Here is a 55,745-nt window from a genome sequence, read left to right on the forward strand (position 1 = left end):
GGATAATCAAAAAGACCTGCATTGACATCTGCAAGGTTTTCGGATTTATCTTTGAAAGAATGAGCATTGGCGAGCATCGGATAGGGTGTAAAACAATTCAAATACCAAGTCAGTTCGCAAACTTCGGGGATACGCGATTGGCGATAAAAATAATTTTTTTCTGTATCAAAGCCAAAAGCCAGCCAAGCCGCCGCTATGGCTTGCGTGTTCTGAATACGCTCTTGTGCATTTTTGATAGTCGTAAGCGAATGAAAATCGGCAATAAAGAAAAAAGATTCGTTTGCTGAATTTTTGGACATTTCAATAGCAGGCAAAATTGCCCCCAAAAGATTTCCCAAATGCGGTCTGCCCGAACTCTGAATACCTGTTAAAATTCTTGCCATAGCCAAGTTGGTGGTTTGATAATTGTTGTTGAGTTTTCTAAAATATTTTCAGAAAAGAAAGTTTTGCAATTTAGAAAGGCTTTCAGAAAAAACAAAATGCTTTTTTCGGCGTTATGCAGTAAATTTCCGTAAATTGCAAAAAAAATTCACTTATGAAACGAGTGTTTTGGATTTTTCTTTTACCTATCACACTTTTTTCTCAGAATTTACCCACAGGTGCTTGGCGTTTTGTTTTGGAAAATGCGGGTGGAGGCATACCCTTCAATGCTGAAATTTTACAAAAAAATAAAAAATTTCTGCTTCGCATACACAACAGCGAAGAAAGCATTGATTTTGACGAAGTGGTAGTTTCCGAAGGGAAAGATTCTATTTTTGTGCCAATGAATACTTTTGATGCTTGTTTGGCTCTGCGACTGGAAGGCAAGCAAATGAGCGGTGCGTACAAACGCCACTACAACCAAACCTCGCAAGCTCTGAAAGCCTATTTTGGCGAAAAATATCGTTTTTTTGCTGAAAACAAACCTTCACAAATAGATTTTTCGGGCAAATGGGAAGTGAATTTTACCAATTCGGAAGGTAGAACCTACCCTGCCATAGCTCTTTTCAAGCACGATACCAAAACAGGCAAGATAACAGGCACTTTTCTCACTACCACAGGCGACTACCGCTTTTTGGAAGGGAATGTAAAAGACAATGCTTTGTACCTTTCCACTTTTGATGGGGCTTTTGCCTTTCTTTTCAAAGCAAATTTTGAAAATAATGAACTCAAAGGCGAGTTTTGGTCGGCAATGAATAAACAAGCCACTTGGACAGCCCGCCGAAACGAAAATGCTACTTTGCCTGATGCTTCCAAAATTACTTATCTCAAAGAAGGCTATGATAAGATTGAATTTAGCTTTCCTGACCTTTCGGGTAAAAAAGTTTCACTTGCAGACGAAAAATACCGAAACAAAGTGGTGATTTTGCAGATTTTTGGCTCTTGGTGTCCTAATTGTATGGACGAAACCGCTTTCCTTGCCGAATGGTACAGAAAAAACAAGAAAAAGCCTGTTGCAATTATTGGCTTGGCTTACGAAAGAAAACCCGATTTTGAATACGCAAAAAAAATGGTGGAAAAAGTCGTAAAACGCTTTAATGTAGAGTATGATTTTCTGATTGCAGGCACCAATGAAAAAGGTGTAGCCGAAAAAACACTCCCTATGCTCAATGGCATTTTTTCGTACCCTACTACCATTTTCATAGATAAAAAAGGCAAAGTTCGCAAAATTCATACAGGTTTTTCGGGTCCTGGTACGGGCGAATACTACAAAACTTGGCGACAAGAATTCAATGAGCTAATGAATACCTTGCTCAAAGAATAAACTTTGCTACAAAATTTTCAATTCCTTATCAGTTTTAGCAGTAAGCACGCTATACGCATTGGGCTTGATTTTTAGCAAAGTAGGAAAGATTTTCAGTAAAAACTGCTTGGCTCTGATAACCCAACGCTTCAAAGGCTGTGTGGGGTAGCTCATTTGTAAAATATCGCCCGCAAGTAGTGTATAGCGGTCTTTCAAGATAGTAAAATTTTCAGAAAGCAAAAGAAAGCGAAAAAGTGCAGGTGTGTAAATATTGATATGCCCGTAAGAAAGAAAATGCTTGATTTTCTTATCTACAAAAAAAGAAAAATCAATCGGAACTTCAAAAACCTGATGACGCGAAACCCTTTTGATTTCTCTGAGCAAAGCCCGCTCAAATTCTACGTGTTCAAGCACGTGAGAGCAAATCACTAAATCAAAAAAATTATCGGGATAAGGGATATGGTAGCCATCAAAAAGTCGTGCTTCTTGCAAATTGGCAAGATTTTTCTCTTTAATTTTCTCCAAACCGCTCTCCGAAATCTCCAAAGCATACAAGTTGGGGGCAAAATGAGCCTGATTGAGCCAAGCCAGAATACTGCCATCGCCTGCTCCTACCTCCAAAACTCGCTCAAATTGCATATCTTGCGTAAGCCAAAGAATATTTTGGACTTTGTATTTAGCTGATAAATTCCGCCATTCTGCTCTTTCAGACTTGTACTGATTTTTATAGCTTTCTGCAAGGTTTTGAGAAACTTCCATTGGTACAAGGTTACATTTCTATCACAATTTTCCCTTTTATTTTTCCCATAGCCATATCGTTAAGAGCCTCTACAATAGCCCCGAAAGGGCGTACCGAATCTACCATAGGAAAAATTTGATGTTTGCTTACAAATTGCACCATATCTGCAAATTCTTGGTCATTGCCCATTGTAGAGCCTTTGATAGTAGCCTGACGGAAAAAAAGGCTTGGTATATCAATTTTAGCCGTGCCGAGAGTTGCTCCATAAGTAACAATTATCCCCGACATTTTACAAAGTTTAATCAGTAAATTAAAATCGTTTCCGCCTGCACTATCAATAATTACATCAAAACCTTCCTTTTCGGTAAGTTTGAATAAATCTTTGTGCCAATCTACTTTGGTATAAAGCACACCGCCTTTGATATTTGCCTTTTTTTGCAAAAGTTGAATTTGAGCCTCGCTACTGGAAGTTACCCAAACATTTGCCCTCACCGCAGAAGCAAATTGAGCGGCAAATTGAGCTACTCCTCCTCCTGCACCTGTTACAAGCACATTTTTACCTGCTGAAATTTCACCTTTGTAAAAGCAAGCTCTATACGCTGTAAGAGCCGCCAGCGGCAAAGCCGCCGCTTCATTATCCGAGAGATGAGCAGGCTTTTCGTGTAATCTATGCACAGGCACACATACGTACTCGGCAAAAGTGCCATTGGTAGGCATTCCTAAAATGGTGTAAGAAAGTTGTGGGTGGCGAGCATCTTCCCCCCAATTTACATTTGGATTGATGATAACTTTTTTACCTATCCAAGCAGTATCTTTGGCGGAACCAACTTTTTCCACAATACCGCAAGCGTCAGAGCCTAAAATTGCCCCTTGCTGAATGCCCGGATACAAACCCACTCGTATCCACTGGTCGCGGCGATTGAGTGCCGCATACAAAACTTTCACCAAAACTTCCCCTTCTTGAGGCTCGGGTACGGCTACGTCCTGAATTTCAACTTCGTTTTCAGTAAGAACTAATGCTTTCATTGCGTTGTAGGCGTTTTATTTTTTTTGAATTTTTCACTAAATCTTTCAAACCAAATCCGATACATTTCAAACTCAAAAAGACGAGAATCTTTACGAGCCTGATTGAAAAAGAATATCCCAAAAACCAAAAAAATAAGATTGGGTATCCACATTGCCCAAGCCTCCATAACACCCTCTTTCACCCATTTTTCAAAAAGCATATTTACCACATAGTACAAAATAAAGAAAAATACCGATACCAAAATAGGTATGCCCAAACCGCCCTTCTTGATAATAGAACCCAAAGGAGCCCCTATCAGAAACATCATAAAACAGGCAAGTGCAAAGGTAAATTTTTTGTGCAACTCTGTATAATGCTCACGAATTTCATTGGTTTTATGAAACAAATTGCCTCTACGAAATTCTAAAAAGCCTTTCACACTACGAGCTTGGTTCAATGCCCTCTGCAAAATAAGTGTTGTAGTGGTGCTATCAAAGCGTTTTTGCCAAAAAGAATCTACTTGTTTGGGTGAAAAATGAAGTTTATAGTTGAAAGTAAGTTTGGAAAAGCTATCTTGTGGAAGAGGCTTTTGATGATGAACATAATACGTAGGCACTTCGGATTTACTTTTTTCTTTGGCTTTTACGATTTCCCTCTTGAAAGAATCTATCTCTCTACGAAGTTCAACAACGTTTTTCATTAAGCGGTGGTAGCGAAAAAGCGAGTCGGAAATATTGCTTTTCCTAAAAGCGGCAAGGCTCAAAACCAGTTTTGTCTTTTTGTACTGATTTCGGATAAATTTGACATTGCTTTGCCCTGTGCCGTCGTTGTGTTCGCTGTAAGCATTACCATTGAAAAGTTCCATTACCAGATACGCTCCATCTAAAATTGTATACATTCTGCCCGAGTCGGCAATTACTACATCTTTGTTGCCCCTGAAATCTTGATGAGAGTAGATAATTACATTTTTTAGGCTCTTGCCATCAGGGTACTTTTTGCTTACCTTGATGCTATAATTGGGTATGCCGTCATAAAAAATCCCCTCTTTCAAATCAAGAGTAGCTTTGGTTTGTTTTACATTGTAGAGCGTGCTGTATGCCTTGATATTGGCATAAGGTACTACTTTATTGCTAAACCAAAAAGAAACCGCTGAAACCAAAAGGGCAAAAACACCAATAGGGCGTAAAGTACGCGTAAGCGAAACCCCCGCACTCTTGATAGCGGTTAGTTCAAAATGCTCGCCCAAATTGCCATAAGCCATAAGAGCCGAAAGCAAAACCGCCAGCGGCAAAGCCATTGGTGTTAGGCTTAAAGCAAAATAATACAACATTTTGGAGAAAGTGAAAGCCCCTATATCTTTGCCTACAAACTCATCAAGGTAGCTCATTATCATTTGTATAAGTAGCAGAAAAACCACTACGAAATACGTAAGCAAAAACGAAGGAACAAATGCCTTCAAGATAAGCCAATCTATTTTCTTGATGCGTAGAAGCGGCATTAAAGCGAGTTTTTCTGCAAATTTACAAGAAAAGTCTGAAACTAACCGCCAACAATTTCTTTAAGTTTATGAATCAGTCCGTCCCAAAGTTCGTTTAGTTCTTCTTCGTCTGTTTCATCAGAATAATCGGTAATGCGAATAAAAGTGGAATTGGTGAGGTCGTTATGGTCTAAGCGAAATTCAATATAAGACGGGTTTTCAGAGTTTTTATGTTTATCAAATTCAAATTTAATAGATTTTCCCATTCTTTGTGAGGCAATCGTACCGATATGGTCTTCATTATCCCAATGAAAGCGATACGTATGTGTATCTATGCTTTGTACCTCATCAGCAAACCATTCTTGCAAACCAATGGCAGTAGAAAAATAAGGATAAAGCATTTTCACCGATGCCTTTAGCTCATACTCCTTTGTAAATTTGTGTTTTTTCATAAGCAAACGCAAAACGATACCAAGATGAAAATGATTTTCAAGGATTTAGAAGGAAAACTTCCCACAAGCTATTTTGCAGTATAAAACTAATAGCTCCAAAAGCAAATATAAAGCATTTCTAATTTTTCACAATTTTTTTCTATGTTTTTTCTGCAAAAAACGTTTATATTTGTAAAAATTTTGTTTTTCTATGCAAACTACTCTTGTTTCGGCTTTAGACTATTTGAATAACGAATATTTTTCGGCAGAAAAAATTGCTGAGCTGCAAAAATCCTTCCAAAATGCCAAGCCTTACAAGCATCTGGTAATGGATAATTTTCTGAAAGAAGAATTTGCTAATATACTTCACGATAATTTCCCTCCTACCGAAAAATTAGCCAAACATTACGATGGCATCAACGAAAATAAATCGGAAGGGGCAAATTTTGATGATTTTCACCCTGCTTTCAATGAAATTCGCAAGGTACTGATGAGCCAAGAAGTTGCCGAGTGGGTTTCTAAAGTTACAGGCATTGCAGATGTTTTCATTACCAACGACCATCTGGGCTGTGGCTTACACGAAGGTAAAAATGGTAGTTTTTTGGATATTCATATTGATTTCAATATCCACCCTTCTCAAAATGTACATCGCAGGCTCAATATGCTTATTTATATGAATAAGGACTGGAAGCCCGAATATGGTGGCGATTTGGAAATGTGGAACGCCCATATGACTGCCTGCGAGAAAAAAGTAGCTCCACTATTCAACAGAGCTGTTATTTTTGAAACCAACGAAATTTCTTATCACGGGTACAATAAAATCAATGTTCCTGCGGGAATGACAAGAAAATCCATTTATACCTATTTTTATACCAAAGAACGAGCCGATGCCGTAAAATATCACGATACGGTATTCAAACCTCGCCCCGATGACGCTCTTACTAAAAAAATTGCCACCAATACCAAAGAAAAAATCAAGAACTTCATCAAAGCACAATTACGCAAAGTAGGCATTGTTTGGAAATAAAGTAAGTTTCATTAAACTTTTTCACTTGAATTGTGTCTATTAGGGTAGTAAATTTGTAAAGATTTTTTAACGTAAAAAACAATGAAAAAGACCTTCGCAATAATTGCTTTTTTAGGAATTTGTGAGGCTATCGCACAGCCCAAGCAAGTAACTCCTCCCGAAGATAGGGCTCGTCAGATACTTGCAGAGGTGGAAAATAAATTTTCATCTGCCAAAGCCCTGCAAGCCGATTTTACCTATGAATTTCGTAATGAAGTCAATAAAACCAAAGACGAAGCCAAAGGTACTTTTGTAATGAAAAAAAATAAGTTCAAGCTCAAACTTGCCAACCAAGAAATTTACAACAATGGCAAAACCGTTTGGACTTACCTGAAAGATGCTAACGAAGTAAGCATTTCCGATTATACCCCCGATGATGACTCTTTCGTAACGCCTGAAAAAGTTATCAAACTTTACAAGAAAGATTACAAATACGTTTTCATTCGCGAATTTACCGAGAATGGTAAAGTGTATGAGGAAATAGACCTTCAACCTACCGATAGAAGTAAAAAAGTTTTCAAAATTCGCTTAGTTATCAATAAAAAAACCCGAAGCATCAAGAGTTGGGAAATTTTTGAAAAAAATCAGAATTGCTCCAAATACATTATCAATACCATTGCGTATGATGTGCAAGTTGATGACAACTATTTCAACTTTGATAAACGCAAGTACCCCAATGTCAATGAAGTAGATTTGAGAGATTAAAAAAATATTTTTTCTTGCAAACCTTATGGGCTGATGTAAAGTCTGTAAGGTTTTTATTTTCTTTTGAAACGCTATCCATATGCTAAAAAAAACTTTTTCTGCTTTCCTTTTGCTGATGGCTTTGTGGTCTTGTACTGCCAACAACACCAACACCGAAACTCCTAACGAAAACAATACAAACAACCCTCCCCAAAACACCAAACCCTTGGTAAAAGCCCCCGAATTTAATGCGGATAGTGCTTTTGCTTATATTGAAAAGCAATTAGCTTTCGGTCCGCGAGTACCCAATTCGGAAGCTCACCGCCAATGTGCCGATTATTTGGTAAAAACTTTACAAAAATTAGGTGCTACTACTCAAATACAAGAGTTTCAGGCAACTTCTTTTGATAAAAAAACTTGGAACGGCAAAAATATCATTGGCAGTATCAACCCACAAGCAAGCAAACGCATACTGCTGGCGGCTCATTGGGATAGTAGACGCTTTTCGGATAAAGAAAAAGATACAACTCTTCATAAAAAACCTATTGATGCCGCCGATGATGGTGCCAGTGGTGTAGCTGTTATTTTGGAAATTCTACGAACTATCCAAAATGCTCCCGAAAAGCCCCAAATTGGCATTGATGTAATCTTTTTTGATTTGGAAGACGACGGCACCCCCGAAGGCTATAAAGAAGAAGACCACAGCAATTCTACGTGGTGTCTGGGTTCGCAATATTGGTCAAAAAATAAGCATACTCCCAATTATTCAGCTTATTTTGGCATTTTGTTGGATATGGTGGGGGCAAAAGGTGCTAAATTTTATCATGAGCCTTTTTCTGTGCAGTATGCCGAAGGAATTGTACAAGAAGTATGGCAAACAGCCCAACGCTTAGGTTATGGTAACTTTTTTATCAATCAAAAAACACCTATGCAAGGCGGTATTATGGACGACCACTTCTACGTAAATCGTGATGCCAAAATTCCAATGATTGATATTATCAATTATGAAAGTTCTTTCCCTGCACATCATCATACGCAGGCAGATAACATTCAAATTATTGATAAAACTACCCTCAAAGCCGTAGGGCAAACACTTTTGCAAGTGTTGTATAATCAGACTTTGCAATAGATTTTAATTCCTTGCGTCCCAACCCCAATTAAGCTTGCTTCGTAAAGTATCCAAAAAATTGGTGTCATTGGCTTTTACGAGCTTTGCTTTGAATTTCTCTTTGCTAATAGCAAGCTGAACTGAAGCATCTATCACACGGGAGCGAGAATCTAAGGAAACCAAAAAATTTTTACTTCTACCCTCTATTTCAAAAGAAATAACACTTTCGTCAGAAATAACCATAGGACGTACCGTAAGGTTGTGGGGGCTTACAGGTGTAATCACAAAATTGCTTGAACGTGGCAAAATCAAAGGTCCGCCACAGCTCAAAGAATACCCCGTAGAACCCGTAGGCGTGGCTATAATCAAGCCGTCTGCCCAGTAGGAGTTTAGATATTCGCCGTCTATGTAGGTATGCACCGTAATCATTGAGGCAGTATCGCGTTTGGTGATAGTGAAATCGTTGAGGGCAAAAGGATAGCCTTCAAAAATATCTTTATTGCTTTCTAAATGCAGAAGTGTCCTTTCTTCAATGCTATAAAACCCTTCTGTAAGGTTTTTCAAGAGGCTTTTGATTTGCAAAGGAGCGTGAGTAGCCAAAAAGCCTAATCTGCCCGTATTGATGCCCACAATTGGAATTTCCAAAGCTCCCACGTGAGTAACCGCCTCCAAAAGAGTTCCATCGCCACCCAAACTCAAAAAAAATTGACAATTTTTTAGCTCACTGGGCTTTTCATAAATATTTTCAGGAACGTGCTTTATCAAAGACTTTTTCAAAACTTTGTAAAAACTTGCAGAAACACAAGCCTCAATATTGTGCTTTCTTAAACATACAAATAAATCTTGGATATACTTGCGTATTTCTTTCTGAAAAACTTTTCCGTGAATAGCTACGTGCATTGTCGTAATTTTTATGCAAAATTTGTAAGCAAATAAGCAAAAATTTCTTTATTTTAGCACCAAGTTTAAGGATTTATTGAAAGGTCTAAGGTTTGAAGTTCAAAGTTCAAACCTGTGTTTGTAAGTTTTAGACAAGTTTGATTTATCGTGTCTTAATGGTTTCACCTAAAAATCGGTAATCTTTGATAGAAAAAATTATCACACTGGAAAATATACCCTTGGTAGATTTCTTGGGAGCGGAAAATAGCCATATCAAACAAATAGCGGCGGCTTTTCCAACAAGCAAAATTCTTTCACGTGGCAATGAAATTCGCATACAAGGGCAAACCCCTGAAATTCTAAAAATCAATGCCATTATCAATGCCCTTCTGACACACTACCATAAGTTTGGTAAAATTACACCTCAAAATATTGAAGAACTTATCGTTCAGAACGATAAGGAGCAGAAAGAAAGCAGTAGCCTTGAAAAAATCCGTGAAGAAGTTATTTTGTACGGAACAAAAGGTTTCGGTATCAAGCCACGTACCCAAAACCAAGCCCTCATGGTAAAGGCTTCTATGGAAAACGATTTAGTTTTTGCATTAGGACCCGCAGGTACAGGTAAAACGTATATTGCAGTAGCTTTGGCGGTGCAAGCTCTTAAAAATAAGCAAGTCAAAAAAATTATCATCACTCGCCCTGCCGTAGAAGCAGGCGAAAATTTAGGCTTTTTGCCCGGCGATTTGAAAGAAAAAGTAGATCCCTACTTGCGTCCTATTTACGATGCTCTCGACGATATGATTCAAGCTGAAAAGCTCAAATTTTATCTTGAAAATCGTATCATTGAAATTGCTCCTCTTGCGTATATGCGTGGGCGAACCCTTAGCGATGCTTTTATCTTGCTTGATGAGGCTCAGAACACTACCCCTATGCAAATGAAAATGTTTCTGACTCGTATGGGAGCAAACTCCAAAGTAATTGTAACAGGCGACCAATCGCAAATTGATTTGCCCAGCAAACAGCGTTCAGGACTTACCGATGCCCTTCGGATACTTCAAAATATTGAAGGAATTGCCGTGGTAGAGCTTGATGCCCGCGATGTAGTTCGCCACCGCCTCGTAAAAGCAATTATCCAAGCCTACGATAAAGTAGAAAATAGTAGAGAGGGTTAAGGCTTGTGCTTGCTTCTGATACTTTCCGAAATAATTTCGTAAATTTTCTGTTTCAGCTTATCGCTTTCAAGCAGTTGCAGGTGCTTTTGAATGATGATTTGGTCGTTGCGGCGGGCAGGTCCCGTCTGAATAGCAAAGATATTTTCTGCTTCTATTGCTTTTGAAAAGGTTTCTTGAATAAGCGGCTTGAGCAATTCAAATGGCAAGTTTTCATTTCTTAGAATTTCTTGTGAAATACCAAGCAGATGATTGACAAAATTATTTGCAAAAACTGCCGCCAAATGCAATTTAAGCCTCTCATCTGAACCAATCAAATACACTTTTGGGCTAATTGCTTCTGCTAATGCCTTCAAGCAAGTAATGGTTTGGGTAGAATTGCCCTCAATGCAAAAAGGTACTTCTCGCATTGCAACTTTTCTCGTTTTAGAAAAGGTTTGTAAAGGATAAAACACACCAAAGTTCGCTTGATTTTGTAAATTTTCAAAAACTGCCATAGGGGTACTTCCCGAAGTATGAGCAACAATTTGGTAGCTGGTTAGCTGTATCTGCCTAATAATTTCTGGCAAAGCATTATCCGAAACTGCAAGCAAAATAATTTCCGCTTGACTTTCTTGGAAATCAAGGCTTTCTTGATGAAAAGCGTTTAGATAGCCTGCTAATTCATTGGCTTTTTGGCTATCTCTGCCATATACTTCTACAATTTGATGAGCAGTTTGCCTGAAAGCATTGGCAAGATGCCAAGCTACATTTCCTGTGCCAACAAGAGCTATTTTCATTTGCCAACTTGATGATTTCAAAAAAATTGCGATGGCTTGTAAGCCATCGCAAAAATACAAAAGATAGAAACAAGTTCCTTTGTGTGTATTCAATTTTGATGAAAATTATTTGCTAATGCTTTCAAAGGCGTTTCGTATCACATTCTGAAATTCGGGTTTGCCTTTGTAACGCTCTACTGCTCCAAATAGGATAATTTTGTTGCCCATTTTAGTTACATATACGAGTGTCCAACCCTTTTCACCATTTTCGTTTGTAGCATCGCCATTCATTTCCAAAACAAAAAAGTTCAAACCCTTTTCTGGTTTTTTCACCACTTTCATATTTTCGTCGATGTAGTCATCACCAAGTTTTTCAGGTGAAACATAAGCTAATTTGGCTTGTGCTTTGAAAAAGCTACTGATTTTGAGAGATATTTCGTCATTATTGCCTGTAAAACTTTCAATCTGAATAGAAGCATTTTTTTGGGGGTGGCGAGCCGAAATAAAACTCCACGATTGTTGGCTGTTATCAACCACCTTCCAACCCTTAGGTAAGTTGATTTTTACGCCGTAGGCATTGGTTGCCTCTTGCGAAAATGCTACAAAGGCAAATAAAAACACCCAAACTGAAAGAACTATTTTTTTCATACAAAAATATTGATTTGAAGGGTTATTTAATGCTTAGCAAAAACTGCTTTGGAAAGTCAATCTTTTACACAGCGGCAACTCATTGCTAAATTATCTCTAAAATTCGTTCCATAGATAACTACACCTTTTTCCCCTTCATACTCTTCATTGTAGAAGGTGATAACAACAGCCGTATTTCTGCCCAAAGCTTTAGGAGCAGGGGTGCTTGTCCAAAACATTCCCAAATTGTTTGTGTATTTGAACTCTGGTTCGCTGGTAATATCGTGGTAAATCCCTGCAAATGAACTTTTGTCTGTAAATTCAATTTTTTCAAAAAGCGGAACCGCCTCTTTGTAAAACTCTGTGGCTGGGGTATCCTCAACGTCTTTTTTGTAGGGTTTTAGTTTTAGCGTTTTCAAAGCCTCTTGCCATTCTTTACTTGTGGGTACGTGCCAGCCTTTGGGACAAAGGTTTTTACTTTCTACCGCCTTCCAAGTGTAGAGCCTTCCCATTTTTTCGGAAAAAGTTTCATTGTTATTGATAGCAAAAGAACCTTCCATTTGGTAATTCAGGTTTTGAGCCATCCATTCTTTTTTACCTATCATTGTGGTTTTATAGGTTTTACCATCTCTTGGGTCTTTGAGGGTACCCAATACAGCAGGGCGAAGCCCGCCAGAAATTGCCGCAAAAGCCAAAGCTAATATAGGCAATATAAAAAGTTGGGGTCTTTTTTGCATAATTTTTTTCTATTTTCTGAAAACTATTAAAGACTTTTACAGAGAACTTGCCCAACATTTATGAAAGCAGGTTTGAAAAGTTGAAGATTGGCAAGTTTGAAATTTTAGTTTGAACTTGCAAACCCTTGAAGCATTCAATTTTCTGAACCTTTGGACCTACCAATAGATTTACATTCAAAATATTAGACAATCTCAAAATTTAGGCTAAATGATATTTCGCTATTTTTTTCTTTTAAGCACAATTTTATTTACAAAAAAGTGATGTAAGCCCGTATCATCTCTATACTCTAAAACGAGCTTATCTTTGCTGAACTCTAAAATTTTATACCATTTCTCTCCAACGTGGAATAAATCCATACTATAAATATTGCAGTAAACCTTATCGCTTGATACCACAGGTTTGCCCACTGGTTTTCTACGCCTAATGAAATACTGACGATTATCTTCTCTGAAGAACTCATATTCAATGGTTTTGAAAATTTCAGCAAATTCACCTCTGAAATAATGCTCTATATCCTCTTTGCTTGCGATTTTTTCTGAAGCCGCTACATCAATTACCCAAGTACCCGTTAGCTCTTCCACATTGTATTGAGCAAATACAGAGAAATTAAGCAGAAAGAATACCAAACAGAAGCCTACTTTTACTTTTCTCATTTTGAGTTTTATTTTAAGGAATATTTTTCACACAACGCACGCATACGCCAGTCGCTTTATTAGAAAATGCAAAGTAAAATGGTGTTCCGGTGTTGGATTTAGTCAAAGTTAGTACAACTGCTTGACTTGGAAAGTCAGCATCTTCTGTGGAAGTCCATAGATAGCCAATATTGCCTTCGTGCCAAAGTTGAGGAACTGAAAAAACTAAATAGCCATTATATTGCATATTAAAATAATCGGGGCTTGTTAGTATTCCCAAACCAATAAGATTTGCAGTCGAAGAACCACTAGGGGCTAACTGTTGAAAATCTGATTTGCTTGGTAATCGCCAACCTTGCGGGCAAATATTAAGTGCTTGTTGCCAAGTTACATAGGCAGCATCTCTGTAAGTTGCAGGGGTGCTACTTACTTGTGTGCCCCCATTTTGTCCAATATCTTTTTTGAACCAAATCTTTTTATTATCATTATCGTAATATAAGGGAATATCGTAATTGTAGGAATTGCCCGCAGCGTTAGTGAGTACTTGAATATAATTTTTGGTTGTAAAGTTCTGCTCCGATTCCAAAGTTATTCCCCCTTGCGAAATGCTAATTTTGCCTCTTGTTGAGCCATTAGGGACTTTTACTTTAAGATTTTTACCACCCCCCGATTTTTCTGTGGCTTCCACTTCGCCAAACTTTACTATTGCATTGGTACTCATTCCACTACCCGAAAGCGTAATTTCATCATTTACATTGCCTTCCAAAACACTTATACTTGTGAAAGTAAGAGGTTCTGTGGTGTCCTTTTTCTTACAACCGAGTGTAGCAAAAACAGCTACAAAAAAACTTAATCCGAAAATTTGGAGATTTTTCATTGTTTTTGAATTTAATGACAAACATACCCCAAAATAAGTTGGAAAGGCTTGTAGGAAAGACGAGTATTTAACGGAATGTAAAAAATTTTTAACGAAATACAGAGATTACTTAACGAAAAAACAAAAAGACTTTCCTTGTTCAGGAAAGTCTTTTGTTGGATATAACTGGATTGAAGTACGGCTTACATCATTCCGTCCATTCCGCCCATACCGCCGGGCATTGCAGGAGCTTTGTTCTCTTCTGGTTCATCAGCTACTACACACTCAGTAGTAAGGAGCAAGCCAGCAATAGAAGCGGCATTTTCAAGAGCCAGACGGGTAACTTTGGTAGGGTCTATGATACCCGCTTCAAACATATGCTCAAATTCGTTGGTACGAGCATTGAAGCCAAAGTCTTTTTTACCCTCTTTTACTTTGTTCAAAATTACAGAACTTTCAAGACCTGCATTGGCTACGATAGTTCTGAGAGGAGCTTCCAAAGCCTGACGGATAATATTTACTCCTGTTCTTTGGTCTTCGTTATCTACTTTTACGGCATCAAGGGCTTCCAAAGCTCTTACCAAAGCTACACCACCACCGGGAACAATACCTTCGGCAATAGCGGCACGAGTAGCGTGAAGGGCATCGTCCATTCTATCTTTTTTCTCTTTCATTGCTACTTCGGTAGCGGCACCTACATAAAGGATAGCTACACCGCCAGAAAGTTTTGCCAAACGCTCTTGAAGTTTTTCTCTGTCGTAGTCGGAAGTAGTGGTTTCAATTTGAGCTTTTATTTCATTGATACGAGCTTTTACAGCATCTTTTTTGCCTTTGCCATCTACAATAGTCGTGTTATCTTTATCTACAATCACACGAGCGGCTTCTCCAAGATACAAGCCTGCACTTTCTAGTGTAAAGCCTCTTTCTTCTGAAATCACTTCGCCACCAGTAAGGATAGCAATATCTTGAAGCATTGCTTTTCTTCTATCACCGAAGCCTGGAGCTTTTACAGCACATACTTTGAGCGTACCACGCAAGCGATTCACTACAAGGGTAGCCAAAGCATCGCCTTCTACATCTTCGGCAATGATGAGCAAAGGTCTGCCAGATTGAGCTACTTGCTCCAATACAGGCAAAATTTCTTTCATAGAAGAAATTTTCTTTTCAGTGATAAGCAAATAAGGCTTATCCAATTCTGCCTGCATTTTTTCGGTATTGGTTACAAAGTAAGGAGAAAGATAGCCTCTATCAAACTGCATTCCCTCTACGGTTTTGAGTTCATTAGCAGTTCCTTTGGCTTCTTCAATGGTAATCACTCCGTCTTTGCCAACTTTTTTCATTGCTTCGGCAATGAGGTTACCGATTTCTTCGTCGTTATTGGCAGAAATAGTAGCTACTTGGGCGATTTCTTTTTCACCTTTTACTTCTTTGGATTGTTTTTTGAGGTTTTCTACTACTGCCGCTACCGCTTTATCAATACCACGCTTCAAATCCATAGGGTTTGCACCAGCAGTAACGTTTTTCAGACCTGCTGTAAAGATAGCCTGAGCAAGTACAGTAGCAGTAGTGGTACCGTCTCCTGCCATATCAGCAGTTTTGGAAGCTACTTCTTTCAAAAGTTGAGCTCCCATATTTTCAATAGCATCTTTGAGTTCAATATCTTTGGCAACGGTTACACCATCTTTGGTAATAGCAGGAGAACCATATTTTTTATCTAAAATAACATTTCTGCCCTTAGGACCAAGTGTTACTTTTACTGCGTTTGCAAGGGCATCAATACCTTTTTTTAGTTTTTCTCTTGCATCAGAATCAAAAACTATTCTTTTAGCCATAGTTGTTTGCGTTTTTTGGGGTTAAAAAATGAGAAAAGATTAAAGTGTAAAAAATTAGAGAATTGCGAAAATATCAGATTCACGCATAATGAGGTACTCTTTGCCATCAACAGTGATTTCGGTACCTGCATATTTGCCATAAAGCACGGTATCGCCTTCTTTTACGGTCATAGGCTCATCTTTTTTGCCTTTACCTACGGCAACTACCACGCCTCTTTGGGGTTTTTCTTTGGCATTGTCAGGGATAATGATACCAGAAGCAGTTTTAGTTTCAGCCTCGGCAGGTTCTACCAGAACTCTGTCGGCAAGCGGAGTAATTTTCAATTTATTTTTTCCCATACTGATTATGAATTTTAGGTTTAAGGAAATGCTTTTCTGAAAGGTTGCAACCATAGCATAGCATTTTATATGCCAATGTAATTTTTAAGGACAAATAGACGCAAAGCTCAGACGAGCAAAAATGCTTAAAACTTGTCATTTTCAAAGATTTTGAGCTTATTACTACTGCAATATTCTTTGTAATGGCTAAAATAATATGTCAGAAAAACTGACAATTTTTCAGTCTTTTTGTCAGATTGCAAAATATTTTTTTTGAATCGAAACAAATTGTATTTTCTTACGTAATACAAATAAAGGGCTATTCGTATGCGAACACTTTTGCACATTATTTTGGGATTTTTCTTTTGCACCATTTCGGCAGAAACTATCGCCCAAAGGCGAACTTACAAACCCCCTAAAAAAGACTATCTTGGTAGTTTTGATGACTCGCAGTGGTGGATTGGTATTCACGCAGGCGTAAATTTGGGGAAAGCTCTCCCCCTGAAACGCTACGATGTTTTAGAATTTACCAATGGCAATAGCGTGAATAAAGAGTATGACGGCTTTCGCAGATTAGGTCTGCAAGCAGGTGCAAGGGTAGATTTCAACTTCCTGACAAACTTCTCTGCCAGCTTCCAACCTACCTACAACAATATGAATGTTGGCTATGAGGTGGCTTACCAGTGGCAAGGGCAAGATAATAACTTTCTGGATTTGCGTTACAACCATCGTATTCGGCTCAATTATTTGGAATTGCCTTTGCTGGTACGCTTTGATGTACTCCGCCAAGCCTTTAAGCCTTACGTTCAAGGCGGTATTGGCTATGGTATGCTCATCAAGGCAGATAAATACATTGAAATAGAGAGCTTTGATAGAGCCTCAGGAGCAAATAATCCTATACAAAACGAATCGCCTGTGATTGGTGCTAAAAATCTATTTATTACCTCTCAATGGATTTGGTACTTGGGGGGCGGCATTAGCACAGAACTTGGTAATGTACGTTTGGGCTTGGAACTCAACTACAAACAAGGTCTGAATAATATCACCAATCGCCTCAATCGCTATTCAGACCAACGTATGATTGGCGTTTTAGATGCCCTTGATGATATGACTTTGCAAAATATACAAATGGAGTTTTATTGTGTTTTTCCTATGAAGTTTTTGCAAGTTTCTTCTTTCAGGAGAGTAAGACCCTAACAAACAAAACATTGAAACGTATGAAAAAGTTTTTCAGCATAATACTCGGTATCTTGAGCCTTTGGGCTTGTGATATTTCCAAAAATAAAGAAATTAAGCCCGAAGAGGTTTTTGTGAAAATCTACGAAAACAACAATTTTGACCAAAATTTTACCCCCTTAGATATTAAGCAAACTACCGATGGTGGCTATCTAATTTTAGGCGAATACGCAAGTAATGGTTTTTCTCCTTTCCCTGCTGTATACTTGATGAAAGTTCAGCCCGATGGCAAATTTGAATGGGAATATCTGGCAAGGGAAAACTATGTTACGCCTATTTCTGAACTTTTGCCTTCAACTGACGGCAACTTTGAATTTTTTTGCTCTGCCCAAAACGATAGCTTGAAGCCTGTAAGGCTTTCTGCTACGCAAAATCCCCAAGAACTTGCCAAATATAACCTTATACGTGGCTTGGTAGCCAATGCTTTACCTGACGGCAACTATGGTTTTGTATCTTATCCCCAAAATTCTCAAAATACGATAGTTTCTACTGGCTCCCCCAATGGCAATATTTTGCGAAGCAAACAATACTACAACCAAGACAATACTTTTATTGAAGAACGTATAGATAGGCATTTGCGTAGGGTACGTACCCCTTTACCAATGCTTATGAGCAGTAGAGGAGGAAATGATTTGTTTTTTACAGCTTTTCGCCTTTCCAATATTGCTGTAATGAGTGATGATTTGGCTTCTGCTGGTAGCGAACCCAAAGGCATTATCAATGGCAATAGCTACGATGCCGCTATCAGTGCTATGGTACAAATTAGTGGTAATACTTTCGCTATGGCTCGTTACAATGCCGATGGCGAAACGGTCTTTATACCAAGAGCAGAAGTAGCTCTCAATGGTATTTATACCAATACAAGTTTCAGAGGAAACGTATTGCCCGAAATATCAAAGTTTGCTCGTGTTGTGATTCGCAGAGCAACTATTGCCCAAAGAAACGTGCTTTTATACCTTACAGATACCAAAAATGGGCAAATTGTTCTTTTTGTATATGATGAAGCCACTGGCAACCTGATACGCACACAATACTTTGGTTCTGCCAATACTTTCCAAATAGGTAGCCTTACCCTCACCACTGACGGCGGCATAGCTATTGTGGGGAAAACCTTTGTAGCAGGACGATTCGGCAGGATTTGCCTGTTCAAACTTTCACCCCAAGAAGTTGAAAAGTGGGTAAAATAAAGAGCTACCTATTAGCGATTGGCTAAAAACCTTTCCTTAATTTTGACAAGCTCTTTTTCGCTGATTTTAGTAGTTCGCTTCAGTTTTTCTATAAAGGCTTCTACCTCTTCGGGCTGGGCAGGACAGCCAATATTCTCACCATTACTCATTTTAGAGTCTTCAAGCAGATTGCCCCTGCTATCCAAAATCACCCAATAGGGTATGCCGTGATTTTTCCCACCCCATTTTTCCAGATACGCCTCGGCACCCGAATTTTCTAAACTTTTCTTTTCGCCAAACTCATTTATCACCAAGCGGCTCATTACAAAGTTTTTTTGAAAAAAATCTTTACAACTCTCATCTTCCAGAGCCTTTTGCATCTTTTTGCACCAGCCACACCAAGAGGCTTCAAAAATCAGTAGAATCTTTTTATTTCTCTTTTGAGCCTCTTTCATAGCTTCTTGTAAAACCTTTTCAGCCGAAAGCACCTGCTGAGCCCAGCTGAAAAGGCTGAAAGATATAAAAACAAGTAACCAAAGAAGTCTTTTCATAAACATTGGCTATTTTTCTATCAAAGGATAAAGCGAATTGGGTGTTTTGAAATCGTGATAGTGCTTATTGATGTCTTTTTCTGATGAAAAAATAATCATCTTTTCGCAGGTATTCTCTGATATAATCAGGGTAATATGGTGCTTCTTTTTAGAAAATTTCAAGGCATACTTGGCTTGCATTGGGCAAGTTTTCTTTTCGCTGATATAATTGTTAGTATCTAATACCGCTTTTTTCAAGTTTTCGGCACTTTCAGCGGAAACTTCTATTTTTTTAAGCATTTCATAATCGCCCAAATAGACTTTATCTTTTTCGTGTTCTTTGGTAGGGATAGGCGTAGCCTTCACTTCGTACAAAGCCACTTCGGTAGCTTCCTCAATAATATTTTTGTGTTTGTGAAAAATCGGATGTTTTTCTTTTTCGGGAAGCATACTCAAACTTATTAAAAAAATAAACCAAAATGCTTTCATACCATTTTATCTTTGAGAAACACGAACCATAGAAACAGGATTTTGAGGCTTACAGCCATTACAATTTTTAGCTTTGTATTGCGTACTTTTCACAGCGTTTTCGGCAATATGCTCCCAAGAAGGCTCTCCTGTACGCATATAGCCAATTTCTTCTTTAAGTGCCTGAATAAAGCTCAACGTAAAAAAACCACCATTGATGTTACACCAAGAATATTCACCGGGCGAGCTACCTGTAATCATTATTGTTCCACGAGAACTCACAAAAAGTTTTTTTAGTTTTTCTACTTCTGCCCCCTGAAAGCTACGACTTGCCATAAAAGTTGTAGAAGTCATTTGGTTTCTACCAATATCGGAATTACAACAATCGCTCAGAATAAGATTGAGCCTGCCACCTTTGTCGGTAATGGCTTGGGCGGCGGCAGAAAGAGGTAAAGAGGTTTTTTCAGTAAGAGGCGTATATTCTGAATAACGCATATCTAACTGGGGGTATCTATCAGTTTGGTTAGACCAGCGAAAGCCGTGACCGCTGTAATAAAAAATGACTACATCATTTGCCCCAACTTGCATACTTTTGATGGTTCTTTCTACATTATCACGGGTAAATTTTTCTCCATTGATAATGTATTTTTCAAATGGCATACCTACGGCTTTAGCAATCTCTCTGAACTCTACCTCCATTGCTCTCTGATCCACGGCACAGCTTTGCCCAATATCCCCAATGTCTGTATTGATAACCAACAATAAGTGCATTTTAGATTTACCCGCAGTGGTATTGTTATTACCCGTAGTATTGTTGCTTCCTGTATTATTGTTGTTATTGTAGCTCACCACTCCTGAAGCCGCATCTCGCATCTTACGCAAGGCTTGGTATTCGGGTTCATCGGTACGGAAGAACTGACGCAAATAACTATCCGTCATATCTTTGGGATTGATATCCTTGTAAGATTTGCACTGAATAAGGTGGGTAGCATCAAAGTTGGGGTCATCAGTTACATAAGGAAGTTGGTTAGGATTTTGCTCATTCCATACCCAAATAAAATGGTCGGGATTGTAAGATTGCCCTTTGTCTTGGGTGGTAATGAAGCGAGGATTGCTTCCTATCATTACAAAATAATTGTAGCCATCTTCTTGTCCTGTTACAGATTGATATTTGACATCAACCACATTGTATTTGCCCTTGTAGGTGTATCCTACACGCATATAAGCATCTTGCTCGTTGAAATAGACCAAAAAGGCTTTGTAAGTAATATCAGAAACCTCAAAGACAATTTCATACAGCGACTGCCCCTTGGCACTAACGAAGGCGAAAAGAAAAAATAGTAGTCCCATTCGCCAAGAGAGTTGTTTTAGCATAGTATTTGGTATTTTAAGGTGAATTTTCAAAAACTTCCAAAATCATTCGGTTACGCTCGTTGAGGGCATCTGTTTTTTGCAAAATATTGATAATGACAGCAAGTTCATCTTCCGAAACTCTTTCTTTCTTGTCTAATACATCTTCCAAAACCAAATCTAAAACTTTTTTGGAAAATTTCAAATGATTTTCTGCTTCGCCATACAAAGTTTTTGTCTGCCAAGGTTCGTAACTTACTTTGGCGGCATTGAGCATATTATCCATTAGGGCATTTTGCCAACCTTTGGATTTTACCAAAATTTTCAGAGCATTTAGAAAAAGGTCTTCCAGTAATGCTAAATTTTCGGTAATGTATCTTGCTTCTCTTTTGAGCGTTCCAATTTGCAGATTTTCTTCTTGGTGAGCCTTTTTTTCAAGTTGTTCTAAATAAAAATTTCTTTCCGCCCCATCAATTTTGTTATCGGCAGAAAGCACCGCTAAAATAGGATAAAACCATACCAATTCCTGAAAGGTAGCAAAATCAATCGGTTCTAATCTATTGAAATTGTACTCTTCCAAAAGTGTTTTGAGTTCATCAAGTTCGCTCATAGGCAAGCATTTGATTTTGAGATGAGAATAAGCAAATATCAATCCACTTTTAATTATTCATGATTTCTGCTAATATTTTTTTATCATCAAAATCGTATTTCACCCCTTTGATTTCCTGATAAGTTTCGTGCCCTTTGCCCGCCAGCAAAATAATATCTTCATTTTCAGCCATCTCACAAGCCTTTGCAATAGCTTCTTTGCGATTTTCTATTACCAAAACTTTTTTTCGTTGGGTAATAGAAACCCCTTTCTGCATATCGTCAAGTATTGCCATTGGCTCTTCAAAACGTGGATTATCGGAGGTAAGTATTACAAAATCAGAGTATTTGCAAGCAATTTGAGCCATAGCGGGGCGTTTGGTTGCATCACGATTGCCACCTGCTCCTACAATCGTAATTATTTTTTGATGCGGTTTCCGTAAGTCTTGAATGGTTTTGAGTACATTTTCCAAGGCATCGGGGGTATGAGCATAATCTACAATGCCCACTCTACCCTTTTTATCTGTAATTTGTTCAAATCTGCCTTTGGCGGCGTAAAGCTCGGAAAGTACAGGTAAAATTCGCTCTTTCTCTTCGCCTAAAAGAATAGCCGTAGCATAAACGCTCAAAAGGTTGTAAGCATTAAATTCACCTATGAGTCTGCACCATACCTGCGTACCCTCAAAATCCATTAGCAAGCCTTGCAGAGTATTATCCAAAATTTTCGCCTTGAAATCAGCAGGATATTTGAGAGCAAAGCTGTATTTGCGTGCTTGGGTATTTTGAAGCATTATGCTTCCCCTTTTATCGTCAAAATTGCTCAATGCAAAAGCCGAGGCAGGCAAGTCATCAAAAAGTTTCTTTTTGGCTTTGATGTAGTTTTCAAAAGTTTTATGAAAATCTAAGTGGTCGTGGGAAATATTGGTAAAAACTGCCCCTGTATAGTGCAATCCTGCTATGCGTCTTTGTACAATGGCGTGAGAGCTGGACTCCATAAAGGCAAACTGCACACCCTCTTGCACCATTTGAGCAAGCAAAGCATTGAGTTGTAGGGCATCGGGAGTAGTGTGGGTAGCAGGCAAAACCCTATCGTTAATGAGATTTTCTACCGTTGAAAGCATACCTACTCGGTAGCCCAAACCTCTAAAAAGTCGGTATAAAAGTGTTACATTGGTTGTTTTGCCATTTGTTCCTGTAACACCTACCAAGCGTAGTTTTTGGGAAGGATTATCGTAAAAATTACTCGCCATAATGCCCAAAGTCTCGGCACTATCGGGGGTATGTATGTACGTGATGTGGGCAAGTAAATTTTCGGGCAATTTTTCGCAAACAATAGCTTTTGCCCCCGCCGCTATGGCTTTTTCTATAAAATTATGTCCATCTACTTGGGTGCCTTGGGTTGCCACAAATACATCACCTTCTCCGATTTGGCGAGAATCAAATTGAATAGTATTGATTTCAAGATTTTCATTGCCATAAATGGCAATCAGTGGAATTTGTGCAATAAGTTTTTGTAGATTCATTTTTTTATGAGATGAGCATTTTCTTTAACAAAATCAGACCAACCTTTGTGTTTGGTGGTTTTTACTCCATTTTGGTAATGATGACACAAAGCCACCCCTAATGCGTCAGAGGCATCTAAGAGGGTATCATCAGCAAACTGAATGTTCAAAATTTTTTCCAGCATAAGGGCTAGTTCTTGTTTGCTGGCACGCCCCTTGCCCGTTACGGATTGTTTAACCTTCAAAGGAGCGTATTCGGTGATGGGAATTTCTCTCATCAATGCCGCTGTCATTGCTACGCCTTGGGCTCTGCCCAATTTGAGCATAGATTGTACATTTTTTCCGTAAAAAGGTGCTTCCAAAGCAACTTCATCAGGCAAAAACTCTTCTACCAGTTGTGTTACTCTTTCGTAAATTTTTTTGAGTTTTAGAGCCTGACTATCATACTTTTCCAACTGAATTACACCATATTGCAAAACTTCTATTTTTTTACCCAAAATTTTAAGCACGCCATACCCCATAATGCGAGTGCCAGGGTCTATGCCTAAAATAATTTTTTCGGTTTCGGGTAAAGCAGTTTTTTTCATCAAAAGTTTTTTCGCCAAAGTTACAGAAAACTATACAGATTTTCAATTGTGTCGGAATAACAAAATCAGAAATTAGTGTGTTTTCTTTTGAAATTGCTCTAAAAATACTACTTTTTGTATCTTTGCCCAAAATACGATAAGCTATGCGTATATTTTTTCTGTGGATGGTAGGAATTTTCCTGCTAACCGCCTGCCAAAAAACCGAAGTAAAATTAGATAACTTTGACAAAACTCTTTGGCAAAACGATAGCAAGGGCTGTCAGAATATTCGCTGGCAGATGCTTGCCTCTTTGGAAAAACAAAAGGATAAACTTTTGGGACTTTCGCAAGAAAAGGTAACAGAGATATTAGGCAAGCCCGATAGACAAGACCTACAAAAACGCAATGCCAAACGCTTTGTGTATTATGTTTCCGAAGGCTCGCAATGTGGAAGTAATAAAACAGAAGGAATTGCCCTGATTTTACAATTTGGGGCATTGAATTATATAAGTGAAATTTACAGAAACCGATACGAATAGGGGCAGTCGGATTTGCCCCTATCAGGTTATTGCTTCTTGAAGTCCAATGAAACCGAGTTGATGCAATAACGCAAGCCCGTAGGTTTGGGACCATCATCAAAAACGTGTCCTAAATGCCCACCACATTTGGCACAAAGCACTTCGGTACGTATCATTCCGTGTGAGTAGTCTTTTTCCAAAACTACGGCATTAGGAATTACATCATAGTAGCTTGGCCAGCCTGTGCCCGAGTCAAATTTCGTTTCCGACTTAAATAGTTCATTACCACAGCCCGCACAAACATAGATACCTTTTTCGTTGTGCTTGTAAAATTTGCCTGTAAAGGCTCTTTCAGTGCCTTTCATACGCAAAACCTTGTACTGCTCGGGATTAAGGCAATGTTGCCACTCTTCCTCGTTTTTTTTGATTGCAAAGTTCTTATCCATTTTTTTAGCAGTTTGGTTTGATTGTTTTTGTCCGCAAGACTGAAACGCTATCAGTAGCGAAAATAATGTTCCGAAAATGATGATGTTTCGTTTCATACTTTTTCTTATACAAACGAAACAAATCGCCAAATGGTTTTCGCAATAGCCAAGAGATTTCAAAGGATTTTCAACAAAAAAACTCGCTCAAAAAGCGAGTTTGCGTTTAGTACAAGAACTCTTTTTCTAATAATTTTAGCTTCGTTCTAACCGAGGCATCTATCTGTTTATCGTTAGCAAAGGTTATTGTAAAGCCACCTATCAGAGCAGGATTGATTTTTTCTTCTAATTTTACCTTTTTACCTGTTTCTTTTTCTACAATTTGAATAGCCTTTTGGCGAATAGCCTCTGTAAGAGGTACTGCCGAAGTAAGCGTAACTCTTAAAATACCTTTGCGTTCTTCGTAGAGATTTTCAAACTCTTTGGCGGCTTGATATAAAACTTCCTCTCTATTCTTGCGTGTGATAATTTCAAAAAAATCAAAAGTAACTTTATGAAGTTTATCAGCAAAGAGTTTTTTTAGAATAGTTAGCTTGCGATAGCTATAAATAATAGGATTTCGGGTAACAGCTCTCAGGACAGGGTTTTCGTCGAGCGTTTTTACAAAGAATCCCATATCTTTATAAACCTGCTCCAATACTCCTTTTTCTTCGGCAAGTTCCAAAATTGCTTTTGCATAGCGAACTGCTACGCGTCTTTCAGTCATACTACTTATCATACAACTCTCTGATTAGTTGGCAGAAATTTCGTTGATTAGTTTTTCAGCAAGCGTTTTTTGACCTTCATCACTGGAAAGCTCTTTACGCAAAATGCGTTCAGCTACTTGCAAAGAAAGTTTTGCAACTTCTTTTTTCATATCAGCCATAAAGGCTTTTCTTTCGCTTTCAATGAGATTACGAGCCTCGTTGATAATTTTATCCGCTTCTTTTTTAGCATTTTCCTTAGCTTCATCTACCAACTCACGAGCAGTTTGCTGTGCTTTTTTCAAGATTTCGTCTTTTTCGGCACGAGCTTGTTGGAGCAGTTTTTCGTTGTCGGCAGAAATTTTAGCCATTTCTGCTTTCGCCTTTTCCGCAGAAGCCAACGCTTCTTCAATGGACTTTTCACGCTCTTTCAAGGCATTCATTATAGGCTTCCAAGCAAATTTTCCTAGTACAAAAAGAAGTACCAAAAAAACAATCAGTTGCCAAACAATCAAACCAAGTTCAGGAGTAATGAGGTTGAGTAGCATATTTTTGGATTTTTAGTATCAGTTGTTAGATTATATTTTAGGATATTAAGCAGTAGATTTTTTTGAGGCAACTTCTGCCCAAGCCCACCGCTTGTGGCAGAAGTAAAGCCGAATTTTGTGCTTGATGTAGTAATTAGGCAACTTTCAAAGCCATCAAAAGACCTACTACTACCCCAAAAAGAGCCGCACCTTCAATCAAAGCGGCGGCTACAATCATAGCACCTTGGATTTTACCGCTTGCTTCGGGCTGACGAGCAATAGCGTCCATAGCTTGCCCACCGATGCGTCCGATACCCAAACCTGCACCCAATACAGCCAAGCCAGCCGCTAAACCAGCACCGATACCAGCGATTTCTGCCAAAAGAACTAAAAGTTGTAACATAGAAATTAGAATTTAGGGTTAAAAATTAGAACTATTTATTTTTACTTTCGTCTGAAAGTCTTACAAAATTTACAGGTGGTAATAGTATGGGTGGAATTCCTGCTCGTAAAGAAAGATTTGCAAGATGCTCTCTGATAAACGGGAAAATTATAGCAGGAGCATTGACTTTGGCAAAGTCCTCAATTGTAATACTTGTATTTTTTTCAAAAATGAATTCACCTGCCATTTTAATTTTAGACCTTAACTCAATTTTTTTTGTTTTTTTATTTCTTTGTCTAAAAGTAAGTTCAACAATCGCGGTTAAAATACTTTCTCCAATGTAATAGTCCCTCTTTAAAGCTATTTCGTTCGTTTTTTCGTTAGCCTCAATAAAAGGTAAACGCTCAAAATAGCTTTCTAATAAAAAAATACTACGTACTTGAAAACCTGATTCCATTAAGCCGCTTGAATTAAGTTTCTCTCCAAAGTATCTTGCAAATTATCATTTTTAGCTTTTATACTTTCCGAGTAAAATTTTTGTAAATTTTGATAGTTATTTATCAAAGAAGTTAGCTGAACTTCAGTATCAAAATAGTTCTCATCTAATTTTATTCGGTTTTCTACATCAAATAAAACCCCTTCACAAACCCAAGAAGGTTTTTTTACACGATACAAGCTTTTTTCGCTCACAAATGCAATATCTTGATCTGGGTAAATACGATTAAAATCATCAAAAATTTTTAGTTCCGCCTCTATGTATTGAGGATCTTTTTCATAAAAATTGTATGGCAATACCTCTATAAAGTGGGTAGAAGAGAGTTTATCTCGCTCATATTTTACTTGCAAGTAAGGAATTTCCTCAACTAACTTAGAAAAAACATTGTAGAGATATTCTTTTACACTAGTTTTCATAATTCAAAAGTTTTTGTTAAAAGTTCCTTTACATAATTAGCATAATTCTTTGTCAGTTCTATTTCTTCCAAAGAAATGAGATTTTCTAAATAGTCGGCTTCTACTCGTTTGCTTTTTAATTGTTGTATGTAGTTATTAAATTCTCTTTTCTCTTTTCCTTGCAAAAAGTTAGTGAATTTTTTGATTATCCAACTATGAAAACCTGTTTGAGATTTTTTTTGTTCCAATTCAATATCTTTTTGTGAAAACCCTTCTTTGTCATACAATATATGAAGCATCAATTGTATGCAGGCATAGTAGAAACAATGTACACTGGCATTGTAAAACTCTTTTTGAATAAGTAAAGTTCCTGATTTGAGATTCTCCTCGTATTTACTTTTGAAATTGCTCATTTATGCGTGATGAACTTCGTGTTTCTCGTCGTGATGTTCGTGATGATGCTCCTCTACTGCTCCGCCAAAATACATCGCCGAAAGCAAAGTAAATACATAAGCCTGCAAAATAGCTACAAAAAGCTCAAGCATATTCATTACTACGGCAAAAGCAACACTCACAGGAGCTACCGCATAGCTTTTGAACAAAAATATGAGTGAAAGCAAACTCAAAATAATGATATGCCCTGCGGTAATGTTGGCAAACAAACGCACCATTAACGAAAAAGGCTTTGTGAAAATTCCTATTATTTCTACAATGGGCATTATAGGGACAAGAAATTTAAGCCACCAAGGCACACCGGGCGTATTGAGAATATGTTGCCAATAATATTTATTTGAGCTAAACAGCGTAATAATAAGCGTAAGCAAAGCCAAAGTCATTGTTACAGCGATATTTCCCGTAACGTTTGCTCCTCCGGGCATTAGCCCCAGCAAATTGTTGAACCATATAAAAAAGAACACCGTAAGCAAATAAGGCATAAAGCGTTCATATTTTTCCCCAATATTGGGCTTAGCAATATCATCACGAATAAACACTACGATAGGCTCTAAGAAAGATTGCAAACCTTTGGGAGCTTTACCTGCATTCTTTTTATAGCTTTTGGCAACACTAAAAAACACTACCACCAATAAAACCGCACTCAAAAGTAATGAAGCCACATTTTTTGTAATAGAAAAATCGTAGAGTGTTCCGCCGCCCTCCAAAGAAATATGGTCGTGGCTCATAATATAGGTATTACCATTAGGGCGTTTCAAGACAAGTTGATGCTCTTTTTCACCTTTCTCATTGGTTATCTCCCTTTTTTCGGCGTGGTGAAATTCCGAAGACATAAAAATATCCAAGCCTTTGTCGGTGTAAAGAATAACAGGCAGAGGAATTGTAACGTGTGTTTCACCAATTGTAGCAAAATGCCATTCGTGAGAGTCTGCAATATGGTGCAAAATCAAATCTCCTGCATTAAATTCCTTCTCCTCGTGTTGGGCAAAGGTCAAAAAAGGAAATAACAAAAAGAAAACAACGAGAAAATTAGCTAATTTACGCATAAATGTTACACTTTTAATACTTTTTCCAATTCATCAAGCAAGTTGATAATCGTTTTTGAAACTTCAGTCATTTTATCATATTCAGCATTCGCCTCTCCCTCTTTTCCTGCGTTTTTTAGTTCTACCACATTTTTAATGTGTTTGTGAAGTTCTTTATGCACCTGTTCAAGTTCAAAAATTTTGGGTTCGCTTTTGTATTTTTCAAGAGCTTCGCCATAAATCCATTTGCCCAAATCGCAATGTTCGTGAGAAACAACTTGGTCAGCAGTTAGAGTTTCCTCGCCTCTTAGGAAACTCATCAATCTCACACGCCACGCCAAATGCTTACTTTTGGCTAAAACAAAATCTAAATTCATAACAAAAGCATTTTTAGGTGCATAATTTTAGGTGTAAAAGAGTATCAGTGGCGTTATTTCGTTTTGGCTCGCAAGTTATACAATAAACCATAAATCTCAAAACCTACAAAGCAAAAATATTATTGAAAAAAACTTCTAACCTCTTCTAACAGAGTAGCTAAATGATTTTGAACTATCCCCCAAATAATCACATCATCAACATTATCGTAACTATGCACAACATAATTTCTTGTAGCAATAATTTGTTTGGCTGATGAAAAAGGTAGATTAGGAACAATTTTAGAAAGTTTATTCACAGCTTCGCCTATAATTGCAATTTCACGTTCTACGGCTCTTCTTACCAACTTATTAGCTTGATAGTCGTTCCAAGTTAGGTTTTGTGTAAATTCTTGGACAGAAAGAATAGAGTTTTCAATATCCAACAGATATTTTTTTATCAAAATCTCATTCGCTTCCATAAATCATCTTTTTTGAAGCATTGATGCTCTCAATGAGGTAGGGGTTTCGAAGCGATTTCTCTGTGATTAAATCAATTTTTCTATGAAAAAGATTGGATAACTCTTCTTGTAACAGGAAGAAATTGTTTGCATAAGTAGCAAAGTCTAATTTATCATCAAAATCTATCAAAAAATCCAAATCACTCTCTTGTGTAAATAAAGGTGTTGTAACTGAACCAAAAACATACATTCGCTTGACACTATACTTCTGGCAGAGCCTTTCAAGTGTTTTCGTATGAATGTTGATTATTTCCATCTTCGGTGGTATTTTTTAAGCGTAATTTAATCAATAAACCATAAATCTCAAAACCTACAAAGCAAAAATATAAAACAAAAAAGGTAACAATAAACCAAAGCGGATAAATAACCCCTTGATAAACAACATAAAACACAACAGCAATGCTCAAAAACATTCGCAGTAGTATAGAGGCAAAGAAAAAACCTTGAAAAGTTTTAGCATCTTTCTGCAAACCCTGCGAAACAATATAAGTGGTGAGTACAGATTGCAGAGCAAAAAATAAAAGCAAGTACCATTTGTATTCGTGTAAAATTTTATGGCGTAGCAAAAATTCGTCAATAGCTAAAAAAGATGCTAAAATTAGTGTAAAGATGAGCAAATGATAAACCCCAAACTTCTTATTTTTCACTTTTTTTTGATTTTGACTTCAAGTGGCGGAGTTTTTTGTCATCAACGTATTTATCTAAAAACTCGTTGATTTTCTCTATATCTAATGTGGAAACTATCTCGCCAAAGGCATTGATGCGAATATCAAAGCCTTCCAAGTCTTTATGAACACGGGGCTTAGATGTTTCCTTTTCGGTATCTGTTTTTTTCTTGCGAGGCATTAAAGTTCAAAGGTTTTAGGTTTGAAAAGTTTAATAGTTTGAATATTTGTAAAAATTTTACTCTGCTATGTCACCAATGATATTTTCATCGGGGCTTATATCTTTGGGCTGGGGCAAATCTTTAAGACTATTGATGCCAAAATAATCCATAAATTTTTCGCTTGTACCATAAAGCAGAGGTCTGCCAACTGCATCAGATTTCCCCTTTATTACCAAAAGTTCTTTTTCCAAAAGTTTTTGAATTGCATAATCGCTATTCACCCCCCTAATTTGCTCAATTTCTGTTTTGGTAATAGGCTGTTTGTATGCTACAATGGCAAGCGTTTCTAAAGCGGCATTTGAAAGACGCTTTTTAGATTTTTGTTTGAGTAAAATACTAATACTCGACTGATACGCAGGCTTTGTAAGAAACTGATAACCACCGCCCATTTGATAAATCTGAAAGGCATAAATATCCTGCTCGTACTTTTGTTGGAGTTTTTCTATGGCTTCAAGAATGTTCTCTTCGGGAATATCTGCTTCAAACATTTCTACAAGGCAGTTTTGTATCTCTTTGGCAGAAATTGGCTCAGCAGATACAAAAATAAGTGCCTCAATATGGTTTTGCAGAAAATCCATTACATTAGGTCAGACTTTATGTAATCAAATAGGTGCAAATATTATTTTTTTGCCATTTTGGCTTCAATAGAATGTTGTGTATGCGGCACTATCAGAAGTCTTTCGCGAGGAATGAGCTTGCCTGTATCAATGCAGATACCATAAGTGCCATTCTTGATACGGATAAGTGCCATTTCCAACTGCTGAATAAATTTCTGCTGACGAGCCGCCAGTTGTGTAAGATTTTCTTTTTCCAAAGTATCCGAACCATCTTCCATAAGTTTAGAATTGCCCGCAGTGGCATCGGTGCCAGGGTCGTTTTTACGTGTGAGCGATTCTTTAAGCTCGGCAAGTTCTTGCTTGGCTTGTTCCAATTTTTTGAGTATCAGTTCCTCAAACTCTTTGAGTTCCTCCTCTGTATAGCGGGTTTTCTCTACTACTTCGGTAGTTTTGCCGTTGTTGTTTTTAGTTGTTTTGGTCTTGCTCATAAGGAAAGGGGGCTTAAAAATTTTGGTGCAAAATTAGAAAATTTCTTACAATAGAGCAATAAAACCGAATTGTTTTTTCGTTTGTTTTGTCGTTATATTTGTAAAAATTTTCCTGATGAAAACTTCTGATTTCCTACAACTCTATCAGAACGAGCCTCTTTTTCAGACCTTTCTTCACTACCTAAAAAATCACAAGCGTCTGCAAATCAGAGGTTTGCAGGGGAGCATTGATTCTATTTGGGCGGCAATGTGTGCACTAAACGAGCCTGAACGCAATCATATATTTATTTTGCAAGATAGAGAGGAAGCCTCTTATTTTCTCAACGACCTACAAAACCTTTTGAATGCTCAACAAGATGTGCTTTTTTTTCCCACTTCTTACAAAAAACCTTATCATTATGAGGAAATAGAAAATGCCAATGTATTAGAACGCTCCGAGGTGCTGAATGCCTTTTCACAACAAAGTAAAGAAAATTCTCCCTTACGCCCCAAAAATAGTATCTCCGAGAAAGGAATTTTGGTAGTTACGTACCCTGAAGCTCTTTCCGAAAAAGTGGTCAATCGTAAAACACTTTTAGAACACACCTTTTCTGCCAAAGTAGGCGATACGATAGACTTGGACTTTTTAAGCGAAATTCTGATTGAATACGACTTTGAAAAAACTGATTTTGTGTATGAAGCAGGGCAATTTGCTATTCGTGGAGGCATTGTAGATGTGTTCTCCTTTGCAAGCGAACTGCCTTATCGTATAGAGCTTTTCGGCGAAACCATTGAAAGCATACGCTTTTTTAATCCCGAAACGCAGCTTTCCGAGCAAAATTGTGAGCAATTGGTAATTGTACCCAATACCCAAACCAAATTATTACACACCACCCGTGAAAGTTTTTTGGAGTTTATATCTGCCGAAAACACCACTATTTGGCTCAAAAATGTAGTGCTTTGTTTGGAAATAATTGAAAAATGCTTTCAAAAAGTGCAAGCCAATTTTGAATTTATCCTGAATAGTACGCACCAAACCCAAGTGATTGCCAGCCCCGAAGTGCTTTTTGAAACCAGAAGCAGTTTTTTGGAAAAACTGCAAAATTTTGCCTGTGTAGAGTTTGGTAGGAGTTTTTATTTTCCCAGTGCCCAGTCGCTTGAATACAAAACCCAAATCCAACCTTCTTTCAACAAAGATTTTCAGCTACTTGCCGATACCCTTGAAAAATACCAATTCAAAGGCTTTACAAATATTATTGCTTCGGATAGCATCAAACAAACAGAGCGTTTGAGAAGCATCTTTGAGGAAATCAAACCTAATCTAAAATTTCAGAATTTACCCATCGCTCTGCGAGAAGGTTTTGTAGATGAAAACAATCGTATAGTCTGCTTCACTGACCACCAGATATTTGAACGCTACTACCGCTATAAGCTCAAAACACACTTTACAAAATCTAAATCACTGACTTTAAGAGAGCTACAAACACTCAAACCCGGCGACTATGTAGTGCATATCAATTATGGTGTAGGGCGTTTTGCGGGGCTTGTGAAGCAAGAAGTAAATGGCAATATTCAGGAGGCTGTTCGAATAGTGTATCGTGATAATGATGTACTTTACGTGAATGTTCATTCTTTGCATAAAATTTCACGTTATACGGCTTCGGAGGGCAAAGAACCTACTTTAAGCAAACTCGGCAGTCCTGAATGGGAAAATAAGAAAGCCAAAGTTAAAAAGAAAGTCAAAGATATTGCCAAGGAACTTATCAGTTTGTATGCGAAGCGAAAAGTTTCGCAGGGTTTTGCCTTCGGCAAAGATGACTTTTTGCAGGCAGAGCTTGAAAGCTCTTTTATTTATGAAGATACCCCCGACCAAGCCCGAGCTACTGCCGAAGTGAAAAATGATATGGAAGCCCCCAACCCAATGGATAGGCTTGTTTGTGGAGATGTTGGCTTTGGTAAAACAGAAATTGCTATTCGTGCCGCCTTCAAAGCTGTATGCAATGGCAAGCAGGTTGCTGTTTTAGTGCCTACTACGATTTTGGCAATGCAACATTTTCGCACTTTTTCGGAGCGTTTGCTTCGCTTTCCTTGTCGTGTGGAGTATATCAATCGTTTTCGTAGCCAAAAAGAAATCAAAGAAATTTTGCAAGAAGTTGCCAGCGGCAAAGTAGATATTCTCATTGGTACGCACCGTATTCTCAATGATGACGTAAAATTCAAAGATTTGGGGCTATTTATCATTGATGAAGAGCAGAAATTTGGGGTAAAAGATAAAGAAAAACTGCGTGAAAAGCGATTCAACATTGATACACTCACACTTACGGCTACGCCTATTCCCCGAACTTTGCATTTTTCGCTAATGGGAGCAAGAGATTTGTCGGTTATCAATACCCCCCCGCCCAATCGCCAGCCTGTAAGTACCCAAGTTGTAGTTTTCAAAGAAGATATTATTCGCGATGCCATTCATACTGAGTTGCGTAGAGGTGGGCAAGTTTTTTTTGTGCATAATCGGGTGCAAGATATTGAAAGTATTGGCAATTTGCTTCTTAAACTCGTTCCTGATGCCCGAATAGGCATTGCTCACGGACAAATGGAAGGCAGTCTTTTAGAAAAAACTATGCTTCGTTTCATTGAAGGCGACTATGATATTTTGCTTTCTACCAATATCATTGAGTCGGGATTGGATATTCCCAATGCCAACACCATTATCATCAACAATGCTCATAGCTTCGGGCTTTCTGATTTGCACCAAATGCGAGGACGCGTAGGACGTTCCAATAAAAAAGCCTTTTGTTATCTGGTAATTCCCTCAATGCTTTCGCTTAGCAAAGATGCTCAAAAACGCCTCAAAACGCTTGAAGAGTTCTCCGAACTTGGTGATGGTTTCAAAGTAGCTATGCGAGATTTGGATATCAGAGGAGCAGGCAACCTTTTAGGAGCAGAGCAAAGTGGCTTTATCAATGATTTAGGCTTTGAGGCTTACCATAAAATTCTGGACGAAGCTATCCAAGAACTCAAAGAAAGCGAGTTCAAAGAGCTTTTTTTCAAAGAAGTTTCTACCAAAGAACTGCTTACGGATTGTGTAATTGAAACAGACCTTTCTTTACGTATCCCTGACGATTACGTCCAAAGCATTACCGAAAGGCTTTCGCTCTACAACGAACTGGATAACGTAAAAGATGAACCCGAACTGGAAAAGTTTTCACAAAAACTGCAAGACCGCTTTGGTAAAATTCCGCAAGAAGTACAAGACCTGATGCAAACGGTTCGTTTGCGTTGGTTTGCCGAAAAAATTGGCTTTGAAAAACTTTCGCTCAAATCAGCTACCCTCAAAGGGCAATTTCCTTCGGGAGAAAGGCAGGAATATTATCAGTCGGATAGGTTTGGCAAAGTGATTGAATATTTACAAAAAAATCCTAAATCTTTCCGTCTGAAAGAAATCAATCACAAACAACTGCTCATTGCCGAAAACATAAACACCATACAGCAAGCCATAGAACTACTCAAAAATCTTTGCTGAAAAGGCTTTTTTGTGTAAGTTTGCGAACCTTTTTTTCAAATTCAATGAATAAAAATCTCATCAATTCCATTGTAGCCTTTGTGGGTTATTTTTTGTTTCACGTTTTTGTAGCACGCAAAATGTATTTGGGTGGCGTGGCTTTCAATTATGTGTATGTGGGCTATTTGCTTACGCTCAATCCGTCTATTACCAAAAGTCAGTCTTTGCTGGTAGCCTTTTCAATGGGCTTGCTCATAGATTGGTTTGAATACTCTCCGGGCATACACGCTTCGGCTTGTGTATTTTTGGCTTTCATAAGACCTTACCTGATAGGTCTGCTTGCGGCACGCACACGCATAGACGTAGAAGAAATCCGAGAAATTTCTATCCGAGAAATAGATTTTGTAAATTTCGTATTGTATGCAAATCTGCTAATTTTGTTTCACCATTTTATTGTGTTTTCGTTGGAGGCTTGGACAAGCAAACTCTTGTGGCTAACCTTGCAAAAAACCTTTTTTAGCACTATTTTTACACTAATTTCTGTGATTTTGGTGCAATATTTATTCTTTTCAAGCAAACGATAATGGAAGGAGAAAGAGGTTCAGAAAAAAGATTTATTTTTTATGCTATTTTTGGCTTCGTAGGGCTTACGTTGCTTATCAGGCTGTTTCTAATGCAAGTGATAGAAGATAAATACCAAGAATCTGCCGAAGCCAATGCTATTCAGAAACAAACGGTTTATCCTGATAGAGGGCTTATTTTTGACCGCAACGGCAAACTCATTGTCTATAACGAACCTGTCTATGATTTAATGGTTATACCTCGTGAGGCTCGCCTGCCTGATACAATGGCATTTTGCAAACTTTTTGGCATCAGTAAGCAAGAATTTATTGAAAAAATCAGAGCTATTCGGGCAGTAGCCTCCGAGGGAGTGTTTTTTTCTCAACTTTCCAAAGTAGATTTTGCCAAAGTGCAAGAAAAACTTAGCGATTTCCCCGGGTTTTATGTTTCTCGGCGTACAGTCAGGGTTTATACAAGCAATGCAATGGCAAATGCTTTGGGATATATTGCCGAAATCAGCCCCGAAGAACTAAAAAAAGATAGTACGCAATATTACCGACCGGGCGATTATATCGGTAAAAGTGGTATAGAAGCAAGCTATGAATATTATCTGAGAGGCGAGAAAGGGATAAAATACCAACTCAAAAACCGCTTTAACCAAGTAGTAGGAAGCTACCAAGATGGCAAATTGGATAAGCCCGCCATTGCAGGTGAAAATTTAATCAGTAGCGTAGATATTGAATTGCAAAAATATGGCGAAATGCTGATGCAAAACAAAACAGGGGCTATCGTAGCCATTGAGCCTCAGACTGGCGAGATACTAACGCTTATTACTTCGCCCTCTTACAATCCCAACTTGCTGGTAGGAGCAGAATTTAAGAAAAATTATGCTTCTATTAGCCGCAATCCCGATTTACTTTTGTTCAACAGAGCTACACAATCAGCATACCCGCCCGGTTCTACATTCAAGACCGTACAGGCTCTTATTGGCTTGCAAAATGGTGTTTTGAATGATACACTTCGTTTGCCTTGCAACTGGTCTTTGGTAAAGTGCCACCCTCACCCCTATTGGACAACCCCACAAACCTCCATTCAGTATTCTTGCAATCCCTTTTATTATCAGGCTTTTCGCCGAATTGTTCATCAGCGAGGCGAAAGTTTTGAAGCCTTACAAGAAGGTTACAAGCAATGGCGAGAACAAGTCTTAAAATTTGGTTTTGGTAGAAAATTGGGCGTTGATATTGCCGACGAAGGCTCGGGTAGTATCCCACAAGTAGAACGCTTCAACAAAGTCTATAAAAACAACTGGAACTTTTCAAATATTTACTCTTTGAGTATCGGGCAAGGCGAAATGGGAGTTACCTTGCTACAGATGGCAAATTTGGCTTGTATTATTGCCAATAGAGGCTATTATTACACGCCTCATCTTGTCAAGAGTATTGGAAAATCGGGCAAGCCCTTGCCTCAATATCAAGAAAAACATAGTGTAGGCATTGATGAAAAATATTTTGAGCCTATTATCAAGGGAATGAATGGGGCATTTAAGGCAGGTACCGTTGGACCAATGGCACAAGTTGTGAATTTGTATGCTGGCGATATTTGTGCCAAAACGGGTACCGTGCAGAACCCTCACGGCGAAGACCATTCTACTTTTATTGCTTTTGCCCCTTGCGATAAGCCTAAAATTGCTATTGCTGTTTATGTAGAAAATGCAGGTTTTGGTGGAATTTGGGCGGCAACAATTGCCTCTCTGATGATGCAAAAATACCTCAAAGACACTACTCGCGTCAAAATTCAACCTTGGCAAGTAGGAAAAATTGAAGCTACTGAAAAAATGGTTTTGGATAAGGTTTTCAACCGTAGAGAACTTTTGCGTTTGGATAGTATTCGTAAAGCCGAAAAACGCAAACAAGATAGCATTAAGGCTATTTTACGCAAAAAAGAACAAGAGGAAGATATTTATGATGATAATCAGCTCAACCCGCAATAGCCGAAGCCCTCTGAATAGTTTGGATACCCTATCGGTGTTGGTGTATGCAATCCTTGTAATTTGGGGCATAATGAGTATTTATTCAGCTTCCTACAATGTAGAAAACCCCAAGCCTTTTTGGGATTTTAGCACCTTTGCAGGCAAGCAGTTTGTTTTTGCAATGGCGGCAGTCGGACTGATTATTTTGGTTTTCTTGCTGGACTACCGTTTGTTTGAAGATTTTGCCTATATTTTTTATGCCCTTTCTGTTCTTTTGCTTATTGCGGTAGTTCTTTTCGGAAAGGTTGTCAAAGGGCAACAAAATTGGATTCAGATAGGTCCTATCAGTATGCAACCCACCGAATTTGCTAAATTAGGCGTTTCATTAGCCTTAGCAAGGTTTTTGGGGGCACCGGGCTCAAAACTGACCGATAGAAAAATTTGGTTAGGCATTGGTATTATATTCATTGTTCCTGCTTTGCTTATTCTCAAACAAGGCGATTATGGCTCGCTAATGGTATTTGTACTATTAGAGCTTGCTTTGTATCGTGAGGGTATGCCTTTCTGGGTGATTGGCTTACAGGTTTTAGTAGCTGTGCTTTTTGTGTTATCCCTGCTCATCAAGCCTGTGTATTTGGCTTTCGGATTATTTTTTGTATTTTCTTTCGTAGTGGGTATATTGCTCCTTACGAGGCGTAAAATGGAACGTTGGGATTGGATAGTGATGATAGTGGGTTTGGTTTTGGCAATGGCTTTTGTAATTTCTGTTCCTAAAATTTTCACCAAACTCAAAAAGTATCATCAAGAGCGTATAATGGTACTACTTGATGAAGAAGCAGTAGATAAAAAAGGGGGGGCTTATTACAATTTGCAACAATCTAAGATTGCAATTGGCTCGGGAGGGTTTTCGGGAAAAGGTTATTTGGAAGGTACGCAAACCAAATATGATTTTGTTCCCGAACAGCATAGCGACTTTATTTTTTGCACCGTTGGCGAAGAATTTGGTTGGGTAGGCAGTTTTCTGGTGATACTGCTTTTTATGATACTGCTTTTCCGTATTGTTATCATTGCCGAAAGGCAAAAAAGTCGTTTTGCTCGGATTTACGGCTATTGTGTAGCCTCTATTTTTTTTGCACACTTTACCTTTAATCTTTCTATGACCGTTGGTCTTTTTCCTACCATCGGCGTACCTCTGCCTTTTATGAGCTACGGAGGTTCTTCTTTGTGGAGCTTTACCCTAATGCTTTTTATTTTGCTCAAATTGGATATGCACCGCAATAGACTTTTTGGAAGGGATTAAGCTACACCAATTTCTGTTGCAAAATATTTAGCAAATACTGCCCATAACCACTTTTGGTAAGTGGTTCAGCAACTTTACGCAACTGATTTTCATCAATAAAACCCATTCGGTAAGCAATTTCTTCAATACAACCGATTTTCAAACCCTGACGTTCTTCTATTACCTGTACAAATTGCCCTGCTTGCATCAAAGACGTAAATGTACCTGTATCCAGCCAAGCTGTACCACGATTGAGAATTTCTACTTTGAGCTTCCCTCTACGCAAATACTCCTTATTGACATCAGTAATTTCGTACTCTCCTCTTGCAGAAGGTTGAAGGTTTTTGGCAATCTCAATCACAGAATTATCGTAAAAATATAGCCCGGGTACAGCAAAATTAGACTTAGGTTGTTTAGGTTTTTCTTCAATAGAAATAACCTTTTTATTTTCATCAAACTCCACTACGCCATATCTTTCGGGGTCTTGTACGTGATAGGCAAATACGATACCTCCTTCGGGATTGTTGCAATTTTGCAGGGTTTTGGAAAGTCCGGCTCCATAGAAAATATTATCGCCTAAAATAAGAGCCACTTTTTCGTTTCCGATAAATTTTTCACCTATTACAAAAGCCTGAGCCAAGCCATTGGGTACTTCCTGAACGGCATAAGAAAAACTGCAACCTATTTGTGAGCCATCGCCCAGAAGTCGCTGAAAAAGAGGCAAGTCGTGAGGTGTAGAAATAATCAGTATCTCACGAATATTTGCCATCATCAGCACCGAAAGCGGGTAATAAACCATTGGCTTATCATACACGGGCATAAGTTGCTTACTGATTGCCAGCGTAAGTGGGTGCAAACGCGTCCCCGAACCCCCTGCTAAAATAATACCTTTCATAGATATAGATTAGGAAAAAAATTTTGAAAACTTATTCTGATTAAGCTACTTTTGAACCTACCCAATCAATGCTCCTGCAATGGTAGCACTCATAAACGTTGCCAAACTGCCCCCCAACAAAGCCCGCAATCCCAATCGGGAAAGGTCTGACTGACGATTGGGTGCCATTCCTCCAATACCCCCAATTTGTATGGCAATAGATGAAAAATTTGCAAAGCCACACAGAGCAAAAGTAGCAATTACGATAGATTTTGCATCTAAAAGCCCCTCCAATTGCTTGAACTTGACGAGCTGATTGTAAGCAATGTACTCGTTGATAGCTGTTTTTTGCCCAATAAGGCTACCTACTACCAAAGACTTATCCCAATCTGTCCCCATTAGCCAAGCCACGGGTTGCCCTATCAATCCAAAAAGATACTGCAAGGATAGTTTTTCAAAAACGCCATTGGTACTCGCTTTTATCCAAAGATTTAGTTCAGTAATCTCTCCAATCCAGCCTAAAAGTCCATTGAGCAGAGCCACAATCGCAATAAAAGCAATGAGCATACCACCCACATTCAAAGCAAGTTTCAAGCCATCAGCCGCCCCCGTGGCTATGGCATCAATGATATTGACACCTAAACTTTCTTTGGAAACTTGCAAGCGAGTGTCAATTTCTTCGGTTTCGGGATAAAGAATTTTGGACATCACAAGGGCGGCGGGGGCATTCATTATAGAAGCCGTAAGAAAATAAGAGGCGATTTGAGCCTCCGTTTCAGGATTTCCACCTCCCAACATACTAATATACGAAGCCATAACGCTACCTGCTAGTGTAGCCATTCCGCCTGTCATTAAGCAGTTGAGTTCGGATTTGGTCATATTAGCAACGAAGGGCTTGACAAGCAGAGGAGCCTCTGTTTGCCCTAAAAAAATATTCCCCGCCGCCGAAAGGCTTTCTGCTCCTGATAAACGCATTGTTTTGGACATAAGCCAAGCAATGGCATACACTATTTTTTGTAAAATTCCCAAGTAATATAGCCCTGCCGTAACTGCCGAAAAAAATACAATAATAGGAAGCACCTGAAAAGCAAAAACAAAGCCTATCGGCTCGGTAAGAAACCCTAATTTACCAAATAAAAATTGCGTACCCTCGCGAGTGTAGCTAATAAAAATAGTAAAACCAACGCCGATTTTTTTGAAAATATCAGCAAACCAAGATACTTTTAGTACCAGTACCCCAATGATAAGCTGTAAAATAATGCCTTTCAGCACCAATTTTTTATCTATTGCTTTGCGATTTTTGGAAAGAAGCCAGGCTACTCCCACAAAAACCGCTATTCCTAAAATAGCTCGCAAATACTCCATTGTGCAGATTTTTGTTTGCTCAAAGGTAAGCAAGAAAATGCAAATGCAAAAATTTTGAAAAAATTTTAAGCTCAATGAACTTTTTTCTTTGTAAAATAGTTATGCTTTTGGAAATCCTATTTGGGGATGACCGGTCTTGACAGGCTGAGTTGCTGGGTTGTGTAAGCACGTCGAGAAATGGAAGTGTTCTCGTCAAAACTTCTTCCGAACAATAACTGGCGAATCTAACTTCGCTCTTGCTGCTTAATCTGGATAGATAAGTAGCTTGCACCTCTGCCGCAATCTGCTCTGCTTTGTGGCGTATAGGGGTGTCGAAACCGCAGAGCTGGTGTGTGTAAGCTACGATACACACACGAGAACCCAGGTAGCTAAGAAGTAGGCATAGGTGGGTGTTGTACCTACCTGCTTCCGAAAAACAAACAACACTAAGCGTGTAGAAGACAGCCGAGAACCTTCTCTGGACGAGGGTTCGAATCCCTCCATCTCCACCCAAAAGCCTTAATACTGCAAGTATTAGGGCTTTTTTATTTTTTTACTACCTAAATTACACTTTGGAGAATTTTTTCTATCTTGAAGGCACAAAATCAAAAAAATGAGAATACTTCGTGCCGCTATTTATACACTCACTTTTTTTCCCTTTTTGCTTTTTGCCCAAAATCGTATGGGTTGCAAAATAGATACCGCCTTGTACTACCGAGCCGTACTACCTGCTTACAATATTTTGCGAGGAGATGAAAACTTGCCTAAAAGTATCAGTCTGAAAAATTTTTGTCCCACGCCCCGCAACCAAGGCGAATATGGTACTTGTGTCGCTTGGACAAGTGCCTACTATGCCCGAAGCATTATGCTGGCTCAAAGCTATGCTTGGAGCAGAAAAGAAATAGAAAGCAAAGCGGGTTCGCCATTTTTTGTATATGAACATATCAAATCTTACAGCGACAAAAACTGCCAAGAAGGTACAGGGCTTATTATCGCTTTGGAAGGGCTCAAACAATATGGAACACTACCTTTTGAAGAATTTTCTCAGAAATGTGGTCAGAAAATACTTGCAGAGCATTACCCCAAAGCCGAATTTTACAAAATAGGCGAATACAGAAGACTTTTTTTGGCAAACAGCAAGGATAAAATTTTACCTATCAAAAAAGCCCTTTCACAAAAAAAACCTGTGGTTATTGGTTTGTATTGCTATTTCAAAAGTTTTATTCAGACCAAAGATAGCCTTTGGAAACCTACCGAATCTGAACTTAACGCTTTGGATTTGAATGAAAACGGACACGCCCTGTGTCTTGTTGGCTATAATGATGAAATTCAAGCCTTTGAGGCTGTGAATAGCTGGGGAGAAAAGTGGGCAAACAAAGGCTTTATTTGGATACCCTATAAAGTTCTTGAAAAAGTATGCTTTGAGGCTTACGAAATGTACGAAAACAACGACCTGAAAACACAAATTGCAGGCGAAATCAAGTTACAACTTGCCATAGGGCAAGAAATTCCTGTTCGCCTGAAAGAGGGTTTCTATGAAAGCAGTAAAATGTTTCAGGCGGGTACTCTGCTCAAACTTTCAGTGGCAAACCAAGAGCCAGTTTTTTTATACGCTTTCAGCGTAGATAATCGGGGCAATCTGACGCGTATTTTCCCGACCGATTTTGTGAGTTCGCCACTGCTTTTTCCTTTTGGACAATTGAGCCTTCCTGATGAGAAACACTATTTGCAACTCTCCTCACAATCAGCTACGGATTATATTTGTGTGCTTTATAGCAAAGAAAAACTCCATTGGCAGTCTTTTACCGAGCAGTTTGCAGTATTGGAGGGTAATTTGCTGGAACGCCTGCAAAAAATTTTAGCGGGCAAACTCATTCCTTTACAAGAAATTCATTTCCAAGAAATTGAAAAAATAAAATTTGGAGCAAAAACACTCAAAGGCACTATCTTGCCAATTATTATTGCTATTCCGAAGAAAATTTAGAGCCTTTTACCTTCCATTTTTGTTTGAGAAAAGCGATTTTTTGTTCTATTTCTTCAAAGCTCTCTCCCAAAATAGTGAAATGTCCCATTTTTCTGCCTGCTTTTGTGAAAGTTTTGTTGTAGAGGTGTAAGTACACTTTTGGCACTGCCAAAATGTCTGATAGTCCTTCATAAATAGCCTCTCCTTCGTAGCCCTTTTCTCCTAAAATGTTGAGCATACCTGCTTTGGTATGTAGCAGTGGGTTTCCCAAAGGTAACCCTGTAATGGCTCTGAGATGTTGGTCGTATTGAGAGCAAAAAGCCGCTTCAATGGTATGATGACCGCTATTATGGGGGCGTGGAGCAAGTTCGTTGATAAGCAAATTATCATTTTCGTCCAAGAACATTTCTACTGCCAAAATGCCCGTCATCTGTAATTTTTCAATTACCTTTTGGGCTAAATCTTGGGCTTCTTGAGCTTTTTGTTGGCTGATACGAGCAGGTGCGAGCAGGTAATCTACCAAGTTGAGCTTTTTATCAAAAACCATTTCAACAGGCTCATATACAGCAATACCGCTATGATTGCGAGCTACAATTACAGAAATTTCCTTTTGTACAGAAACTTTCTTTTCCAGCAAACTCTTTTGCGTAAAAGCCTTATGCAGGTCTGCTTTGCTTTCAAGGGCTTGTACGCCTCTGCCATCGTAGCCTCCTTTGGCGAGTTTCTGAAAAGCAGGTAAAAAATCTGCGTACTTATGTAAATCTTGATGATTTTCTACAACAATAAAATCGGCTGTGGGTAAATGATTTTCTTTGAAAAATTGCTTTTGCAAGCATTTATCAGCTATTAGTTCCAGAACACGAGGTTCGGGAAAAACCTTTTTGCCCTCATTTTCCAGTGCTTTCAGAGCCTCAATACTTACGTTTTCAATTTCTACACTCAAAATATCCATTTTTTTTCCGAAGTTATACACTTCTTGGAAGTTGCGTATATCGCCTTGCTGAAAGAAAGGTGTAACCTTGGCACAAGGAGCAGTAGCATCATTTTCTAAAATATGTACCTGAAAGGGGTAGGAAAAGGCATTTTGTAAAAACATTTGCCCCAGCTGTCCGCCACCCAATATTCCAATACGTACATTCATAGGGATTTTTTTGAGGGCAAAAGTATAAAAATTATGTACGAAAGAACTATTTTTGAAAAAAATCTGAAAAAAATTTGGTGGTTTTTGCAAAAAAAATTACATTACGGAAAAAATCTAACGTTATGGACATTGCCAAAACTCTCCAAAAAATCGCAGATGAACTCGGTGGTAGCTTTACCGAGTATTCGGATAACAACCTTATCGTAACCGTTCCTACCAGCGATGGCAGGTTTCAGGGCATTACGACTTACATTCTTGAACACGATGGCAAAAAGGTACTTGAAATTGCTTCAAGAGTTTGCGAAGAAAACCACGAAGGCATTGACTACAAAAAACTCTTGAAAATGAACCAAGACCTTACTTACTCTAAAATTGTGATTTTTGACGGCTACATTCAGCTTGCCGCAGAGGTTTTGGTAGAACACACCAACGATGTAATTCTCAAAGACATCGTAGAAGAAGTGGGGCATACCGCCGATAAAATTGAATTTGAACTTACAGGTAAAGATATACATTAAAAAAATGCTTTTTCCACCTGTAAAAGCCTTTCACAAGACTCGTGAAGGGCTTTTTGTTTAATTTTTTATGTAAAAAATTAAACAAAAAACATTTTACCAAGTTTATTAGCTACAAAAAGCAAATTTTTAGCACGCTTTTTGAAAGATTTTGGTCAGAAATTTGTTATTCTTTTGCTGAATTTTTAGAAACAATGAAAATCAAAGTTTGTCGGAAAGAGCATTTCAACGCCGCACATCGCTTGCACAACCCCGCTTGGGACGAGGCTACCAACCAAAAAATTTTTGGAAAATGCAATAATCAGTATTTTCACGGACACAATTACGAACTTATCGTGGAGGTGATTGGCGAAATCAATCCTGAAACAGGCTACGTAATGGATATGAAAGAACTTTCCGATATTATCCGAAATCACGTAACCGAACGCTTTGACCATAAAAACTTAAACCTTGAAATAGATGAATTTCGTAACCTTAACCCAACCGCAGAAAATATTGCTGTGGTTATTTGGAATATTTTAAGAAAACAAATCAGTCCCCAACACGAACTCAAAATTAAGCTGTATGAAACCGAACGAAACTTCGTTGAATACCCTGCCTAATACTTGGCAAATGATTGAAGAAATAGGTGAGAACCATTTTTCAAGCAATTTGGATACCCCCCTGCGTGATGATGCTTTTGAAATAGACGATGAACTGAAAATTGAACTCATTGAAAAGCATTTCCGAGAAATTATGCATATCTTGGGTTTAGACCTCACAGACGATAGCCTCAAAGGTACGCCCCATAGAGTTGCCAAAATGTATGTGAAAGAAATTTTCAGCGGTCTTAATCCTGCCAATAAGCCCAAAATTTCACTTTTTGAAAACAAATACGAGTACAACCAAATGCTCGTGGAAAAGGATATTATTGTATATTCGTATTGTGAGCATCATTTTGTACCTATTGTAGGAAAGGCTCACGTGGCGTATATTTCCAAAGGGCAGGTGATAGGTCTTTCAAAACTCAATCGGATTGTGCAGTATTATGCTCGCCGCCCCCAAGTGCAAGAGCGTATGACTATGCAGATTGGCAGAGAGTTGCAGGAGGTTTTACAAACCGAAGACGTAGCTGTAGTGGTTGATGCCAAACATTTATGCGTATCTTCGCGTGGGGTGCAAGATGTTTGCAGTGCTACAATTACGGCATTCTACGAAGGGAAGTTCAAAGAAGAAGCGACTAAAAACGAATTTCTGAAATACCTTTCACTTTCTACCGAATACGGTATCTAATCTGAACCCCTGAAAAATCAGGGGTTTTTCTTTTGCTAAATTTTTTTGTACCTTTGCACGGCTATTGCGTTTCAGTTTGCAAGCACTAACCTGTACGCAATAGCTTTGTTTCACCCAAAAACTTGCAAAAAATGGTATTTGTTTGCAGAAAAGAGCATTTCAACGCCGCTCATAGGCTTTTTAATCCTGCGTGGAGCAAGGAAAAAAATCAAGAAGTTTTTGGCATTTGTGCCAATGAATACTATCACGGACACAACTTTGAGCTAATCGTGATTGTAAAAGGTATTCCCGACCAAGATACAGGTTGTGTGATTGACCTAAAAAAACTTTCTAAACTTATTCGTAGCGAGGTTATTGAAAAATTAGACCACAAAAACATCAACTTGGAGGTAGATTTTATGCAAGGCAAAATTCCCAGTTGCGAAAACTTAGTGATGGCTATTTGGGAAATTCTTGCACCTAAAATTTCAGACATTGCCTACGACAAAAATGCTCGCCTGCATTGTGTTCGTTTGTTTGAAACCAAAAACAACTTTGTAGAGTATTACGGCGAATGGTAGCCATTGGCAGTGTGGTAGTTTATCAGACCTTCCAAAGGACTTTTGAGAATTTTACCCAGTTTCCACCCTCGCTTTTGCAGACATTCTTGCAATAAATGCTCAAATACAACCGCAATAGAGCCTACAAAGTGAATAGGCAATCGCTCTACTAAGGGTAATTTGCCAACATATTTGCCAAGAAAATCCTCAAAACCTTTGTAGAGCAAGTTTTCTATAAAAGGGTGTTTGGCATTTTGCAGAGCAAATGGAGCAAAAGAGGCAAAATAGCGATTAGGAAAGGGCTTTTGGTAGGCATTTTCTAAAACATCTGCAATATCTATCAGATAGGTTTCTTTCAAGGCTTGATACAAATCTGTGGGCATTTCTTGGTGCAAAAAGGCTTTGAGCAGTTTTTTGCCAATGTAGCCACCACTGCCTTCGTCACCGAGCCAAAAACCCAAATTGATAGGCTGAGCAGTTATCTTGGAGCCATCAAATACGCAAGCATTAGAGCCTGTACCCAAAATACAAGCTATTCCTTGGCTGTTTGCACACAAAGCTCTTGCCGCCGCCAGTAAGTCGTGCTCTACCGAGATTTGAGCATTCGGAAAAACTTTGTGTAAAGCTGAAGCTACTACTTGCTTTTTTTCATCAGTAGAGCAACCTGCTCCATAAAAAAATATTTGTGCAACTTCCCGCTCGCCTACGTGTGGGGCAACATTTGCCCAAATTTCTTCTGTGATTTGCTCGGCAGTCCAGAAATAAGGATTGATACCTATGCTTTGAAATTGCTCTTGCAGTTGCTTGCTGTTTAGCACTGCCCAATCGGTTTTAGAAGAGCCGCTATCGGCAATAAGATAAATCATTGTGCGTTATGATAAAAATCAGTAGGTTTTTTACGTGAAAAATTTGCATTTTTCCGTGAAAATAGTATATTTGTAGTTCCGAAACAACGTTCATCATTAAAATTTTGTACAAGTATGCTTCCCAAAATGCGTCAGGAATACGAAAAATACACCGAAGAAGATTTTGAGGTGTGGAAAATCCTTTTTGAAAGGCAAATGAAAAACTTGCCGGGCAAAGCTACCCAAGAATATTTAGACGGCATAGAGCGTGTAGGCTTTGTAGCAGACCGTATCCCCAACTTTGATGAAGTAAATGAACGGCTCAAAAAGTACACAGGCTGGCGAATTTATGTAGTACCTGGGCTTCTGCCCAATAAAGAATTTTTCGAACTGATGAAGGACGGCAATTTTTGTGCTACCACTTGGTTACGCAAAAAAAGCCAATTAGATTACCTTCAAGAGCCTGATATGTTTCACGACGTATTTGGGCACGTGCCACTGCTTACCAACCAAGACTTATGCAATTTTTTGGTAGATTTGAGCAAAATCGCCTTGCAATACATTGAAAGTGAAATTGCCATTGAACTCATTGCTCGCTTGTATTGGTACACCGTAGAGTTTGGTCTTATCAATGAGCCGCAAGGTTTGCGAATTTACGGAGCAGGGATTCTTTCATCAAGCGGCGAATCGGATTATTCCTTATTTAGCGATATACCGCAACGTGTTCCATTTAATGTTGCCGAAATTTTAGACACTCCCTACATCAAAGACCGCTATCAGTCCAAATACTTCGTGATAGATTCTTTTGAGCAATTGTATTCATCGGTGCCTGAGATAGCTCGTTTGGTAGGGAAAGCTGTTGCCGAAAACTGGGAAGTAGTGATTTCCTAAACATTAGCCTTGCAGGCAAAGTTTTGCACCTTCGGATTTTCCGTTGTATATTTGCAGAAAGAATGCAAATCAATGGAGAATTGTCAGGTCTTTGAGTTTGCGAATGGTATTCGCTTCGTTCATAAACAAGTGCCTTATATCCGAGCCAGTTACGTAGGCTTTGTTTTAGATGTCGGTAGCCGTAATGAAACAGCCAAACAAGCAGGTTTGGCTCATTTTTGGGAGCATTTGGCTTTCAAAGGCACACGCAGACGCTCTGCAAGGCAAATTATCAATGCACTGGAAAATGTAGGCGGCGAACTCAATGCCTATACCACCAAAGAAAAAATCTGCTTCTACGCCGCCTGCCTTGATAAACACTACGAAAAAGCAATCAATTTGCTTACCGATATTACCTTCAATTCTATTTTTCCCGAAAGACAAATAGAAGTAGAGCGTGGTGTTATTTTAGAGGAAATCGCTATGTACAAAGATTCGCCTGATGAATCTTTACAAGATGATTTTGATTCAATCCTTTTTGGCTCTCACCCTTTGGGGCATAATATCTTGGGCGAACCTGAAACGGTTGCTCATTTTCATAAGCAAGATTTTGAGGAATTTTTCCGTAGCAATGCCGATACTTCCAAAATTGTACTCGCTTCTATCAGCAACTTGCCTTTTGCCAAAGCTCTTGCTATTGCCGAAAAATACCTAAAAAATATCCCTACGCTGAAAGCTACGCACAAAAGGGTGCATTTCAGACATTACAAAGCCTCACAGAAAACTATCTATAAACCCATTTCGCAAGCACATCACGCTATCGGTTGTACGGCGTACTCGCTCAACGATAAAAAAAGAGTGCCTTTTTTTATGCTCAACAACATTTTGGGCGGTCCTTCTATGAACACTCGGCTCAATATGGCTCTGCGTGAAAAAAATGGTTTGGTTTATGGTATAGAAGCCTCTTATATTCCTTACACCGATACTGGTGAATGGGGTATTTATTTTGCCACCGACCTGAAAAATCTTGCCAAAGCCCAAACTCTTATTTACAAAGAAATCCGAAAGCTCAAAGAACAGAAACTAAGCCACTTGCAACTGCATACTGCCAAACAGCAACTTATGGGGCAAATAGCTCTCGCCGAAGAGAACTATATGAATCTGATGCTGGTGCTGGGGAAAAGCCTTTTGGATACAAGCGAAATTGAAAGTTTGCAAGAAATTTTCAAAAAAATTGAAGCCATTTCTGCCGAAGATATTTGGGAAGTTGCTAACGAAATTTTTGATGAAAGCCAGTTTTCTACGCTTACCTATTTGCCCGAAGGTGAATGAAAAAAGTCGTTTTCATAACTTTGCTCTTGGTTTGGTTGCCTTTTGCCTTGCTTACCGATTTTTTTCCTTTTTTACGCTTTGGAATGTTTGCCGAGCCTGTAAATTTGGCAAAACAAGAACTCTTTGAACTTTATACCCTTGAAAGCGGCAAACTTCGCAAATTCAATACCTATCTGTGGGGGATTGATGAAGGCGTTTTTCATTATCTTGTCCGCAAATATTATTACCAAAACCGAATGAATGAGTTTTGGGAAAAAATCTGTATCACTCGCCGAAAACTTTATCCCGATGGTTTACCGCAAGTTTGGGAACTTTATCAAATTTCCTTCGCGAACGGAACAAAAGAAAAAAAACGCATAGCTACGTATGCCGAATGTAAGCCCTAAATGGAAATTGCTTGTAGCTGTATTTCTGATAGAAGTTTTGGCTGTAGCTATTTTTTATGGCTATTTCCGTAAGGAAATTATTGCACTTTATCAGGGTCAAGAAAGCATTTGGACGGGTGTGGTAGAAATCTTGTATCCTCGTTTTTTTACCGAAAAGCATCGTTTTTCCGTAGATTTTTTTCTGCAAAGAGGAGAGCAGGTTTTATGGCGTGTAGTAGCTATCAGTTGGATAGCCGTTGGAATACACTTTTTTTGGCAAAAAAAAGAGGTTTTTGAAAAATTTTGGCAAGCCAATACTACATATCATAGAGTAAAATTTTTGCAAATTTTCTTGCTTGCTGGTTGGCTCTACGAAAGTTTGACTTGGTATAAAAGTTTGCTTCGGCTTTCGCAAGCAAGTGCTTTTTACGAGCCACATTTATTGTTCAAGTATTTACCTTTCCCTTCGCAAGCATTTCTCTTTTGGAGTTTTGCGGTGCTGTATACTTTTTGGCTTTTAAGTTTTTTGCCTAAATATGGTAGTATTTTTTGGTTTTTAGCCAGCGTTCAGGTAATTGTTTTTCAGGCTTTTTTGTATGGTTTTGGAAAATTAGACCATACTTACGCTACTTGGACATACACCAGCCTTCTGCTTGGTTTTCTTTTGTATGAAGCCGAAAAAACTAAAAAAGTGAATTTGGTAAATGCTTGGGCTCTAAAACTTATGCAAGTGGTAGTAGCTTCGGTGTATTTGCAGGTAGGCTTAGAAAAATTGTTTATTTCAGGTTTGCAGTGGTTTGCTCCCGAAACAATGCAAACGCATTTGCTTTCACACCCCACTGCTTTGGGAGTATGGATAGCTCAATATCCAATTTTATGTACTTCTTTGAGTGTGCTTGCTTTGATATGGCAACTCTCTTTTGTGCTGATTTTATTTTTTCCACCCCTAAAAATACCTATTCTACTTGGTGGTGTGCTTTTTCATACTTTTACTTTTATCTTGATGAATGTTGGTGGTTTCCCTTCGTATTGGTTTTTGGTGTATGTAATTTGGTTTTTAGAATTAAAAAAACTTCCCGAAAGTCAAATTCGGGAAGTTTAATAGAGAACCTATCCAATACTTATGAACGCAGAGGTAAATCTGTTCAAAGTACTCAGAAAGAATCAGAAATTACTTGTGCAAATCAAATCTATCAAGGTTCATTACTTTGTTCCAAACTTTTACGAAATCTCTGACAAATTTTTCTTTGTTGTCGTTGCAAGCATACACTTCTGCCAAAGCACGCAATTCTGAATTTGAGCCAAAAACCAAATCTACCCGAGTGGCTTTCCACTTGGTTTCGCCTGTTTTGCGGTCTTTACCTACAAAAGTGTATTTGTGCTCATCAGTAGCTTTCCATTCGGTACTCATATCCAATAGGTTCACAAAGAAATCATTGGTGAGTGTTTCAGGATTTTTGGTAAAGACACCATACTCAGAGCCATCGTAGTTGGCTTTTAGCACACGCAAACCGCCAAGAAGCACGGTCATTTCGGGGGCAGTAAGGGTGAGTAATTGGGCTTTATCTACGAGCAGATGTTCGGCGGGAACGGCAGATTTGCCTTTGAGATAATTTCTAAAACCATCGGCGTAAGGTTCAAGCACAGCAAAAGACTCTACGTCTGTCTGCTCTTGGCTGGCATCCATACGTCCGGGTGTGAAAGGTACTTCAATATTATAGCCAGCTTTTTGAGCGGCTTTTTCCACAGCGGCACAGCCTCCAAGCACAATTAGGTCGGCAAGAGAGATTTTTTTACCATCTTTTTGGCTTTCATTAAATTCTTTTTGGATTTTCTCTAAAACTTCCAAAACCTTACCCAATTGTTGGGGATTATTCACTTGCCAATATTTTTGAGGGGCAAGACGAATACGAGCACCATTAGCTCCGCCGCGTTTATCTGAATCGCGATAGGTTGAGGCAGATGCCCAAGCGGTGCTTACAAGTTCTGCAATAGAAAGTCCACTGGCAAGAATTTTGGCTTTTAAGCTGGCAATATCGCTACTATCTACGAGCTTATGATTGCAGGCAGGGATAGGGTCTTGCCAAATGAGTTCTTCGGCAGGGACTTCTTTGCCGATATAACGAGTTTTGGGACCCATATCGCGATGTGTGAGCTTGTACCAAGCACGAGCAAAAGCATCAGCAAATTCATCAGGGTTTTCGTAGAAGCGTCTTGAAATTTTTTCGTAGATAGGGTCAAAACGCAAAGAAAGGTCGGTAGTAAGCATTGTGGGCTTGTGGAATTTGCCGGGGATATGAGCATCGGGAATAGTAGCTTCTGCATTTTTGGCTACCCATTGCCAAGCACCTGCGGGGCTTTTGGTTAGTTCCCATTCGTATTCAAAAAGATGTTTGAAGTAGTCGTGGCTCCATTGGGCAGGGGTTCTTGTCCAAGTAACTTCCAAGCCACTGGTAATGGTATCAGCTCCTTTGCCTGAACCAAATTTGCTTATCCAGCCAAAACCTTGTGCTTCCACTTCCTCGCCTTCGGGATTGGGTCCTAAGAGAGCCGCATCGCCTGCTCCGTGAGCTTTGCCGAAGGTGTGTCCGCCTGCAATGAGAGCCACGGTTTCTTCATCATTCATTGCCATTCTGCCAAAAGTTTCTCTAATATCCTTAGCGGCGGCAATGGGGTCGGGGTTGGCGTTAGGACCTTCGGGGTTCACATAAATTAAACCCATTTGCACAGCGGCAAGAGGATTATCCAGTTCTCTATTGCCAAAATAACGGGTATTATCAGCAAGCCACTCGGTTTCAGCTCCCCAATAGATGCTTTCATCGGGTTCCCAAACGTCTTCACGTCCTCCTGAAAATCCAAAAGTTTTGAAGCCCATTGATTCCAGAGCTACGTTTCCTGCCAGTATCATCAAATCTGCCCAAGAGATTTTGTTGCCATATTTTTGCTTGATAGGCCAAAGCAAACGGCGAGCTTTGTCCAGGTTTGCGTTATCAGGCCAGCTATTGAGCGGTGCGAAGCGTTGCAAACCTTTGCCAGCCCCTCCTCTGCCGTCGCCGATACGATAAGTACCCGCGGCGTGCCAAGCCATACGAATAAAGAAAGGTCCGTAGTGTCCGAAGTCGGCAGGCCACCAATCTTGCGAGTCGGTCATTAGGGCGTGTAAATCTTTTTTCAGGGCGTCATAATCCAGAGAAAGAAAAGCTTTGCGATAGTCAAAATCTTTATCCATCGGATTAGTTAGCTCTGAATGTTGTTTTAGCATATCCAATCGCAAACGATTGGGCCACCAGTCTTGGTTTTTTGTACCACCAAAAGTTGTCCCATTTTTCAAAGATAAGCCTGTGAAGGGACATTTTCCGTTGCCATTTGATAGATGTTCCATAAAATTCGTTGTTTTTTTGCCAAAGTTGCGTAAAAAAAATTATTAAGCAAAACGATAATTTCTATAAATTCCATAGAAAAAATCTATTTGTATCACAAAGCTCATAGATGAACCTCAGGGAGCTTTTGCAATTCTTTTCCTCTGCTTCCGTTGATTTTTCCTATCCATTGCCTTATACCCTTATAGCCATTGGTTTCAAAAAGCAATTCTTGTGAAAAAGGCAAAGCAAAGGTTTCAGGTAAGGTATTTACCCCTCCTGCGGGAATTTTAGCCTTATACAAAACCTCTAATAGTTTTTCTTTTTGCCACAGAGCAATCTTTTCTTGCAATATAGGAAGCAGTTTTTCGGCATTTTTTACACGTTGGGCATTGGTGGCGAAATGTTCATTTTTAGCAATTTCAGAAATACCCAAAATTTCGCAAAGCTGGGCAAATTGCTTATCGGTACCTACGGCAAGTGTGATGAGTTTTTGGTCTTGGGTAGTGAAAATAGTACCATACGGCACAATATTGGGGTGCTGACTGCCCATTCGTTGGGGGATATGCCCTGCATTGAGCCAATTACTTGCCTGATTGACCAGTGCTGAAACTGCCGAGTCAAATAGGCTCACTTCTATATAGCTTCCTTTGCCTGTACGCTCTCGGTGCAATAGTGCCATCAAGATTCCTTCTTTGAGCTGATGTCCCGCAAGTACATCAATCAGGGCTACGGGCATTTTAGTAGGCGGGCTATCGGGTTCGCCGTTCATATACATAAAACCTGCTTCCGCCTGAATTATGGCATCATAGCCTACTTTATCGTAAGCATTGCCGTAACCTGTGATATGTCCGTAAATAATGCTATGATTGATTTTTTGCAAATCTGCATACGAAACCCCTAATTTTTCGGCATCGCCGGGCTTATAGCTGGCTATCACAATATCGGCACTTTTTACTAAATCGTACAATTTTTGGAGTTCTGTGGGGTTTTGTAAGTTCCAAAATACGCTGGTTTTGCCCCAATTTACAGAGGCAAAATATGCCGAAATGCCGTTTTGTACTTTCTCTTCCTTGATTTGCCAAGAGCGTGTAACATCTCCTTGGGTAGCAGGATTTTCAATTTTAATGACATCTGCTCCCAATTCTGCAAGAAACTGCCCTACGCTGGGTCCTGCAAGTACCGAAGCCAGTTCAATCACTTTACAATTTTCCAGTAAAAGCATTTTTTTGATTTTTATGGGATAAAAATAAAGTTTTAGCTTCAAAACTTTGGATTTTTCTTGTAAAAATCCTTTATTACTTGCTCAAAACTTCCAAAATTATGCAAATTACTAAGCACCTGTATAGTTCTTCGCTTTCATTACTTACCGATTTGTACCAACTCACAATGGCGTATGGTTATTGGAAATCGGGTAGAGGCGAGCAAGAAGCAGTTTTTAATTTATTTTTTCGCCGTAATCCTTTCAAAGGGGGCTATGCGATAGCTTGTGGGTTAGAGTACATCTTGGATTATTTGCAAAATTTTCGTTTAGATAGTTCTGATATTGCTTACTTGGCTTCGCTCAAAGGCAATGATGGCAAAGCCCTTTTTGAAGCCGACTTTCTGGATTACCTATCCAATCTCAAATTTTCTTGCACCGTAGATGCTATTCCCGAAGGGACGGTAGTTTTTCCTCACGAGCCGCTTTTACGTGTGCGAGGTCCTATTATTCAGTGCCAACTCATAGAAACCCCCTTGCTCAATATTATCAATTTTCAGACGCTTATTGCGACCAAGGCATCAAGAGTGGTGTGGGCAAGCAAAGGCGAAAACGTACTAGAATTTGGCTTAAGAAGGGCTCAGGGCATAGATGGCGGACTTGCCGCCAGTCGTGCCGCCTACATTGGCGGTTGTGATGCCACTTCTAATGTATTAGCGGGAAAGCTATTCGGTATTCCTGTGCGTGGCACACACGCTCATAGCTGGGTGATGTCTTTTGAAAGCGAATTGGAGGCTTTTGAAACTTATGCAGAAATAATGCCTAACAACTGCGTTTTCTTGGTAGATACTTACGACACCATAGAAGGTGTAAAAAATGCAGTAAAAGTAGGGCAGAAACTTCGTGAAAAGGGCTACAAACTCGCAGGCATACGATTAGACTCAGGTGATTTGGCGTATTTGAGCATTCAGGCTCGCAAAATACTTGATGAAGCAGGCTTTACAGATGCCGCCATTGTGGCAAGTAATGATTTGGACGAGGAAATCATTGAAAGTCTAAAAAACCAAGAGGCTCAAATTTCGGTTTGGGGCGTAGGTACCAAACTCGTTACCGCCTACGACCAACCTGCTTTGGGAGGCGTGTATAAAATTTCGGCTATTCGCCGCAAAGATGGCTCTTGGGACTATAAAATGAAGCTATCAGAACAATCCATCAAAATCTCAAATCCGGGTATTCAGCAAGTAAAACGCTTTGAAAAAAATGGCGAATTTGTGGGTGATATGATTTTTGATGAGGAAAACTTTACTGAAAGTACCTCTTATACAATGATTGACCCCGCTGATAGCACTCGTTTCAAAACATTCAGCAATGAAAACAGCGAAAACCTGCTTGTACGCGTATTTGAGAATGGCAAAGCCACATTTCAAACTCCCGATATTCAGGAAATAAGAAATAGGGTAAAAGTGCAACTATCAAAATTTCACGCAGGTATTAAGCGTTTTGTCAATCCACACAGCTACCCTGTGGGTTTGGAGGAGAATCTTTGGTCGCTCAAACACGAGCTTGTGAAAAAGTTGCGTAAAAGAACCTAACTTTCTAAAAAACCGCTTCTGCAATTTGCCG

General features: G+C 38.9%; 63 protein-coding genes and 1 other RNA gene (1 of these 64 running past the window's edge). 23 read left to right on the forward strand and 41 right to left on the reverse strand.

What is annotated here, in order from left to right:
- Positions 1-383, reverse strand: a 383-nt coding sequence (locus ACWITO_RS09575; protein ID WP_448529770.1) for a tryptophan--tRNA ligase, incomplete at its 3' end; no start/stop codon positions are given.
- A 152-nt stretch (positions 384-535) separates the two neighbouring features.
- Here ACWITO_RS09575 and ACWITO_RS09580 point away from each other — a divergent pair.
- Positions 536-1,744 (forward strand): peroxiredoxin family protein, encoded by a 1,209-nt coding sequence (locus tag ACWITO_RS09580; RefSeq protein WP_448529771.1) that lies wholly within the window; start codon positions 536-538, stop codon positions 1,742-1,744.
- 6 nt (positions 1,745-1,750) lie between these two features.
- On the opposite strand, the gene ACWITO_RS09585 is transcribed toward ACWITO_RS09580, so the two are convergent.
- The 4 genes from ACWITO_RS09585 to ACWITO_RS09600 are packed head-to-tail and all read right to left on the reverse strand — an operon-like array spanning position 1,751 to position 5,397.
- A complete protein-coding gene (locus ACWITO_RS09585; protein ID WP_448529772.1) occupies positions 1,751-2,482 on the reverse strand; it encodes a class I SAM-dependent methyltransferase in 732 nt (243 codons plus the stop codon).
- Between the two features lie 10 nt (positions 2,483-2,492).
- Entirely contained in the window at positions 2,493-3,488 is a 996-nt protein-coding gene (locus ACWITO_RS09590; protein ID WP_448529773.1) for a zinc-binding dehydrogenase, read from the reverse strand.
- The gene (locus ACWITO_RS09595; RefSeq protein ID WP_448529774.1) at positions 3,485-4,966 is read right to left on the reverse strand and encodes an LptF/LptG family permease; all 1,482 of its coding nucleotides are present in this window, start codon (positions 4,964-4,966) and stop codon (positions 3,485-3,487) included. Before ACWITO_RS09595 ends, ACWITO_RS09590 begins: the two co-directional genes overlap by 4 nt.
- Before the next feature lie 41 nt (positions 4,967-5,007).
- Positions 5,008-5,397, reverse strand: a complete 390-nt coding sequence (locus ACWITO_RS09600) for an START-like domain-containing protein (protein ID WP_448529775.1) — start codon at positions 5,395-5,397, stop codon at positions 5,008-5,010.
- Between the two features lie 190 nt (positions 5,398-5,587).
- On the opposite strand from ACWITO_RS09600, the gene ACWITO_RS09605 reads away from it, so the two are divergent.
- From ACWITO_RS09605 to ACWITO_RS09615, 3 genes are all read left to right on the forward strand, one after another.
- Entirely contained in the window at positions 5,588-6,403 is an 816-nt protein-coding gene (locus tag ACWITO_RS09605) for a 2OG-Fe(II) oxygenase (protein WP_448529776.1), read from the forward strand.
- Positions 6,404-6,484: 81 nt separating this feature from the next.
- Positions 6,485-7,147: a LolA family protein gene (locus ACWITO_RS09610; RefSeq protein WP_448529777.1), complete on the forward strand. Its 663-nt coding sequence runs from the start codon at positions 6,485-6,487 to the stop codon at positions 7,145-7,147.
- A gap of 79 nt (positions 7,148-7,226) precedes the next feature.
- Positions 7,227-8,255: a M28 family peptidase gene (locus ACWITO_RS09615; RefSeq protein ID WP_448529778.1), complete on the forward strand. Its 1,029-nt coding sequence runs from the start codon at positions 7,227-7,229 to the stop codon at positions 8,253-8,255.
- A 3-nt stretch (positions 8,256-8,258) separates the two neighbouring features.
- On the opposite strand, the gene ACWITO_RS09620 is transcribed toward ACWITO_RS09615, so the two are convergent.
- Positions 8,259-9,134: an NAD kinase gene (locus ACWITO_RS09620; protein ID WP_448529779.1), complete on the reverse strand. Its 876-nt coding sequence runs from the start codon at positions 9,132-9,134 to the stop codon at positions 8,259-8,261.
- A 182-nt stretch (positions 9,135-9,316) separates the two neighbouring features.
- On the opposite strand from ACWITO_RS09620, the gene ACWITO_RS09625 reads away from it, so the two are divergent.
- A complete protein-coding gene (locus ACWITO_RS09625) occupies positions 9,317-10,285 on the forward strand; it encodes a PhoH family protein (protein ID WP_448529780.1) in 969 nt (322 codons plus the stop codon).
- Here the strand turns inward: ACWITO_RS09625 and ACWITO_RS09630 are convergent.
- The 7 genes from ACWITO_RS09630 to ACWITO_RS09660 form a co-directional block, all read right to left on the reverse strand.
- Complete coding sequence (locus ACWITO_RS09630; protein ID WP_448529781.1) at positions 10,282-11,061, reverse strand: Rossmann-like and DUF2520 domain-containing protein; 780 nt, start codon at positions 11,059-11,061, stop codon at positions 10,282-10,284. The genes ACWITO_RS09625 and ACWITO_RS09630 overlap by 4 nt on opposite strands.
- Positions 11,062-11,166: 105 nt before the next feature.
- Positions 11,167-11,688: a hypothetical protein gene (locus ACWITO_RS09635; protein ID WP_448529782.1), complete on the reverse strand. Its 522-nt coding sequence runs from the start codon at positions 11,686-11,688 to the stop codon at positions 11,167-11,169.
- 56 nt (positions 11,689-11,744) lie between these two features.
- Complete coding sequence (locus tag ACWITO_RS09640; protein ID WP_448529783.1) at positions 11,745-12,404, reverse strand: FISUMP domain-containing protein; 660 nt, start codon at positions 12,402-12,404, stop codon at positions 11,745-11,747.
- A 219-nt stretch (positions 12,405-12,623) separates the two neighbouring features.
- A complete protein-coding gene (locus tag ACWITO_RS09645) occupies positions 12,624-13,058 on the reverse strand; it encodes a hypothetical protein (RefSeq protein ID WP_448529784.1) in 435 nt (144 codons plus the stop codon).
- 13 nt (positions 13,059-13,071) lie between these two features.
- Positions 13,072-13,914 (reverse strand): FISUMP domain-containing protein, encoded by an 843-nt coding sequence (locus ACWITO_RS09650; protein ID WP_448529785.1) that lies wholly within the window; start codon positions 13,912-13,914, stop codon positions 13,072-13,074.
- 182 nt (positions 13,915-14,096) lie between these two features.
- The gene (groL, locus tag ACWITO_RS09655; RefSeq protein ID WP_448529786.1) at positions 14,097-15,725 is read right to left on the reverse strand and encodes a chaperonin GroEL; all 1,629 of its coding nucleotides are present in this window, start codon (positions 15,723-15,725) and stop codon (positions 14,097-14,099) included.
- Positions 15,726-15,779: 54 nt separating this feature from the next.
- Complete coding sequence (locus tag ACWITO_RS09660) at positions 15,780-16,064, reverse strand: co-chaperone GroES (protein ID WP_448529787.1); 285 nt, start codon at positions 16,062-16,064, stop codon at positions 15,780-15,782.
- A gap of 306 nt (positions 16,065-16,370) precedes the next feature.
- Here ACWITO_RS09660 and ACWITO_RS09665 point away from each other — a divergent pair, with 306 nt between their 5' ends.
- Positions 16,371-17,240, forward strand: coding sequence for an outer membrane beta-barrel protein (locus tag ACWITO_RS09665; RefSeq protein ID WP_448529788.1), 870 nt, complete (start codon positions 16,371-16,373; stop codon positions 17,238-17,240).
- A 20-nt stretch (positions 17,241-17,260) separates the two neighbouring features.
- On the forward strand, positions 17,261-18,466 hold the full coding sequence (locus ACWITO_RS09670) for a hypothetical protein (RefSeq protein ID WP_448529789.1): 1,206 nt from the start codon (positions 17,261-17,263) through the stop codon (positions 18,464-18,466).
- An 11-nt stretch (positions 18,467-18,477) separates the two neighbouring features.
- Here the strand turns inward: ACWITO_RS09670 and ACWITO_RS09675 are convergent, their stop codons facing one another.
- From ACWITO_RS09675 to ruvC, 6 genes are read right to left on the reverse strand one after another with little or no spacing between them, the layout of a single operon-like run.
- On the reverse strand, positions 18,478-18,996 hold the full coding sequence (locus tag ACWITO_RS09675; RefSeq protein ID WP_448529790.1) for a thioredoxin family protein: 519 nt from the start codon (positions 18,994-18,996) through the stop codon (positions 18,478-18,480).
- Positions 18,997-19,005: 9 nt separating this feature from the next.
- Positions 19,006-19,464: a hypothetical protein gene (locus ACWITO_RS09680; RefSeq protein ID WP_448529791.1), complete on the reverse strand. Its 459-nt coding sequence runs from the start codon at positions 19,462-19,464 to the stop codon at positions 19,006-19,008.
- 6 nt (positions 19,465-19,470) lie between these two features.
- Positions 19,471-20,817, reverse strand: coding sequence for a caspase family protein (locus ACWITO_RS09685; protein WP_448529792.1), 1,347 nt, complete (start codon positions 20,815-20,817; stop codon positions 19,471-19,473).
- A 13-nt stretch (positions 20,818-20,830) separates the two neighbouring features.
- Positions 20,831-21,403 carry a hypothetical protein gene (locus ACWITO_RS09690; RefSeq protein ID WP_448529793.1) on the reverse strand — a complete coding sequence of 191 codons (573 nt, stop codon included), beginning with the start codon at positions 21,401-21,403 and terminating at the stop codon, positions 20,831-20,833.
- A gap of 49 nt (positions 21,404-21,452) precedes the next feature.
- Positions 21,453-22,904 (reverse strand): UDP-N-acetylmuramoyl-L-alanyl-D-glutamate--2,6-diaminopimelate ligase, encoded by a 1,452-nt coding sequence (locus tag ACWITO_RS09695; RefSeq protein WP_448529794.1) that lies wholly within the window; start codon positions 22,902-22,904, stop codon positions 21,453-21,455.
- Entirely contained in the window at positions 22,901-23,470 is a 570-nt protein-coding gene (gene ruvC / locus ACWITO_RS09700) for a crossover junction endodeoxyribonuclease RuvC (protein WP_448529795.1), read from the reverse strand. Before ruvC ends, ACWITO_RS09695 begins: the two co-directional genes overlap by 4 nt.
- A 143-nt stretch (positions 23,471-23,613) precedes the next feature.
- On the opposite strand from ruvC, the gene ACWITO_RS09705 reads away from it, so the two are divergent.
- Complete coding sequence (locus tag ACWITO_RS09705) at positions 23,614-23,988, forward strand: hypothetical protein (protein WP_448529796.1); 375 nt, start codon at positions 23,614-23,616, stop codon at positions 23,986-23,988.
- A 26-nt stretch (positions 23,989-24,014) separates the two neighbouring features.
- Here ACWITO_RS09705 and msrB read toward each other — a convergent pair whose 3' ends face one another.
- The 15 genes from msrB to ACWITO_RS09780 form a co-directional block, all read right to left on the reverse strand.
- On the reverse strand, positions 24,015-24,509 hold the full coding sequence (gene msrB, locus ACWITO_RS09710; protein ID WP_448529797.1) for a peptide-methionine (R)-S-oxide reductase MsrB: 495 nt from the start codon (positions 24,507-24,509) through the stop codon (positions 24,015-24,017).
- Positions 24,510-24,615: 106 nt separating this feature from the next.
- Complete coding sequence (gene atpH / locus ACWITO_RS09715; RefSeq protein WP_448529798.1) at positions 24,616-25,167, reverse strand: ATP synthase F1 subunit delta; 552 nt, start codon at positions 25,165-25,167, stop codon at positions 24,616-24,618.
- A gap of 12 nt (positions 25,168-25,179) precedes the next feature.
- A complete protein-coding gene (atpF, locus tag ACWITO_RS09720) occupies positions 25,180-25,680 on the reverse strand; it encodes a F0F1 ATP synthase subunit B (protein ID WP_448529799.1) in 501 nt (166 codons plus the stop codon).
- Between the two features lie 133 nt (positions 25,681-25,813).
- Positions 25,814-26,062, reverse strand: coding sequence for an ATP synthase F0 subunit C (atpE, locus tag ACWITO_RS09725; RefSeq protein WP_038111848.1), 249 nt, complete (start codon positions 26,060-26,062; stop codon positions 25,814-25,816).
- Between the two features lie 31 nt (positions 26,063-26,093).
- Positions 26,094-26,498 carry a protein-export chaperone SecB gene (locus ACWITO_RS09730; protein ID WP_448529800.1) on the reverse strand — a complete coding sequence of 135 codons (405 nt, stop codon included), beginning with the start codon at positions 26,496-26,498 and terminating at the stop codon, positions 26,094-26,096.
- Complete coding sequence (locus ACWITO_RS09735) at positions 26,498-26,953, reverse strand: hypothetical protein (RefSeq protein WP_448529801.1); 456 nt, start codon at positions 26,951-26,953, stop codon at positions 26,498-26,500. The genes ACWITO_RS09730 and ACWITO_RS09735 overlap by 1 nt, the downstream gene beginning before the upstream one ends.
- Positions 26,950-27,345: a hypothetical protein gene (locus tag ACWITO_RS09740; protein ID WP_448529802.1), complete on the reverse strand. Its 396-nt coding sequence runs from the start codon at positions 27,343-27,345 to the stop codon at positions 26,950-26,952. The genes ACWITO_RS09735 and ACWITO_RS09740 overlap by 4 nt, the downstream gene beginning before the upstream one ends.
- On the reverse strand, positions 27,346-28,431 hold the full coding sequence (gene atpB, locus ACWITO_RS09745) for a F0F1 ATP synthase subunit A (protein ID WP_448529803.1): 1,086 nt from the start codon (positions 28,429-28,431) through the stop codon (positions 27,346-27,348).
- A gap of 5 nt (positions 28,432-28,436) precedes the next feature.
- Positions 28,437-28,787, reverse strand: coding sequence for a CZB domain-containing protein (locus tag ACWITO_RS09750; protein ID WP_448529804.1), 351 nt, complete (start codon positions 28,785-28,787; stop codon positions 28,437-28,439).
- A 119-nt stretch (positions 28,788-28,906) separates the two neighbouring features.
- Positions 28,907-29,245 (reverse strand): HepT-like ribonuclease domain-containing protein, encoded by a 339-nt coding sequence (locus ACWITO_RS09755; protein WP_448529805.1) that lies wholly within the window; start codon positions 29,243-29,245, stop codon positions 28,907-28,909.
- On the reverse strand, positions 29,232-29,540 hold the full coding sequence (locus tag ACWITO_RS09760; RefSeq protein ID WP_101358820.1) for a nucleotidyltransferase family protein: 309 nt from the start codon (positions 29,538-29,540) through the stop codon (positions 29,232-29,234). Before ACWITO_RS09760 ends, ACWITO_RS09755 begins: the two co-directional genes overlap by 14 nt.
- Complete coding sequence (locus ACWITO_RS09765) at positions 29,506-29,931, reverse strand: hypothetical protein (protein WP_448529806.1); 426 nt, start codon at positions 29,929-29,931, stop codon at positions 29,506-29,508. The genes ACWITO_RS09760 and ACWITO_RS09765 overlap by 35 nt, the downstream gene beginning before the upstream one ends.
- Positions 29,921-30,130: a hypothetical protein gene (locus ACWITO_RS09770; protein WP_448529807.1), complete on the reverse strand. Its 210-nt coding sequence runs from the start codon at positions 30,128-30,130 to the stop codon at positions 29,921-29,923. Before ACWITO_RS09770 ends, ACWITO_RS09765 begins: the two co-directional genes overlap by 11 nt.
- A gap of 57 nt (positions 30,131-30,187) precedes the next feature.
- The gene (gene scpB / locus ACWITO_RS09775; RefSeq protein WP_448529808.1) at positions 30,188-30,748 is read right to left on the reverse strand and encodes an SMC-Scp complex subunit ScpB; all 561 of its coding nucleotides are present in this window, start codon (positions 30,746-30,748) and stop codon (positions 30,188-30,190) included.
- Between the two features lie 41 nt (positions 30,749-30,789).
- A complete protein-coding gene (locus ACWITO_RS09780; RefSeq protein WP_448529809.1) occupies positions 30,790-31,215 on the reverse strand; it encodes a TraR/DksA family transcriptional regulator in 426 nt (141 codons plus the stop codon).
- Positions 31,216-31,330: 115 nt separating this feature from the next.
- Here ACWITO_RS09780 and mfd point away from each other — a divergent pair, with 115 nt between their 5' ends.
- From mfd to rodA, 4 genes are read left to right on the forward strand one after another with little or no spacing between them, the layout of a single operon-like run.
- Positions 31,331-34,714 (forward strand): transcription-repair coupling factor, encoded by a 3,384-nt coding sequence (gene mfd / locus ACWITO_RS09785; protein ID WP_448529810.1) that lies wholly within the window; start codon positions 31,331-31,333, stop codon positions 34,712-34,714.
- A 44-nt stretch (positions 34,715-34,758) separates the two neighbouring features.
- Complete coding sequence (locus ACWITO_RS09790; RefSeq protein WP_448529811.1) at positions 34,759-35,277, forward strand: hypothetical protein; 519 nt, start codon at positions 34,759-34,761, stop codon at positions 35,275-35,277.
- A complete protein-coding gene (locus ACWITO_RS09795) occupies positions 35,277-37,244 on the forward strand; it encodes a penicillin-binding transpeptidase domain-containing protein (RefSeq protein ID WP_448529812.1) in 1,968 nt (655 codons plus the stop codon). Before ACWITO_RS09790 ends, ACWITO_RS09795 begins: the two co-directional genes overlap by 1 nt.
- Complete coding sequence (rodA, locus tag ACWITO_RS09800) at positions 37,216-38,523, forward strand: rod shape-determining protein RodA (RefSeq protein ID WP_448529813.1); 1,308 nt, start codon at positions 37,216-37,218, stop codon at positions 38,521-38,523. Before ACWITO_RS09795 ends, rodA begins: the two co-directional genes overlap by 29 nt.
- A 1-nt stretch (position 38,524) precedes the next feature.
- Here the strand turns inward: rodA and rfbA are convergent, their stop codons facing one another.
- Together rfbA and ACWITO_RS09810 are read right to left on the reverse strand one after the other, a co-directional pair.
- Entirely contained in the window at positions 38,525-39,397 is an 873-nt protein-coding gene (gene rfbA, locus ACWITO_RS09805; RefSeq protein ID WP_448529814.1) for a glucose-1-phosphate thymidylyltransferase RfbA, read from the reverse strand.
- Between the two features lie 57 nt (positions 39,398-39,454).
- Positions 39,455-40,741, reverse strand: coding sequence for a NupC/NupG family nucleoside CNT transporter (locus ACWITO_RS09810; RefSeq protein ID WP_448529815.1), 1,287 nt, complete (start codon positions 40,739-40,741; stop codon positions 39,455-39,457).
- A gap of 122 nt (positions 40,742-40,863) precedes the next feature.
- Between ACWITO_RS09810 and ssrA the strand changes: the two genes are divergently transcribed.
- Both ssrA and ACWITO_RS09820 read left to right on the forward strand, forming a co-directional pair.
- Positions 40,864-41,232: a transfer-messenger RNA gene (gene ssrA, locus ACWITO_RS09815) on the forward strand.
- 101 nt (positions 41,233-41,333) lie between these two features.
- The gene (locus ACWITO_RS09820; RefSeq protein WP_448529816.1) at positions 41,334-42,704 is read left to right on the forward strand and encodes a C1 family peptidase; all 1,371 of its coding nucleotides are present in this window, start codon (positions 41,334-41,336) and stop codon (positions 42,702-42,704) included.
- Here ACWITO_RS09820 and ACWITO_RS09825 read toward each other — a convergent pair.
- Positions 42,685-43,824 (reverse strand): 5-(carboxyamino)imidazole ribonucleotide synthase, encoded by a 1,140-nt coding sequence (locus ACWITO_RS09825; protein ID WP_448529817.1) that lies wholly within the window; start codon positions 43,822-43,824, stop codon positions 42,685-42,687. The two genes, ACWITO_RS09820 and ACWITO_RS09825, sit on opposite strands and share 20 nt — an antisense overlap.
- Before the next feature lie 122 nt (positions 43,825-43,946).
- Here ACWITO_RS09825 and ACWITO_RS09830 point away from each other — a divergent pair, with 122 nt between their 5' ends.
- The 4 genes from ACWITO_RS09830 to ACWITO_RS09845 all read left to right on the forward strand — a co-directional run bounded on the left by ACWITO_RS09830 (position 43,947) and on the right by ACWITO_RS09845 (position 46,171).
- Positions 43,947-44,342: a hypothetical protein gene (locus ACWITO_RS09830; protein ID WP_448529818.1), complete on the forward strand. Its 396-nt coding sequence runs from the start codon at positions 43,947-43,949 to the stop codon at positions 44,340-44,342.
- Between the two features lie 191 nt (positions 44,343-44,533).
- A complete protein-coding gene (locus ACWITO_RS09835) occupies positions 44,534-44,941 on the forward strand; it encodes a 6-pyruvoyl trahydropterin synthase family protein (RefSeq protein WP_448529819.1) in 408 nt (135 codons plus the stop codon).
- Positions 44,904-45,611 carry a GTP cyclohydrolase I FolE gene (gene folE, locus ACWITO_RS09840; RefSeq protein WP_448529820.1) on the forward strand — a complete coding sequence of 236 codons (708 nt, stop codon included), beginning with the start codon at positions 44,904-44,906 and terminating at the stop codon, positions 45,609-45,611. Before ACWITO_RS09835 ends, folE begins: the two co-directional genes overlap by 38 nt.
- A 131-nt stretch (positions 45,612-45,742) precedes the next feature.
- The gene (locus ACWITO_RS09845; protein ID WP_448529821.1) at positions 45,743-46,171 is read left to right on the forward strand and encodes a 6-pyruvoyl trahydropterin synthase family protein; all 429 of its coding nucleotides are present in this window, start codon (positions 45,743-45,745) and stop codon (positions 46,169-46,171) included.
- Here the strand turns inward: ACWITO_RS09845 and ACWITO_RS09850 are convergent.
- Positions 46,156-47,016, reverse strand: coding sequence for an N-acetylglucosamine kinase (locus ACWITO_RS09850; protein WP_448529822.1), 861 nt, complete (start codon positions 47,014-47,016; stop codon positions 46,156-46,158). The genes ACWITO_RS09845 and ACWITO_RS09850 overlap by 16 nt on opposite strands.
- 114 nt (positions 47,017-47,130) lie before the next feature.
- Between ACWITO_RS09850 and phhA the strand changes: the two genes are divergently transcribed.
- The 4 genes from phhA (at position 47,131) to ACWITO_RS09870 (ending at position 50,664) form a co-directional block, all read left to right on the forward strand.
- Complete coding sequence (gene phhA / locus ACWITO_RS09855; protein WP_243390566.1) at positions 47,131-47,886, forward strand: phenylalanine 4-monooxygenase; 756 nt, start codon at positions 47,131-47,133, stop codon at positions 47,884-47,886.
- A gap of 72 nt (positions 47,887-47,958) precedes the next feature.
- Positions 47,959-49,197 (forward strand): M16 family metallopeptidase, encoded by a 1,239-nt coding sequence (locus ACWITO_RS09860; RefSeq protein ID WP_448529823.1) that lies wholly within the window; start codon positions 47,959-47,961, stop codon positions 49,195-49,197.
- Positions 49,194-49,583, forward strand: a complete 390-nt coding sequence (locus ACWITO_RS09865) for a hypothetical protein (protein WP_448529824.1) — start codon at positions 49,194-49,196, stop codon at positions 49,581-49,583. Before ACWITO_RS09860 ends, ACWITO_RS09865 begins: the two co-directional genes overlap by 4 nt.
- Complete coding sequence (locus tag ACWITO_RS09870) at positions 49,564-50,664, forward strand: hypothetical protein (RefSeq protein ID WP_448529825.1); 1,101 nt, start codon at positions 49,564-49,566, stop codon at positions 50,662-50,664. The genes ACWITO_RS09865 and ACWITO_RS09870 overlap by 20 nt, the downstream gene beginning before the upstream one ends.
- Before the next feature lie 69 nt (positions 50,665-50,733).
- On the opposite strand, the gene katG is transcribed toward ACWITO_RS09870, so the two are convergent.
- Complete coding sequence (katG, locus tag ACWITO_RS09875) at positions 50,734-52,944, reverse strand: catalase/peroxidase HPI (protein ID WP_448529826.1); 2,211 nt, start codon at positions 52,942-52,944, stop codon at positions 50,734-50,736.
- 101 nt (positions 52,945-53,045) lie between these two features.
- A complete protein-coding gene (locus ACWITO_RS09880; protein ID WP_448529827.1) occupies positions 53,046-54,146 on the reverse strand; it encodes a CaiB/BaiF CoA transferase family protein in 1,101 nt (366 codons plus the stop codon).
- 98 nt (positions 54,147-54,244) lie between these two features.
- On the opposite strand from ACWITO_RS09880, the gene ACWITO_RS09885 reads away from it, so the two are divergent.
- On the forward strand, positions 54,245-55,714 hold the full coding sequence (locus tag ACWITO_RS09885; RefSeq protein WP_448529828.1) for a nicotinate phosphoribosyltransferase: 1,470 nt from the start codon (positions 54,245-54,247) through the stop codon (positions 55,712-55,714).
- Positions 55,715-55,718: 4 nt separating this feature from the next.
- Here the strand turns inward: ACWITO_RS09885 and metF are convergent, their stop codons facing one another.
- Positions 55,719-55,745, reverse strand: the final stretch of a protein-coding gene (metF, locus tag ACWITO_RS09890; RefSeq protein ID WP_448529829.1) for a methylenetetrahydrofolate reductase [NAD(P)H]. Its footprint extends 927 nt past the window's final position; the window shows 27 of its 954 coding nt (coding positions 928-954); its start codon lies beyond the right edge, outside the window; it ends in the stop codon at positions 55,719-55,721.

It is taken from the genome of Raineya sp. (assembly GCF_053497555.1).

Bases quoted from the DNA above. Each gene is read 5' to 3' on its own strand.
- ACWITO_RS09580 (WP_448529771.1), top strand. From the start codon at position 536: ATGAAACGAGTGTTTTGGATTTTTCTTTTACCTATCACACTTTTTTCT.
- ACWITO_RS09585 (WP_448529772.1), bottom strand. From the start codon at position 2,482: ATGGAAGTTTCTCAAAACCTTGCAGAAAGCTATAAAAATCAGTACAAG.
- ACWITO_RS09590 (WP_448529773.1), bottom strand. From the start codon at position 3,488: ATGAAAGCATTAGTTCTTACTGAAAACGAAGTTGAAATTCAGGACGTA.
- ACWITO_RS09595 (WP_448529774.1), bottom strand. From the start codon at position 4,966: ATGCCGCTTCTACGCATCAAGAAAATAGATTGGCTTATCTTGAAGGCA.
- ACWITO_RS09600 (WP_448529775.1), bottom strand. From the start codon at position 5,397: ATGAAAAAACACAAATTTACAAAGGAGTATGAGCTAAAGGCATCGGTG.
- ACWITO_RS09605 (WP_448529776.1), top strand. From the start codon at position 5,588: ATGCAAACTACTCTTGTTTCGGCTTTAGACTATTTGAATAACGAATAT.
- ACWITO_RS09610 (WP_448529777.1), top strand. From the start codon at position 6,485: ATGAAAAAGACCTTCGCAATAATTGCTTTTTTAGGAATTTGTGAGGCT.
- ACWITO_RS09615 (WP_448529778.1), top strand. From the start codon at position 7,227: ATGCTAAAAAAAACTTTTTCTGCTTTCCTTTTGCTGATGGCTTTGTGG.
- ACWITO_RS09620 (WP_448529779.1), bottom strand. From the start codon at position 9,134: ATGCACGTAGCTATTCACGGAAAAGTTTTTCAGAAAGAAATACGCAAG.
- ACWITO_RS09630 (WP_448529781.1), bottom strand. From the start codon at position 11,061: ATGAAAATAGCTCTTGTTGGCACAGGAAATGTAGCTTGGCATCTTGCC.
- ACWITO_RS09635 (WP_448529782.1), bottom strand. From the start codon at position 11,688: ATGAAAAAAATAGTTCTTTCAGTTTGGGTGTTTTTATTTGCCTTTGTA.
- ACWITO_RS09640 (WP_448529783.1), bottom strand. From the start codon at position 12,404: ATGCAAAAAAGACCCCAACTTTTTATATTGCCTATATTAGCTTTGGCT.
- ACWITO_RS09645 (WP_448529784.1), bottom strand. From the start codon at position 13,058: ATGAGAAAAGTAAAAGTAGGCTTCTGTTTGGTATTCTTTCTGCTTAAT.
- ACWITO_RS09650 (WP_448529785.1), bottom strand. From the start codon at position 13,914: ATGAAAAATCTCCAAATTTTCGGATTAAGTTTTTTTGTAGCTGTTTTT.
- groL (WP_448529786.1), bottom strand. From the start codon at position 15,725: ATGGCTAAAAGAATAGTTTTTGATTCTGATGCAAGAGAAAAACTAAAA.
- ACWITO_RS09660 (WP_448529787.1), bottom strand. From the start codon at position 16,064: ATGGGAAAAAATAAATTGAAAATTACTCCGCTTGCCGACAGAGTTCTG.
- ACWITO_RS09665 (WP_448529788.1), top strand. From the start codon at position 16,371: ATGCGAACACTTTTGCACATTATTTTGGGATTTTTCTTTTGCACCATT.
- ACWITO_RS09670 (WP_448529789.1), top strand. From the start codon at position 17,261: ATGAAAAAGTTTTTCAGCATAATACTCGGTATCTTGAGCCTTTGGGCT.
- ACWITO_RS09675 (WP_448529790.1), bottom strand. From the start codon at position 18,996: ATGAAAAGACTTCTTTGGTTACTTGTTTTTATATCTTTCAGCCTTTTC.
- ACWITO_RS09680 (WP_448529791.1), bottom strand. From the start codon at position 19,464: ATGAAAGCATTTTGGTTTATTTTTTTAATAAGTTTGAGTATGCTTCCC.
- ACWITO_RS09685 (WP_448529792.1), bottom strand. From the start codon at position 20,817: ATGCTAAAACAACTCTCTTGGCGAATGGGACTACTATTTTTTCTTTTC.
- ACWITO_RS09690 (WP_448529793.1), bottom strand. From the start codon at position 21,403: ATGAGCGAACTTGATGAACTCAAAACACTTTTGGAAGAGTACAATTTC.
- ACWITO_RS09695 (WP_448529794.1), bottom strand. From the start codon at position 22,904: ATGAATCTACAAAAACTTATTGCACAAATTCCACTGATTGCCATTTAT.
- ruvC (WP_448529795.1), bottom strand. From the start codon at position 23,470: ATGAAAAAAACTGCTTTACCCGAAACCGAAAAAATTATTTTAGGCATA.
- ACWITO_RS09705 (WP_448529796.1), top strand. From the start codon at position 23,614: ATGCGTATATTTTTTCTGTGGATGGTAGGAATTTTCCTGCTAACCGCC.
- msrB (WP_448529797.1), bottom strand. From the start codon at position 24,509: ATGAAACGAAACATCATCATTTTCGGAACATTATTTTCGCTACTGATA.
- atpH (WP_448529798.1), bottom strand. From the start codon at position 25,167: ATGATAAGTAGTATGACTGAAAGACGCGTAGCAGTTCGCTATGCAAAA.
- atpF (WP_448529799.1), bottom strand. From the start codon at position 25,680: ATGCTACTCAACCTCATTACTCCTGAACTTGGTTTGATTGTTTGGCAA.
- atpE (WP_038111848.1), bottom strand. From the start codon at position 26,062: ATGTTACAACTTTTAGTTCTTTTGGCAGAAATCGCTGGTATCGGTGCT.
- ACWITO_RS09730 (WP_448529800.1), bottom strand. From the start codon at position 26,498: ATGGAATCAGGTTTTCAAGTACGTAGTATTTTTTTATTAGAAAGCTAT.
- ACWITO_RS09735 (WP_448529801.1), bottom strand. From the start codon at position 26,953: ATGAAAACTAGTGTAAAAGAATATCTCTACAATGTTTTTTCTAAGTTA.
- ACWITO_RS09740 (WP_448529802.1), bottom strand. From the start codon at position 27,345: ATGAGCAATTTCAAAAGTAAATACGAGGAGAATCTCAAATCAGGAACT.
- atpB (WP_448529803.1), bottom strand. From the start codon at position 28,431: ATGCGTAAATTAGCTAATTTTCTCGTTGTTTTCTTTTTGTTATTTCCT.
- ACWITO_RS09750 (WP_448529804.1), bottom strand. From the start codon at position 28,787: ATGAATTTAGATTTTGTTTTAGCCAAAAGTAAGCATTTGGCGTGGCGT.
- ACWITO_RS09755 (WP_448529805.1), bottom strand. From the start codon at position 29,245: ATGGAAGCGAATGAGATTTTGATAAAAAAATATCTGTTGGATATTGAA.
- ACWITO_RS09760 (WP_101358820.1), bottom strand. From the start codon at position 29,540: ATGGAAATAATCAACATTCATACGAAAACACTTGAAAGGCTCTGCCAG.
- ACWITO_RS09770 (WP_448529807.1), bottom strand. From the start codon at position 30,130: ATGCCTCGCAAGAAAAAAACAGATACCGAAAAGGAAACATCTAAGCCC.
- scpB (WP_448529808.1), bottom strand. From the start codon at position 30,748: ATGGATTTTCTGCAAAACCATATTGAGGCACTTATTTTTGTATCTGCT.
- ACWITO_RS09780 (WP_448529809.1), bottom strand. From the start codon at position 31,215: ATGAGCAAGACCAAAACAACTAAAAACAACAACGGCAAAACTACCGAA.
- mfd (WP_448529810.1), top strand. From the start codon at position 31,331: ATGAAAACTTCTGATTTCCTACAACTCTATCAGAACGAGCCTCTTTTT.
- ACWITO_RS09790 (WP_448529811.1), top strand. From the start codon at position 34,759: ATGAATAAAAATCTCATCAATTCCATTGTAGCCTTTGTGGGTTATTTT.
- ACWITO_RS09795 (WP_448529812.1), top strand. From the start codon at position 35,277: ATGGAAGGAGAAAGAGGTTCAGAAAAAAGATTTATTTTTTATGCTATT.
- rodA (WP_448529813.1), top strand. From the start codon at position 37,216: ATGATGATAATCAGCTCAACCCGCAATAGCCGAAGCCCTCTGAATAGT.
- rfbA (WP_448529814.1), bottom strand. From the start codon at position 39,397: ATGAAAGGTATTATTTTAGCAGGGGGTTCGGGGACGCGTTTGCACCCA.
- ACWITO_RS09810 (WP_448529815.1), bottom strand. From the start codon at position 40,741: ATGGAGTATTTGCGAGCTATTTTAGGAATAGCGGTTTTTGTGGGAGTA.
- ACWITO_RS09820 (WP_448529816.1), top strand. From the start codon at position 41,334: ATGAGAATACTTCGTGCCGCTATTTATACACTCACTTTTTTTCCCTTT.
- ACWITO_RS09825 (WP_448529817.1), bottom strand. From the start codon at position 43,824: ATGAATGTACGTATTGGAATATTGGGTGGCGGACAGCTGGGGCAAATG.
- ACWITO_RS09830 (WP_448529818.1), top strand. From the start codon at position 43,947: ATGGACATTGCCAAAACTCTCCAAAAAATCGCAGATGAACTCGGTGGT.
- ACWITO_RS09835 (WP_448529819.1), top strand. From the start codon at position 44,534: ATGAAAATCAAAGTTTGTCGGAAAGAGCATTTCAACGCCGCACATCGC.
- folE (WP_448529820.1), top strand. From the start codon at position 44,904: ATGAAACCGAACGAAACTTCGTTGAATACCCTGCCTAATACTTGGCAA.
- ACWITO_RS09845 (WP_448529821.1), top strand. From the start codon at position 45,743: ATGGTATTTGTTTGCAGAAAAGAGCATTTCAACGCCGCTCATAGGCTT.
- ACWITO_RS09850 (WP_448529822.1), bottom strand. From the start codon at position 47,016: ATGATTTATCTTATTGCCGATAGCGGCTCTTCTAAAACCGATTGGGCA.
- phhA (WP_243390566.1), top strand. From the start codon at position 47,131: ATGCTTCCCAAAATGCGTCAGGAATACGAAAAATACACCGAAGAAGAT.
- ACWITO_RS09860 (WP_448529823.1), top strand. From the start codon at position 47,959: ATGGAGAATTGTCAGGTCTTTGAGTTTGCGAATGGTATTCGCTTCGTT.
- ACWITO_RS09865 (WP_448529824.1), top strand. From the start codon at position 49,194: ATGAAAAAAGTCGTTTTCATAACTTTGCTCTTGGTTTGGTTGCCTTTT.
- ACWITO_RS09870 (WP_448529825.1), top strand. From the start codon at position 49,564: ATGCCGAATGTAAGCCCTAAATGGAAATTGCTTGTAGCTGTATTTCTG.
- katG (WP_448529826.1), bottom strand. From the start codon at position 52,944: ATGGAACATCTATCAAATGGCAACGGAAAATGTCCCTTCACAGGCTTA.
- ACWITO_RS09880 (WP_448529827.1), bottom strand. From the start codon at position 54,146: ATGCTTTTACTGGAAAATTGTAAAGTGATTGAACTGGCTTCGGTACTT.
- ACWITO_RS09885 (WP_448529828.1), top strand. From the start codon at position 54,245: ATGCAAATTACTAAGCACCTGTATAGTTCTTCGCTTTCATTACTTACC.